This is a genomic window from Streptococcus sp. 1F3, assembly GCF_054968985.1.
Genome location: NZ_JBUEQR010000009.1, coordinates 1 through 57,671 on the forward strand (window position 1 = coordinate 1; position 57,671 = coordinate 57,671).

At 41.7% G+C, this 57,671-nt stretch carries 43 protein-coding genes and 3 pseudogenes (1 of these 46 running past the window's edge); 11 read left to right on the forward strand and 35 right to left on the reverse strand.

The window, feature by feature from the left end; all coding sequences use genetic code 11:
• Positions 1-218: 218 nt before the first annotated feature.
• From ACVPON_RS00385 to gla, 4 genes are all read right to left on the reverse strand, one after another.
• Positions 219-5,210 (reverse strand): S8 family serine peptidase, encoded by a 4,992-nt coding sequence (locus ACVPON_RS00385; RefSeq protein WP_462874910.1) that lies wholly within the window; start codon positions 5,208-5,210, stop codon positions 219-221.
• Positions 5,211-5,652: 442 nt separating this feature from the next.
• Positions 5,653-6,678 carry a serine hydrolase domain-containing protein gene (locus ACVPON_RS00390; protein WP_462874911.1) on the reverse strand — a complete coding sequence of 342 codons (1,026 nt, stop codon included), beginning with the start codon at positions 6,676-6,678 and terminating at the stop codon, positions 5,653-5,655.
• Complete coding sequence (locus tag ACVPON_RS00395; protein WP_462874913.1) at positions 6,675-7,403, reverse strand: CppA N-terminal domain-containing protein; 729 nt, start codon at positions 7,401-7,403, stop codon at positions 6,675-6,677. The genes ACVPON_RS00390 and ACVPON_RS00395 overlap by 4 nt, the downstream gene beginning before the upstream one ends.
• A 186-nt stretch (positions 7,404-7,589) precedes the next feature.
• On the reverse strand, positions 7,590-8,441 hold the full coding sequence (gene gla, locus ACVPON_RS00400; protein WP_462874915.1) for an aquaglyceroporin Gla: 852 nt from the start codon (positions 8,439-8,441) through the stop codon (positions 7,590-7,592).
• Between the two features lie 94 nt (positions 8,442-8,535).
• On the opposite strand from gla, the gene ACVPON_RS00405 reads away from it, so the two are divergent.
• On the forward strand, positions 8,536-10,806 hold the full coding sequence (locus tag ACVPON_RS00405; RefSeq protein ID WP_462874916.1) for a Xaa-Pro dipeptidyl-peptidase: 2,271 nt from the start codon (positions 8,536-8,538) through the stop codon (positions 10,804-10,806).
• A gap of 465 nt (positions 10,807-11,271) precedes the next feature.
• On the opposite strand, the gene ACVPON_RS00410 is transcribed toward ACVPON_RS00405, so the two are convergent.
• Positions 11,272-12,435, reverse strand: a complete 1,164-nt coding sequence (locus ACVPON_RS00410) for an SIS domain-containing protein (protein WP_462874918.1) — start codon at positions 12,433-12,435, stop codon at positions 11,272-11,274.
• A 216-nt stretch (positions 12,436-12,651) separates the two neighbouring features.
• Between ACVPON_RS00410 and ACVPON_RS00415 the strand changes: the two genes are divergently transcribed.
• The gene (locus ACVPON_RS00415; protein ID WP_462874919.1) at positions 12,652-12,951 is read left to right on the forward strand and encodes a YbaB/EbfC family nucleoid-associated protein; all 300 of its coding nucleotides are present in this window, start codon (positions 12,652-12,654) and stop codon (positions 12,949-12,951) included.
• 305 nt (positions 12,952-13,256) lie between these two features.
• Here ACVPON_RS00415 and ACVPON_RS00420 read toward each other — a convergent pair whose 3' ends face one another.
• The 8 genes and pseudogenes from ACVPON_RS00420 to treR all read right to left on the reverse strand — a co-directional run bounded on the left by ACVPON_RS00420 (position 13,257) and on the right by treR (position 25,938).
• Positions 13,257-14,855, reverse strand: a complete 1,599-nt coding sequence (locus ACVPON_RS00420) for a family 20 glycosylhydrolase (protein ID WP_462875065.1) — start codon at positions 14,853-14,855, stop codon at positions 13,257-13,259.
• Between the two features lie 81 nt (positions 14,856-14,936).
• Positions 14,937-20,048: pseudogene (locus ACVPON_RS00425) on the reverse strand (endo-alpha-N-acetylgalactosaminidase family protein); the annotation flags it as partial.
• Between the two features lie 240 nt (positions 20,049-20,288).
• Positions 20,289-20,393: pseudogene (locus tag ACVPON_RS00430) on the reverse strand (YSIRK-type signal peptide-containing protein); the annotation flags it as partial.
• An 855-nt stretch (positions 20,394-21,248) separates the two neighbouring features.
• On the reverse strand, positions 21,249-21,563 hold the full coding sequence (gene trxA / locus ACVPON_RS00435) for a thioredoxin (protein WP_462874921.1): 315 nt from the start codon (positions 21,561-21,563) through the stop codon (positions 21,249-21,251).
• Positions 21,564-21,681: 118 nt separating this feature from the next.
• On the reverse strand, positions 21,682-24,015 hold the full coding sequence (locus ACVPON_RS00440; protein ID WP_462874923.1) for an endonuclease MutS2: 2,334 nt from the start codon (positions 24,013-24,015) through the stop codon (positions 21,682-21,684).
• A 282-nt stretch (positions 24,016-24,297) separates the two neighbouring features.
• The gene (locus ACVPON_RS00445) at positions 24,298-24,846 is read right to left on the reverse strand and encodes a CvpA family protein (protein ID WP_462874925.1); all 549 of its coding nucleotides are present in this window, start codon (positions 24,844-24,846) and stop codon (positions 24,298-24,300) included.
• A complete protein-coding gene (gene zapA / locus ACVPON_RS00450) occupies positions 24,843-25,154 on the reverse strand; it encodes a cell division protein ZapA (protein ID WP_462874926.1) in 312 nt (103 codons plus the stop codon). Before zapA ends, ACVPON_RS00445 begins: the two co-directional genes overlap by 4 nt.
• A gap of 70 nt (positions 25,155-25,224) precedes the next feature.
• Positions 25,225-25,938, reverse strand: a complete 714-nt coding sequence (treR, locus tag ACVPON_RS00455) for a trehalose operon repressor (RefSeq protein WP_462874928.1) — start codon at positions 25,936-25,938, stop codon at positions 25,225-25,227.
• A 192-nt stretch (positions 25,939-26,130) separates the two neighbouring features.
• Between treR and treP the strand changes: the two genes are divergently transcribed.
• Together treP and treC are read left to right on the forward strand one after the other, a co-directional pair.
• Positions 26,131-28,110 carry a PTS system trehalose-specific EIIBC component gene (gene treP, locus ACVPON_RS00460; RefSeq protein WP_462874930.1) on the forward strand — a complete coding sequence of 660 codons (1,980 nt, stop codon included), beginning with the start codon at positions 26,131-26,133 and terminating at the stop codon, positions 28,108-28,110.
• A 68-nt stretch (positions 28,111-28,178) separates the two neighbouring features.
• Positions 28,179-29,810 (forward strand): alpha,alpha-phosphotrehalase, encoded by a 1,632-nt coding sequence (treC, locus tag ACVPON_RS00465; RefSeq protein WP_462874932.1) that lies wholly within the window; start codon positions 28,179-28,181, stop codon positions 29,808-29,810.
• 261 nt (positions 29,811-30,071) lie between these two features.
• On the opposite strand, the pseudogene ACVPON_RS00470 reads toward treC, so the two are convergent.
• The 16 genes and pseudogenes from ACVPON_RS00470 to rnpA all read right to left on the reverse strand — a co-directional run.
• Positions 30,072-30,209: pseudogene (locus ACVPON_RS00470) on the reverse strand (pur operon repressor); the annotation flags it as partial.
• Positions 30,210-30,791: 582 nt separating this feature from the next.
• Entirely contained in the window at positions 30,792-31,604 is an 813-nt protein-coding gene (purR, locus tag ACVPON_RS00475; RefSeq protein ID WP_462874934.1) for a pur operon repressor, read from the reverse strand.
• Positions 31,605-31,933: 329 nt separating this feature from the next.
• Entirely contained in the window at positions 31,934-32,875 is a 942-nt protein-coding gene (locus ACVPON_RS00480) for a 3'-5' exoribonuclease YhaM family protein (protein WP_462874936.1), read from the reverse strand.
• Entirely contained in the window at positions 32,865-34,100 is a 1,236-nt protein-coding gene (locus ACVPON_RS00485; protein WP_462874938.1) for a DNA recombination protein RmuC, read from the reverse strand. The genes ACVPON_RS00480 and ACVPON_RS00485 overlap by 11 nt, the downstream gene beginning before the upstream one ends.
• 1 nt (position 34,101) lies before the next feature.
• Complete coding sequence (locus ACVPON_RS00490; protein ID WP_462874940.1) at positions 34,102-34,734, reverse strand: thiamine diphosphokinase; 633 nt, start codon at positions 34,732-34,734, stop codon at positions 34,102-34,104.
• A complete protein-coding gene (gene rpe, locus ACVPON_RS00495) occupies positions 34,727-35,386 on the reverse strand; it encodes a ribulose-phosphate 3-epimerase (protein WP_462874942.1) in 660 nt (219 codons plus the stop codon). Before rpe ends, ACVPON_RS00490 begins: the two co-directional genes overlap by 8 nt.
• A gap of 15 nt (positions 35,387-35,401) precedes the next feature.
• The gene (gene rsgA / locus ACVPON_RS00500) at positions 35,402-36,277 is read right to left on the reverse strand and encodes a ribosome small subunit-dependent GTPase A (RefSeq protein WP_462875067.1); all 876 of its coding nucleotides are present in this window, start codon (positions 36,275-36,277) and stop codon (positions 35,402-35,404) included.
• A 288-nt stretch (positions 36,278-36,565) separates the two neighbouring features.
• A complete protein-coding gene (locus tag ACVPON_RS00505) occupies positions 36,566-38,158 on the reverse strand; it encodes an ATP-binding cassette domain-containing protein (RefSeq protein ID WP_462874944.1) in 1,593 nt (530 codons plus the stop codon).
• A 76-nt stretch (positions 38,159-38,234) separates the two neighbouring features.
• Positions 38,235-38,570 carry a KIS family RaS-RiPP peptide gene (locus ACVPON_RS00510; protein ID WP_462874946.1) on the reverse strand — a complete coding sequence of 112 codons (336 nt, stop codon included), beginning with the start codon at positions 38,568-38,570 and terminating at the stop codon, positions 38,235-38,237.
• Between the two features lie 129 nt (positions 38,571-38,699).
• Entirely contained in the window at positions 38,700-39,572 is an 873-nt protein-coding gene (rsmA, locus tag ACVPON_RS00515) for a 16S rRNA (adenine(1518)-N(6)/adenine(1519)-N(6))-dimethyltransferase RsmA (RefSeq protein WP_462875069.1), read from the reverse strand.
• 261 nt (positions 39,573-39,833) lie between these two features.
• Positions 39,834-40,403 (reverse strand): ribonuclease M5, encoded by a 570-nt coding sequence (gene rnmV, locus ACVPON_RS00520; RefSeq protein WP_462874948.1) that lies wholly within the window; start codon positions 40,401-40,403, stop codon positions 39,834-39,836.
• A 2-nt stretch (positions 40,404-40,405) separates the two neighbouring features.
• Positions 40,406-41,182, reverse strand: coding sequence for a TatD family hydrolase (locus ACVPON_RS00525; protein WP_462874950.1), 777 nt, complete (start codon positions 41,180-41,182; stop codon positions 40,406-40,408).
• A gap of 307 nt (positions 41,183-41,489) precedes the next feature.
• Positions 41,490-41,627, reverse strand: a complete 138-nt coding sequence (rpmH, locus tag ACVPON_RS00530) for a 50S ribosomal protein L34 (protein ID WP_018368178.1) — start codon at positions 41,625-41,627, stop codon at positions 41,490-41,492.
• Positions 41,628-41,904: 277 nt separating this feature from the next.
• Entirely contained in the window at positions 41,905-42,846 is a 942-nt protein-coding gene (gene jag, locus ACVPON_RS00535; protein ID WP_462874952.1) for an RNA-binding cell elongation regulator Jag/EloR, read from the reverse strand.
• A 19-nt stretch (positions 42,847-42,865) separates the two neighbouring features.
• Positions 42,866-43,678, reverse strand: coding sequence for a membrane protein insertase YidC (locus ACVPON_RS00540; protein WP_462874954.1), 813 nt, complete (start codon positions 43,676-43,678; stop codon positions 42,866-42,868).
• Positions 43,662-44,021: a ribonuclease P protein component gene (rnpA, locus tag ACVPON_RS00545; protein ID WP_462874956.1), complete on the reverse strand. Its 360-nt coding sequence runs from the start codon at positions 44,019-44,021 to the stop codon at positions 43,662-43,664. Before rnpA ends, ACVPON_RS00540 begins: the two co-directional genes overlap by 17 nt.
• Positions 44,022-44,639: 618 nt before the next feature.
• On the opposite strand from rnpA, the gene ACVPON_RS00550 reads away from it, so the two are divergent.
• Together ACVPON_RS00550 and ACVPON_RS00555 are read left to right on the forward strand one after the other, a co-directional pair.
• A complete protein-coding gene (locus tag ACVPON_RS00550; protein ID WP_462874958.1) occupies positions 44,640-45,815 on the forward strand; it encodes a DUF5105 domain-containing protein in 1,176 nt (391 codons plus the stop codon).
• A 578-nt stretch (positions 45,816-46,393) separates the two neighbouring features.
• Positions 46,394-46,801, forward strand: a complete 408-nt coding sequence (locus ACVPON_RS00555) for an NUDIX domain-containing protein (RefSeq protein ID WP_462874960.1) — start codon at positions 46,394-46,396, stop codon at positions 46,799-46,801.
• A gap of 672 nt (positions 46,802-47,473) precedes the next feature.
• Here the strand turns inward: ACVPON_RS00555 and gltX are convergent.
• The 6 genes from gltX to ACVPON_RS00585 form a co-directional block, all read right to left on the reverse strand.
• Entirely contained in the window at positions 47,474-48,931 is a 1,458-nt protein-coding gene (gene gltX / locus ACVPON_RS00560) for a glutamate--tRNA ligase (RefSeq protein ID WP_462874962.1), read from the reverse strand.
• 220 nt (positions 48,932-49,151) lie between these two features.
• Positions 49,152-49,907, reverse strand: a complete 756-nt coding sequence (locus ACVPON_RS00565; RefSeq protein ID WP_462874964.1) for a TIGR00266 family protein — start codon at positions 49,905-49,907, stop codon at positions 49,152-49,154.
• 73 nt (positions 49,908-49,980) lie between these two features.
• Positions 49,981-50,475 carry a beta-class carbonic anhydrase gene (locus ACVPON_RS00570; RefSeq protein WP_462874966.1) on the reverse strand — a complete coding sequence of 165 codons (495 nt, stop codon included), beginning with the start codon at positions 50,473-50,475 and terminating at the stop codon, positions 49,981-49,983.
• Positions 50,476-50,679: 204 nt separating this feature from the next.
• Positions 50,680-52,041 carry a DNA repair protein RadA gene (gene radA, locus ACVPON_RS00575; protein ID WP_462874968.1) on the reverse strand — a complete coding sequence of 454 codons (1,362 nt, stop codon included), beginning with the start codon at positions 52,039-52,041 and terminating at the stop codon, positions 50,680-50,682.
• A gap of 2 nt (positions 52,042-52,043) precedes the next feature.
• Entirely contained in the window at positions 52,044-52,487 is a 444-nt protein-coding gene (locus ACVPON_RS00580) for a dUTP diphosphatase (protein ID WP_462874970.1), read from the reverse strand.
• Positions 52,488-52,574: 87 nt separating this feature from the next.
• Complete coding sequence (locus ACVPON_RS00585; protein WP_462874972.1) at positions 52,575-53,432, reverse strand: helix-turn-helix domain-containing protein; 858 nt, start codon at positions 53,430-53,432, stop codon at positions 52,575-52,577.
• Positions 53,433-53,658: 226 nt separating this feature from the next.
• Here ACVPON_RS00585 and ACVPON_RS00590 point away from each other — a divergent pair, with 226 nt between their 5' ends.
• From ACVPON_RS00590 to ACVPON_RS00610, 5 genes are all read left to right on the forward strand, one after another.
• Positions 53,659-53,988, forward strand: coding sequence for a hypothetical protein (locus tag ACVPON_RS00590; RefSeq protein WP_462874974.1), 330 nt, complete (start codon positions 53,659-53,661; stop codon positions 53,986-53,988).
• A 16-nt stretch (positions 53,989-54,004) separates the two neighbouring features.
• Positions 54,005-54,403 (forward strand): hypothetical protein, encoded by a 399-nt coding sequence (locus tag ACVPON_RS00595; protein ID WP_462874975.1) that lies wholly within the window; start codon positions 54,005-54,007, stop codon positions 54,401-54,403.
• Positions 54,400-55,248 carry a hypothetical protein gene (locus tag ACVPON_RS00600; protein WP_462874977.1) on the forward strand — a complete coding sequence of 283 codons (849 nt, stop codon included), beginning with the start codon at positions 54,400-54,402 and terminating at the stop codon, positions 55,246-55,248. Before ACVPON_RS00595 ends, ACVPON_RS00600 begins: the two co-directional genes overlap by 4 nt.
• Entirely contained in the window at positions 55,245-55,904 is a 660-nt protein-coding gene (locus ACVPON_RS00605) for an ABC transporter ATP-binding protein (protein WP_462874979.1), read from the forward strand. Before ACVPON_RS00600 ends, ACVPON_RS00605 begins: the two co-directional genes overlap by 4 nt.
• 799 nt (positions 55,905-56,703) lie before the next feature.
• Positions 56,704-57,671, forward strand: partial view of an NAD(P)H-dependent glycerol-3-phosphate dehydrogenase gene (locus tag ACVPON_RS00610; protein ID WP_462874980.1) — the 5' portion only. Its footprint extends 49 nt past the window's final position; 968 of the gene's 1,017 nt are visible here — the first part of the coding sequence; its start codon is at positions 56,704-56,706; the stop codon falls past the right edge of the window.

Sequence of the window (57,671 nt, forward strand, 5' to 3'; positions counted from 1 at the left end):
CGCAACAACGGCCTTGCACCTCTTGAAATGAGGAACAAGGCCGTCGCTTAAATCTTTTATTATTTCATTGTCCACTTGACAGGGAGCAGTTCAGAAGAAGTCCATATAATCTTCTAGGGGGATCTCTATTTTTTACTCTTTCAAGAGCTTTGGAACAAAGAGAGGATGGCCCTCAAAGCAAATGAATAGAAATATTGGAAATCTATTTCGAGCTTCGACTAGCTTCTTCTCTTACTCGGTAAGACTGTCGTAAGAAAGAGACAACTTGTAAAGAAGAAACTCAACCAGACAACAGTTCCTCCAAAATCCTTGCTACCTGTAGCAGGAAGATTTCCTTCTTTGGTATGGCGAGTAACTGCTCCAATATCAGACACCTTTCCTGTAGAAACAGATGGAGAGATTGATTCTTTAACAAGGGCTGCTCCATCCTTTGAAGATATAGGTTTAGGAAGCCGTACAGGTTGTGGTTGTAAGTTGCCAATAACTGGAGTTTTGGCTTGTTTCTCAGGTAGTTCTTTCCCTGGTACAACTACAACTCCTTGAGGCTTCACTCCATCTAATTGCTGAATAGCTACTTGTAAGGCTGTCAGTGTGCGGTCTATCTCTTCCTGACTGACCAATTCCTTAGCTAAAATAGTCTGTGCCTCTGCTAGGGCTTGTTGATAGATAGCTAGGCTTGATGGTGTGGCGTAGAGGTACGAAGCTGCTGTTGCTTGGAAAGCTGGTTGATCTGCTACAAGATTTTTCAAGGTTGCTTGATTGCCAGCACGGCCATCTAATTCTGCGATGGCTTGTTCTAACTGAGCAAGTGCCTGATCGACCTGTTCTTGGCTAGCCTGTGGATCGCTAAGAATGGCTTGTGCCTCTGCTAGAGCTTGCTCATATCTCGCTTTTGTCATTTCACTTGCAAAAAGATAGTTGGCTGCTGTTTTTCTCCGATTTTCATCTTTTTGGACGAGTTGGTTTAGAGCTGTCCTATCTGTCTCTTTGCCATCTAGGGCTTGTTGAGCTTGTCGAAGTTGTTGCAACTGAGCATCGACCTCTTTTTGGGTCACATTCTCTTTAGCCATAAGCAGTTGCCCCATCCGATAAGCTGTATCGTAAAGATTTTTCTTCTCTTTAGTGGCATTGTAGTAAGCGGGTGAAGCTACAAGTTCTTGGTAGGTTCCCAGTTCAGCAGACAATTGAGCTAAATCAGTTGCTTTCCCGTCTAGGGCTTTCCATGCTTGAGTCAAATTTTTCTTTAATTGATCCAAGCTTTCCTGATTCGTCTTTTCACCAACAGCTGTTTTAGCCGCAGCTAAAACTGTTTCATAGTCAGCCACCTTACTTTCAGTAGCATTGTAGTAAGTAGACTGTGTTGGTAAGGATTGCAACTGCTCTATCAAAGCAAGTAATGCTCTCTTGTCACTGATCGTTAAGGATAAATGATTATTTTGATTCGCTACCACTTCTACTTCTTTTAGGTCTTCTAAAATTTCAACACCAGCTGGTAAATTGATATGGAGCTGGTATTTACCTGCTGGTAAATCCTTTCCATATCCATTGGCAACATATTTTGCCAGCGGTAGTACAAAGACACGACCATCCGCATCCATCAGGCTTACTGTTGCAGTTTCAGGTACCGCTTGATTGAATTGCACATCGACAGGAGACCAAATACGAGGACGAGCTAGGAAATCAAGTGATTGATAGCTGTTATTTTCTCCTATTTGAACAGGAAGAATGGTCTGACTGACTAACTTGAGATAATCTTGATCATAGGCAAGCAATTCAACACGATAGTCTCCAAATGGAAGTGAAATGGCTCCAGAAGGAGTTAGAGTTGTCTCCACTACATTACCACCTGCATCACGAATAACATAAGAGTATCTACTTGCAATAGGAGTCAATTGATCTGCATCTTTCAAGTCAATTCTGAGTCGACCAGATTGATTATCTGGGCTGATTATTTCAACCAGTGGTAGCTCTTGTCTATTTCCCGCATGATCTTCTACTGCATAATAGAAATCCTGAAGAGCTATTTCACTAGGCAGAGTATAGCTTCCATCTTCATTTGGTGCTACAAAGACTTTGTTATCAAAATAGATTTGTTTTCCATCTTTCTCTAAAGTTCCGGTCGTATAACCATTTCCATTCTCGTCTTTAGATATATAAAAGACTTCTTCACTACGGATACCTGAACCACCTTTTTCAATAACTGGACGTGGTCGGAAAGTGCGACTACTTTCATTGTAGATTCCAGTTGTAATCTCTGGGCTTTGGCGATCTAGGCGCACATTAAATTGGATCACTTGCTCCTTAGCTCCTGGAACCATAGGGAAGTAACGTACAACATACTGGTAGTCTCCTTCTGGCAGGTCGGCTCCATTTTGATCTACTCCCTTCCAGATTGTTTCAGAAACAATTGTTGATTTAGGATTTCTCTCATCTCCGGAGTAATAGTTTTTATCTCCTTCTGCTCCTCTACTCTGCCAGAGGGGATTTTTCAAGTCCGTATCATCTGCTGCATAGACACTAGCAACTAAATTACGATAATTCCTTAAAAATACTCCTTTTAGGGCAATCAAATCTTGATTATCATCTCCATTTGGTGAAAAAGCAAGCCGAATATTTCCAGTTTCATCTAACTGAAGGAAGGGGTTCCCTTTTAGACCTAGCTGACTACCCAAAATCATAGGATCACGATCACTACGTGCTTCTCTAGAATGGACATACTCAGAAGCATCTGTTACCAAAGCAGTAGCCTCACTATTTCCTGGTGCTGCCCCATCTCCTGTCCGTTCAAAGTAAAAACCATTTTGATTATCTTTCAAAAGATCATAGATGCTCTTTTCAAGAACTGGAAGATTTTGCCACTCCCCTTTAAAGCCAACGTAAGGAATGCTGACAACTTCTTGATCATCTGCATCCAAGAAACGAACAAAGCCTTCTAAATAATATCCATTTGGCATTTCTTTTAAAAGTTCGTCATGGAAGCGACTTGCATCTACATCAATGGTAATCTCTGTACTGCTATTTGCTTGCACAGTGACGGTCTGTCCCTTAATTTGGTCTAGGAACCTTGGAGCGAGGGTAATACGACCATCCACCACTGTATCTGTTGTCAATTCTGTGACATAGGTCAGTGTCTTTGCTTGATCACTTATATTGTGAAGAAGGAGCGATAAACGAAACTTAGAGTCAACATTTCCTAAACTGATGCTCGCATTGTCATTTTTTCCTGTAACATATACATCTTTTGTCATAGCAGCATAGGTATTGACAATCCCCGCTCCTTGTTGCCTTGGTGATGTGTAGGCCTTGGTTTCCTCATTAACATGTGGAGTTGCTGTACTCATCATCAAGTGCTTCATTAACTTCTCAAGCTCTTCAGGGGTCTTGGTTGGAAACCTATTGATGAGATACTGCTTTAATAAGACAGCTACCCCAGCTACATGAGGAGTTGCCATACTAGTTCCATTTTTGGATTCATATTTCCCATCATTGATAGAAGAATAGATCGCACCCCCAGGTGCTGCAATATCCGGTTTTAATTCCCCATCTGCACTTAGACCCCAACTAGAAAAATCTGATAATTTCTTCGCATTTGGATTTGGAATCATGCCCATTTGTTTGTTAAACTGCAGTTGATAAGTGCCTCTTGACAATTCTTCTCCTGCTCCAAGCGGAATAAAGGCACTAGGAATTTCTCTAGCAGCAGCATCAAGCGACATGTTAAGGTTTGCTCCCTCTTGATTATTGAAGATAACAACCCCTATCGCCCCTTTCGCTTTTGCATTGTTAATTTTATCTGTAAAGGTAATCTCACCACGCTTAATGAGGGCAACTTTTCCGGTTAAATCCAGAGCATTGAGATCCGTCTCACGTCCCAAGCCTGCATAGACATAATCATAAGATTTTCCTGCTTCAAATTCCTTAGTACTCTCAGATACGACTACTGGAACTTTTTTCGCAGGGGAAGCCTCAGACTGAACGATTGACATCATCTCACTTGTAATCATAGAGTTGTTGTAAGAAGCAACTGAAATAGCACCTGAAGCTGTAGAAGGATTTGCCACTAGACCGTAGTCAGGATTTTCTGCCAAGGGAGCTGCGTGACCTGAACCAAAAGCACCATCATTTCCTGCTGCAATAACCACGATTACTCCTGCTTTCTTTGCACGGTCAATGGCATCATCAAGAGCTGAACCAACATTTATCAAGGAACCATTTGCCCCTCCCAAGCTAAGATTGATACTATCTGCCCCTAATTTTACAGCATCTTCTATCGCACGTACATAGATAGACGCAGTAGTTCCTGGATTGTTATCTGAAAAGACCCGCAAAAAAATGAGTTGGGCTTCTGGTGCAACACCATAGATGTATTCTCCACTACTATCTACTTTCGTGGGATTCCCAACAGCAATTCCTGAAACATGCATTCCATGTGAACCCTCATCTTTTTCCTTGATTTCAGAATTACTATCCATGTAATTGTGGGCAAAGATAACCTTGTCACTATACCATTTCCCATAGTTGATACCAGCACTTTCCTTTACCGCTTCAAAAGATGCCTGATTAGGATACTTTGCTGTAGAGGCATCTGTCAGATGTAAAACATCATGTTCAACATCTAATCCAGAGTCAATGACTGCAACAACCATTCCCTCTCCCTTATATCCTGCTTCCCAAACAGGTGGGACATGAATAATTTGATTGCTACTGTCACTCAAGGGCTGAGCAGGTTGAGCTTGTTTTTCCACAGCAGCCGAATCTAGCACAGCTTCCTTTGATATCATTGAGGAGGCTGGCACTGGAGCGGTTTCCTCTGTTGCTACTGGAGGCGTTGGTGCTAGGGAGTCGTCCTTTGTTACCGTCGGAGAAGCTGGCGCTGGAGTCGTTTCCTCTGTTGCTACTGGAGCAGGAGTTGTCTCTACGCTCTCGGTGAGGGCTTCTTCTGGTTTTTCTTGATTAGAAGTCGCAAGACTAGGAGCCAGTGCTATTTCTTTCTCATCAGTCTGAGGTGCTATTTCTTCTACCTTCGTAGAACCATTCTCTCCTATCTCGTTCTGATTTCCAACAGCTAGACTACTTTCTGCTCCTCCTTGGGGAGAGACTTGCCTTTCTTCTGCCAAAACAGGACCAGCTACTGAAAACATAGCCATACCCAGCATCACAGAAACAAGACCTAGCTTATACTTCCGTAAAGAAAAATGCTCTTTTTTCATAGGTATCTCCTTAAAAATAAAATGATACAGCTTTCCGTCTGAATCTTATTATCTATAATAATAAAAACATTCTGAAAATTCAAGTATTTCCAGAATATTTTTCTATTTTTAAAGAGATTTTTTATTTTTAAGAGAAAAGGAGGATAAGCGTTTGCAAAATAATAAAAAAAGAGCATCTCTACCCTTTCTTCTAATACTCAATAAAAATCAAAAGTAGACTAGCTTTCGCAATTCTTAATTGTGAAAGCTTGGAAATGAGAGTAGCACCGCTCATTTCCTTATAATCGAAGCCAAAGGTAGAACGAGCCTTCACCAAGGCAAGTTGACGAAGGATCCTTTTGATTTTTTAAGAGTATAAGGAAACATCTACGCTCACAGTGAAGCTAGCCAGCTGAACTGTTATAACCCTTTCCTTTATAAATAACAATTTTTTCGTTTCAATTTAGAATAAAATGCAAGCTAAAAGCTCACTTCGCTCGCTACTTATTTTGTACCTATCAACTGATTCCTGCATTCCCTCTATACACGATTCAGCATGAACAGTCGCTTCCAGAGACGCTACAATGACCTGATACAATTCCTTACGTTTCTCAATCCACAAGGGACGATTATCCTCATCATAGGTACGATTAGTGAGAAAGATGGCTGCTAACTGCTTTTCTGGATTGACCAAAAGAAAGGGACCCGTATAACCTGTATGGTCCAACCAACCACCCGCTTCAAGGTTCCAGACTATTGAGCGTGGTTTCGAAAAACTGATATTTTGAGCTAGATCTCTGGCAAAAGCCTCTTCCAGATAATGGTTGAGGAAAACTTTCAAGTCTGCTAAGGTCGAAAACAAACCTGCCGAACCACAATGTACTCCCAATACCTTAGCCTTGGGATCATGGACCATACCTGCTTGCTTTCCTTTCACGGTTGGAACTGCCATCTCAACTGGACCAAATTGTGTCTCTAGCATGCCCCAAGGTGTGAAAAGTTGATTCTTGAGCAGAAGATCTAAGGGCTGAGCAAGCAACTCTTCCAGCATAAAGCCAAGTAAAATCAGATTGACATCTGTATAGCGAAAACTCTTATCCGTCGTCACCCGAAGCTCTTCAACAGCTTCCTTGAGGCTCTCAAAATCCAAGCTATCCCGATTTGGAATATAGGGATCGATCCCTGTTGTATGGGTGACCAATTGGCGAATGGTTACACTGCCATCATGAAATCGAGGATAGTAGGTCTTCAAAGGCTGATCCAATTCAATCTTTCCGGCTTGCAGTAAAAAAATCAGGATTGTGCCTACCCCGACAACTTTCGAAACCGATGCCAGATCATAGGTCAATCCTGGTTGCGTGGGCAGGTTTTCTTCACTGTTGCCCACATAATACTCTTCCCACTTGCCGTGGTGATAGAGGGCTACACTTGCTCCTCTATATAATTTTTCAGCTATTTGCTGGTCCATTTTTTCTACAATAGCCTTCATTTTTCAAACCATAATTCAATATTACTGCTATCTGTCGTCTGCAAAAAGCGCCCTTTCTTGTCCTTAAAGAAAGGAACCTGTAACTTCTCTTCTAGGGCTGTCCAGTCCATATCTGCTGGGACAGGGATACGTAAGCTATCTAAGTCCCAAGTCTTGTCTGCCTCAATCAGTAAATCCTCTCCCCTAGCTTCACGAAATTCCAGTATCTCTTGCCCTGGTAACAGACACTCATAAAGGGTACGACTTTCTTCAGGCTGAGGTGTATTGATGATAACTTTCTCAATTGAAAAAGCTGTCAATTTCTCAAAGCCATCTAGCTTACGAAAGACTACTGGCGGTAAAATCTCAACCAGCTGTGTCAGATCCTCTTCTGCATGGAGCAAGAAAAGATCATTTTCTGGCGAAACACTTTCAAAAGCATACCCCCTTGCACCTTTATAAAGCTTGGTAAAGACTGCACCACGTGCCAATAAGGCTTCAATTTCTGCAGGATTCTCTACCCGCACCACGATTTTATGAAGCTTTTTTGTGCCTTTTACTGCTCGTGTCCGCATACTTGGCGATTCAACCAAGACCAGCTTTGGCTCCAAGGTCTCCCTATCTCCAAATTCTGCAAAGGCTGCATCTTCCAAATGGGTCTTAAAACCAAGATTATCCTCTAAAAATCGCTGATTCACTCTACGATTGTTCATCCGAATAACTGGAATTATCTTCTTCACTTTCATTCTATCCATTTCCCTTATTCAATACTTCTCTATTGTAATGGAAAACAATAAAATTTACAACTAATTACCGACAAGAAGCCAGAACACTTCCCCCTGCATACAAGGCACTTTTTTCCATTCCTCATCCCCATATTTCAATAGACAAAAGACGAGAATGAAAAAGAGGCCTTGCGACCTCCTTCTCTCTTATCCGTAGATTAGCTTATAAAGGGCTACTGCACTGATACCTGCTGCGATTGGTGCAAGGACTGGTACCCAGGCATACCACCATTTTGAGTCTGCTTTTGCTTGACCAAGAACTGCTTGTGGCAATAATTGGTGCAAGATACGTGGACCCAAGTCACGGGCTGGGTTCAGTGCTGGACCAGTTGGGCCACCGACTGCAGCTACAAGCGCCATCACCAAGAAGCCGAGTGCCAAGTGAGAGACATTTAAGCCCGGACTTAGGAAGTTACTCATTTGAATCTTCAAGGTTGGATCAGATAAATTTGCTCCTTGTTTCGCTGCAAAATGAAGGACTTCTGCCCCAAAGTAGTGCTTGGTAATCGCCATTGCCCCAAAGAACAAAACGAATGAGCCAAAGAACTCGTTCAAAAATCCGTTCATCCATGATGCCTTGCGACTAGCTACTGTACCATCATCAAGGGCTGAAATAGTTGAAAATGAACCCAAGATATGATTTGGATTGTCTGTCTTTAAGAAGTAGGGACGATAGATACCGACCACCACTGCTTGACCTGCAATTGCACCAAGTAGCTGCGCTGTGATATAACCGGGAACCAAGGCCCAGTCAAAATAACCAGATACAGCTAAACCAAGGGTAAAAGCTGGATTAATGTGGTTTCCAGAAACATTTCCAAACATCAAGGCTGGCATCATAACTGCTAAACCATAACCGATGGCAATCAAAATCCAACCTGAGTTGTTTCCTTTTGTGCCTTTCAAATCAACATTAGCCACTGTCCCATTTCCCAAGATAATGAGCAAGGCAGTTGCAAGAAATTCTGTAAGGTACTTAATATGTACTGCTACATCCATTTTTTCATATTCCTCCAAACATTTTTAGACAAACACTATTGTATCAGCTATAATAGGGAATGTAAAGAATATTTTACTATTTAAGGAGAAATGTATGCGTTTTAATCAATTTTCTTATATCCAAACACCCCCAGAAACCATGCTAAAAGAGTTAGCAGGCTTAGGATTTTCCCTCCATCCAGAAATCAGTGACAAGGAAAACTTGATGCGCTTTGTCCGTAGGGTCTTATTTTTAACAGAAAACACAGACATCGCTCTATCAAACCTTCTTGCAGATTGGGAAACCGACCTCTTGACCTTCTTTCAATCCGACAGGGAAGTATCCGACCTCATTTTCTATCAAGTAGCCCTTCAGCTACTCGGCTTTGTACCCGGGGTAGACTATACGGATGTTATGGAATTTGTCTCAAGCAGCCAATTTCCGATCCCCTATACTCATCTACTTGAAAATCTCTACCAGCTTCTAGCAACCCGAACGAAGTCTGGGAACACCCTGATTGACCAACTGGTCAGCGATGGACTGATTGCTGAAGATCAAACCTATCATTTCTTCAATGGAAAGTCCCTTGCAACCTTCTCAACGAGCCGACTCATCCGTGAAGTGGTCTATGTCGAAACACCTGTTGACACAACCAAATCCGGGCAGACAGATCTGGTTAAAGTTTCTATTTTACGTCCTACCATTGCAGAAAAAATTCCTGCAGTTATCACCAACAGTCCTTATCATCAAGGAGTAAATGATCAGGCTAGCGACAAGGCCTTGCACCAGATGGAAGGAGAGCTGACGATCAAAAAGCCTAAAGAAATCACACCAAGTCAGACAGTGGTTCACACCTTACCCGCTGATACCCAAACACTTCCTATCAGTAAGGCGACTGAAAAGCTCGGGCATATCGGCTCCTACTCACTCAATGATTATTTCTTGGCTCGTGGCTTTGCTAGCATTCACGTCTCAGGGGTGGGAACCCTCGGTTCGACTGGTATGATGACCTCAGGAGATTACCAGCAGGTCTACAGCTTCAAAGCTGTGATTGACTGGCTCAACGGTCGAGCAAGAGCCTATACAGACCACACTCGCTCGCACATCGTTCTTGCTGATTGGGCAAATGGGAAGGCGGCAACAACTGGACTGTCCTATCTAGGTACTATGTCAAACGCTCTGGCTACAACGGGGGTGGAGGGGCTGGAAGTAGTCATTGCTGAAGCTGGCATTTCTTCATGGTATGACTACTATCGGGAAAATGGGCTTGTAACAAGCCCCGGTGGCTACCCAGGTGAGGACCTCGATAGCCTGACTGCTCTAACCTACTCGAGAAGTTTACAAGCAGGCGACTTCCTCCGAACCAAAGACCAATACCAAGCTGCATTTGACGCTGAAAGGCAAGCACTTGATCGGACAACTGGCGACTACAATTCCTACTGGCATGACCGCAACTACCTTCTTCAGGCTGATAAGGTTACCTGCGAAGTCGTCTTTACCCATGGAACACAAGACTGGAATGTCAAGCCGATTCATGTCTGGAATATGTTTCATGCCTTACCTCAAGAAGTTTCTAAGCACCTTTTCTTCCACCATGGTGCTCACGTTTATATGAACAACTGGCAATCCATCGATTTTAGAGAATCAATGAATGCTCTACTGACACAAAAATTGCTAGGACAAGACAATCAATACCAACTTCCTCAAATCATTTGGCAAGATAACAGTCTGGAACAAAGCTGGACAGAACTGGAACATTTTGGGGGACAAAAAGAGCGGACCTTCCCTCTCGGAAAAGATATCCGCACGATTCAGAACCAATATCCAACAGACATCTTTTCTAGCTATAGCAAATCCTATCCTCGCTTTTTAAAAGATCTCTTTGAAGATAAGGCACAACAGGCTACGATCGATCTCCCTCTGTCAGAAGAGTTACACCTAAATGGGCGAGTCCGTCTCAAGCTCCGTATCAAATCAAGCCTGTCCAAGGGGCTCTTATCTACACAAATCTTGGACCTAGGTCCTGCTAAGCGCCTCGCTCCAATTCCTCAGATGAAGGCTCGAGCTAGTCTTGATAACGGTCGCTTCTACGCTATGGAAAACTTAATGGAACTTCCATTTGTTGAAAGCCCTTATCGCGTCATTACAAAGGGCTATCTCAATCTGCAAAACCGCACCAATCTCTTGAAAATTGAACACCTACCTGCAAATGAATGGGTTGATTTCGAATGGGAATTGCAACCGACTATTTATAAATTCGCTAAAGATCGTACCATCCGCGTCCTCCTTTATACGACAGACTTCGAATGCACCATTCGTGATAATAGCGACTGGCAGATCGACATTGATTTAGCCAATTCGGCATTAAGCATGCCACATACATAGAGATTGATTTGCTTTTATACTCAATAAAAATCAAAAGTAGGCTAGCTTTCACAATTAAGAATGGTGAAAGGTTGGAAATGAGAGTAGCACCGCTCATTTCCTTATAATCGAAGCCGAAAGTAGAACTAGCCTTCACCAAGGCAAGTTGACCAAGTATCCTTTTGATTTTTAAAGAGTATTAGTATGGTTGTTTCGTTTCCTTTTAGTACTAGGCAAGGAGCTGCAGGCTGCTTCAACAGTCTAAGGACTGTTGAAGGTTGGAAATCATACTGACGATAGTCAGTAACAATCGTAGAGGACGGCAAAGTGAGTTCCAATCGAAAGGAGCCGGGACGTAAGCCCAGCTCCTTTCGATATTCTATTGAGCAAGATTAGAATCACTCTAAAACGTTATCAACCAAGAGAACTAGTAAATAAAGTAGGGTGAAGCATTCTAGTCCTCTTGACAGTAAGGTTTTTTAAATCCTACAATGGGTGAATAGTCACTCCTTGTACAACACGGTTAACAGTCCCAGTTGGAGACGGTGTATCTGGGAGATTCTTACACTTGACTGCAGCCATAAGGGCAAAGGTCTGTCCAAACAAAATGTATGGGAAGGTCAAGAAGACATCTGGTAGGGCTGCTCCACCTTCTGCAAGGACAAAGTTCGGTGCTTCAGTCCCTGCTAATTTATCTGCAGATAGTGCCACAATACGGGTTACAATCTGATCACCATAGACTTCATTGATTAAGTCCACATCATACTGTCTTGTATACGCATCATTTGAAGCAAAAAGTAGGACAATTGTTTTTTCATTGATAAGTGACTTTGGTCCATGACGGAAGCCAAGTGGAGACTCATACATGGTCGCAATCTTTCCAGCCGTCAGTTCCAAAATCTTTAATTGAGCTTCATGGGCAAGACCATAGAAGCCACCAGCTCCTAGATAAATCACCCGCTCAAAGTCTAGATCAACCAACTCCTGCACATAGTCTTCGCGACCTAGTACATCCTGACCAAGACGTGCAATCACATCGACCCAACCTGCTTTCACTTCCGCTGTTTCTGGCGAGAAGACGAGCAAGGCTGTCAAAGCCATACAAGTATAGCTACCTGTCATCGCAAAGCCCTTATCATTTGATAAGGCAGGTTGAAGCAAGAGCAGATTGGCTGCATCCCCTTCTGCTGCCTGTGCTAATTTTCCTTCTGGTGCACAGGTAATCGTCACCTGATAAAGAGTATGGACTAATTTTTTAGCAATTTCAACCGTTGCCAAGCTCTCTGGAGAATTTCCGCTTCGTGCAAAGGAGACGAGAATCGTCGGAATATCTGCCTGTAAATAATCATGTGGACGACTAACAATCTCAACCGTTCCAACTGTCACAAAGCGAATGTGCTTCATATCATTAACCTGATTTAAATGATTGGCAATACTTTGACCAACGAAGTCTGACGTTCCAGCACCTGTAAAGATAACTTGAACAAAGTCATGCTTTGCCTTAATATCATCTAAAAATGCCGTAATCGTCTCTAGCTTATCATGATAGAGCTGATAGGCTTCTTTCCACAAGCTTGGTTGCTGATAAATCTCAGGCGCTGTAATAATTGCACCCAGTCTTTCTAATTCTTCCTTTGGTAAGTGAAACATAGGACCTCCCCCTTGGTGGTTATAACCAGTTTTTCTTTTATTATACTCTTTAAAAGCGCTTCCGTCAAGATAAAATAGGGCTATCTAGTAAAAATATCGCTAAATATCATATCTCCCCCTTTCACTAATCGTGCCAGCCTGCATCAAAGTATGATATAATAATAGGCGTATCACCTTCGATATACGATTTGTTACTACAAAGGAGAATAACCAACCATGATGAATATGCAACAGATGATGAAACAGGCGCAAAAATTACAAAAGCAGATGGAAAAAAGCCAAGCAGAACTCGCAGCAACCGAGTTTGTAGGAGCATCTGCTCAAGATTTGGTTTCCGTACGCTTTACAGGAGATAAGAAGCTCATAGCCATTGATTTCAAGCCTGAAGTAGTAGACACAGAGGACATAGAAACTCTACAAGAGATGACCATTCAAGCAGTCAATCAAGCACTAACAAAAATTGACGAAGCTACGCAAAAAACACTCGGCGCTTTTGCAGGAAAATTACCCTTTTAGACTTGCCGGTGAGAAACAAAGCTAGTCACTCTGATAGCTCTCTTATCAGGGAGTGCGAACAATCAAAAACCACTAAAACAATCATCTATTGATTGAACCAATGATACATCTATGCTAATACTCAACAAAAATCATAAAATACCTCTTGAAGCAAGATTTGCTCTTCTTCAAGAGGTATTTTTTCCGAGCTTTTAGCCCGTATTCAATGAAGATATGAAAGGCCTTTAAAAATTCGGAAGCAGGACAAAGAAGCAAACTTTTTAGTTTGCTTCTTCAATGTTTATGAAGTATAAGGGATAAGTGGCCTACTCTTTCTCTTTTTTCTTGTAAAAGAGTGAGCCAAGGAGGGTCACACCTAGAATAGAAAGCCAAGCGCTGGTCTTGCTACCAGCAGCTGGTAGGGCAGCTTTTTCTACTTTAGTTTCTTTTAGTTCCCGGTTTTCTTGAGATTTTTTAGAGGTGTCTGAGGTCTTGCCTACTGGCTCTTTCTCTGACTTATCTTTACCAGTTTCTTCCTTATTCTTATTAGGGAGTTTCTGTTCCTTATCCTTATCTGTCTCAATTGAACCTCCTTGTCCCTTATCTGGGATAGGTTGCTCTTCATCTTTTGGTTTAGGTTGCTCTATAGGTAATAGGGCCAACTGCTCACGTGCTTCTTTTATTGCAGTTGCAAACACGGCAACCTGATTTTGCTCTGCACTAGTCAAGGACCAATCAATAGCATTAATTGACTTGATGAATCGCTCCACACTTTCTGGAGTGTATTTATCCAATTCAGCTAACGGAGGATTCAATTGCAACTCCTCATATACCAGAGCATAATCTGCTGGGAAGTAGGTCAAATTTCTCTTATAGAAAGCATCCATCAATCTGAAAAGATTTTCTTTGATGTATGGCCGTTCTGGGTTATCTGCCCAAACCGCAACCATACTTCCAATCGTTGGAACCGTACTTCCCTCATTGCCCAAGACAGAATCAAACTTGTGCTTGTTAATTCCATCTATTCCTTGATCAAGATTGTAATAACCACTACCCGCCTTATCACGACCGATGACATAGTACCAAGAATCATTGGTATTCAAGATGGCATGTCCCTTATCTGATAGGAATTTAGAAGAAGCAACATGGTAACCATTCCATCCTCCAGTCCAATAAGATACAATCAGATCCTTATCAAAGACTCCTGCATCTTCTTTGGAACGATAATAGATACCATCATTAAAGGCCATCGGCTTCATACCTGTCTTTTTGACAATAGCTGCTAAATCATTGGCATATTGAACAAATTTGCTATACTGTCCAGTTGACTGGAGTAGCTCAAAACCACTGATTCCATGGAAAGCATCATTCGCATACTCATCCAAGCCGATGTTAAAGATCTCTGTTCCCTTACCAGCAAAGTATTCAGCATATTTCTTGACCAAAGCCTTAGTAAAGGCGAGAGCTTCCTCATTATTCAAATTCACTGTTCGACTAGACTTTCCACTTCTACCATTTGGCAAGGTATGGCTAAAGTTGGCATTTTCAATGCCTAGTTGCCCCATAGCTGTCAAGATAGCATCCATATGCCCAGGACTATTCAAGGCTGGAACAAGGTCAATATCCTTTGCTTTAGCATAGGCAATCAAATCATCCATCTCTTTTTGAGTGAGAACTGTTCCTGCTGGATCATTATAGTAACGACGATTTCCTTCAAGAAGAGCTTCCCTAACCTCATCACTTGCATAGACCTTGTTAGGGGTTTCGATCGTCATATCATCTAGCAAGAAACGGAGACCATCATTTCCCACAAGGAGATGAAGAGTATTGTAGCCTAATGTCTGAGCCTTATCGATGATTTCTTCTAAATCTTTCGGTGAGAAGTATTTACGACCTGCATCAATAGAGATTGCTTTGACAGTCATCAGCCTACGAATCCTCTCCTCTGGAGTTAGATTTGCAAGTTCTTCTTTTGAATCATCAACGATGTCATCTTTCGTGCCAATCTCAACGATTTCATCAACCACTTCATGCAGGACTTCTCGCGTACCTACTTCGCGGATATCTGTGATTTCACCATCTTCTCCCTTGAGCAACTCATAAAAGACACGGACTCTTCCTACTTCTCCCTTTCGGGTCACCTTCTTCGTTCCACGAGGGAGATCGGCGTTTTCTACTTGAATAGTCTTATAATCAATCGGTATTTCGTTGACTTCAAGTTCTTTCTTCGTGTGGACTAAATCCTCTAGTTTTCCTGTTTTCTTCAACTCTGACAAACTAGCAACATAACTGTCTAGCATATTTTGAGTGAGGAGATGATCATCCTTTAGACTATCTACAAAATCAGACAACTCTTTCAAGGATTGAAGCAATTCTGGATTCCCATTGCTCCGAAGCTCTTGCAAGACACGATGATAAGCATCATAGTTAAGCGGTGTTTCTTCTTGAACTGGTACGATGAATCTCAATTCTGCTGCAGATTGGAATGTATCAGGAGTATCTCCATAAGAAGCAGTTCCTACCAATACAATCTTCTTAGCCTTAATGGTTCTACCAAAGTCAATCGTCTTTTTCTCTGCATTATCTGCCCAATCTTGAGCGGTAAAGGTATGCTCTTGCCCTTGGTCATCGGTCACTACTAAACGTACATTTTTCAAGATACCATTGCTGCCAGATTGACGAGGAACATATTCGAACTTCGTGATATCTGTTGGTTCTTTCAAGACAATCGTTGCAGGCGTATTGATACTTGTCGCACTCCACGGAGTATGCCATAAAGTTGCTGTGTCACCATCAAAGGCCTTGGCCAACCCTTCACCACTTTGTGCTTGGGCATCCAACGATTCAATCTCATTTGGTAAAATAGCCTGACGTTTCTGAACCAAGCCAGCAATAGATTGATTTACTTGTTCAATCAAGGCTTTAGCATCTTCTACAGAAATGTCTGGATCACTTACTCTGAGAAGGTACAAGGCTTCACGAACTGGATCAAGACTCTCTTTTGTATAAGTATCATTCGCAACGATTGGCAGGTAGTTCCTAAGAGCCCCCTCTACCAACATCGCTCCTGTTACTTCAATTTCTTCGATAACGAGATTATCTAAAATAAAGTCATTATAGCCTCTAAAGTTAGCGTCTCCACCTGTATCTCCATGAGTGTTGGAGGCTGTCCCTGTTGAGTAAATTCCAATCCAGCTCTCACCGCTTTCTGCCCCGTTGACAAGGAAGTTGACACGTTTGGCACGAGACGAATCCGTCCAGGTATTTCCTAGTAAATGCATCTCAGTCTGATTGATATTACTGAAGGCACCTTCACCAATCACAAAAGCGTAGGTATTATCAGAACCAGACTCATAATCAAAACTGACACGATAGGATTTACCTGCCTCAAAGCGATAATTTTGAGGAATTGTTTGATAGATCAAACGCTGTCTATTCACTAGACCATTTGTTTTCAAAGACCAATCACCCTCAATAACATCATCAATTTTCTTACCATTCCAACCTCTTTGGGTATATGGAGCATTCTTTTCAGACAAGTGGGTTCGGTTATCATTGACTCCCTCAGCAGCTCCAATTACAAATGGGAAGATTCCTTGAGCTACATTTTCAAAGTCCTGTGTAAACTTCTTAGCCGTAGGAGTTGTATCATGACCGTCCGCATACATCGCTGATTCATTTTCAAAGATCCGAATATCATCAAAATACGCTGCACCATCTCCTGCCTCTTTCGCCAAGGTCAACGTTACATTAGAAACATCACTGCCTGTTGTAAAGTAGACATACATATTTTGGAAGTAACTCAAATTATCAACCGTTGCAGTAGAAGATAAGGTATTATGAGCATAGGCCTGAACATAGTTCAAAGCAATGGACTGCTTGGTGTAATTGCTCACTTCTTTTTCACCGGTATGAACAGTGATACTTGCTTTTGATTGGCTCCTGTTGTCAATTCCAACATAGGCTGCATATCGTGTATTTGGTTTTAAATCTGTTAATTTCTGAGTGAAGCTGACCTTATCGCTGTTATTTTGAATCCGCAACATATCATTATGTCCCTGAGACTTCACAATGCTTGCTGTATTGGCATCACCAGTCTTTGTCCAATGATCCAAGGTTCCGCTATTGAATCCTTGGTCATAGATATGCATGCCCTCACTCCAAGATACTTCTGGATTGGTCTGCTGTGTCTTGTAAAGTACATAAGGTTGATTCGCTAGTAGATTTAAGGTAATCTGACCATTAACAACTGGAATGAGCTGTTCTTCAACCTTGCCTAGATCTGTTAGCTTGTAGAGGTAAACCGAAGAGTTTGCCCAGTCAGCCGGTAATTGCCAACTTGTTTGACCTGCCTCTGTATTGAAGTAGTACATCTTCTCCTTGTCTTTAGCCAATTGATTTCCATTGGCATCCCAGTTCCAAGGAACTAAGTAAGCACTACCATCCTGGATAACCCGTCCATTCAACGTCACCGTTCTCTGACGATACAAAGGACTCGTCACATCGTTGCTCTTACGAGTGAGAACTAATTGAGCATTATCCTTATCTGTCAGCCTAATCTCCATCTCTGGTACCCATTTATAGGTAGAACCATTGTCTGTCATACTGACAGCTTGACCATTCTTCCAGTTACTTACTGTAAAATGTTGGATGTATTTGGTCATGACATCATGGGCAAATAGATTGGTGATATAGCCATTATAGTCACTACGACCTTGCCAGCCTTCGAAGTCTTTCATGCTATAGCCGCCCAATAGTGGGTAGTTCGCAGCACCACCATAGGAAGGATAATCTCCATTCCAAGCATCTTTTTGATGGTTTCTGATGAAACGTGTGATCGCGCTATTGATCCCTTTATTGGTATAGCCTCCATAAGTGAGATCCGCAGCCCAATGTTGGAAAGTAGAATCGTATTCTCCTCCATGACCCCACTCGATTGCAAAACGCCAGCCTTGGTCAATGATTTCCTTCGCTAGTACGTGCGTTGCCCAAGCTCCATTGTCACCAGATTGCCCATTTCCCCAAACATCCACATAGATGAAATCTAAGCCCTCACCTAATTCAGCTTTGAGATCCTGCCAACGTTTCAAACGATTGTGTGCCAAATCATAGGCCGCATTGATATTGATTCCTTGGTCTAACCAGTTCCAACCATAGCGATAATTGCCATTTGCGTCCTTGCTCAAGATTGCCTCTGTGAAATACTTAGATTCCGGATAGGTTTCAGAAGCGTTGACGTGAATTCCAAGTTTTGCACCGTAAGCCTTGGATTTTTCAATCAAAGTCTTAAAGTCCTTCACTCCACCGATACGTTTTCCAATATCCGCATAGTTCAAATGCCCAGAATCATGCCCTTCTGATCCATATCCTTTTAAGAGAACTCCTTGACCTAGACCATCTGTATGTAGGGCAATCTTCTTAATCCCATCTAAGGTCATCAAGAATGGATTTTGTGCTTGTGATCCAAAGTTCATCGCAATACGGTAAGCAGCAATATCCTTAACGCTCTCCCATCCCTTTGGATTATTCATAATTTCACGATAAGCAATCGCACCGTCCTGCCAATCAACTACTTGGTCATTGTTTATATCTTCAGTAAAGATGACCTTAGCACTTGGCAATTCTAGGGTGTATTCTGGAAATACAATGCTTCTGTGAGCCCTTTGCCATTGCCATGGAGAACTTGCGATTCCTACATAGTTCTTATCTCCTACTGTCTGCTTATATGCTGACACGCGAGTGAAGTCGTCTGCCCCTCCTCCATAACTATTTTGAGAGTTACTCCAAACACCCGCTGCAACCTTATCAGTCGAAACAAAGCCGTACATGAAGCCTGAACCAAAATCACCCATCGGATTTCTTACATCCACATGGACATCTCCTGATTGATGGGTATTGTTTGACATCCTTGCTCCGTCAAATTTAGCTTGATTTTGATCGCTTGATACAGAAACCAAAGGAAGGGTCAAGAAATTCAAACTAGACAAAAGTTTCTTTGTACTATCAATCCTTTTACCGTAAACTACTTCGTTATGGTTGTCGATATTGGTAATGTCAAAATGAAGCTGATTATTCTCAATTTTAAGTCGAACAGTGATATCTGCATCAATCTTTTGATCAGCCTTTTGTATCTTTAAGACATACTCAGCTGTCTTGTCATCAATCTTGCGATAGGTAACCTGTGGCTCGATTTCATGATCATTGATCGTAACCTTCCGAGTAGGAACCACCTGACCATACATCTTGTTACCCTTGTAACTGTACTCTTTAATCCGTGGGAAAGTGGTGTCAATGATTGCTTCTAAAACATCCGATTTAATCGTATCATAAACAATCTGACTGTCATCCACTACTGGTCCAGTTTCTTTGTCACTATCTGGCTGCGACGGAGCAACATTCTCCTGATTGTCTGTTTTGATTCCAACAACTGTTCGATCATCGCCATAGCTGCCTGCCTTGACTAGGATACGCTTGCTATCTGCTAAATTATTCACGACAGCACTCGGTAAGGTAATGGTATCAAAAAGAGAAGTTCCATTATTGGTTGCATTTAGCTGACCATCGGCCTTTAGGGTGATGGTTAATTCATTTAGCGAGTTTTTATCCGGTGCAGCAACACGACTTCCCTGATACCAGGCATTTTGATTTGGGGTTTTATGTTCCCAGAACCAACCATCCCGATCGTAACCTACAAAGATATTATTAGCAGCGTCCTTAAATTTTAGGAAAACTCCAAAGCGAGATTTCGCTGCTTCAGATTCTGCCAAAAATTGAAGAGTGACAGAGGCATTGCCATTCTCATCAACTTGTAAGCCTTCTTTTTCATAAAGTGCTGGATTGGCAGCATTATCATTTTGGGCAGTAGAAGACAGTTTATTGTAGCGAACGCCATTTTTTTCAATCACTTCTACTTCACCAGGACTAACCCCTTCTGCTGGCTTCCACTCCTTATAATCAGGCTCATTAGTTGCCCGACGAACCCTTCCCCTAGAAGCTGGTTCCTGATCAGCCTTTGGAGCTGTCTCTAGTTTAGGCGTTTTTTCTTCAGTTCCCTTCTCCTCTTTAGGTACTTCTGTTTCCTTTGGTTTCTCTGTTGCTTCCTTAACAGGTGCACTCTCTGGAGTAGCAACCGGTTGCTCCGGTTGGCTAGCTTTTTCAGAGGCTGGCTCCTCGTTAGAAGCTTCTGCTACTCTAGCCTCCTCAACTGGAGTTTCGACAGGCGTTTTTGCCTCCTCAGCAACCCCTTCTCCAGCAGGAGACGAAGCTGGAGCTTCGACAGGTGTAACTGATTCACCAGTAGCTGAATCAGGAGAAGCCTGATTCTGAGCTGATGCCCCTTGGGGAAGCTCTTGTGCACTAGCATTGACTGCAGAAAAACTAAGTCCAATGAGAACCGAGCATACCCCTATCGCCACCTTACGTAGACTGTACCTACACTTTCTTTGATAGAAAAAATCTTTCATTACATACCCTTTCTTCACTTGCGCTTTTCTAATGATATTCCCTCATCTCCTCCTTATATTATATTTCCTTAGACAAGCGCTTTTTAATATATTGACATATTTATTGTAAGGGTTTACACTATCTTTGTCAATCAAATTTAAAAGGATTTTTAAAATTTTATCCTCCCCTCTTCCTATTTATATGAACGTTTCGGCTCAATTCTCTATCCTTATCATCATTCTTCAATGGCGTGGAAAAAGGCAGCTTGAATAGTCCACTAGATGAAGCTCCCCCTGCTACAGTCCGAAACTATGAAAACAATCTATCGCTATTGACACGACACAAGCTACTCTTGCCTAATCCAAACTCCACTAAAATAGAAGAATAAACCGCCAACCATAAAATCAGCTGACCTTCACAAGACTTATACTCATTTCGTTTCCCTATTTCCAACAACCCCTTGCCCAGTACTAATACTCAATAAAAATCAAAAGTAGACTAAGAAACGAAGCCGAAGGTAGAACGAGCATTCACCAAGGCAAGTTGACGAAGGATCCTTTTGATTTTTATAGTTGTTTCGTTTACTTTTAGTACTAGGCAAGGAGCTGCAGGCTGCTTCAACAGTCTAAGGACTGTTGAAGGTTGGAAATCATACTGACGATAGTCAGTAACAATCGTAGAGTACGGCAAAGCGAGTTCCAATCATCTAGAAGATGATTGGAAGTTGGAAATAAGGAAACGAAGTTTCCACAATCGTCGAAGTAATAAAAGTTAAACGAAATGAGTATAAAGAGTATAAAAGTAAACCAAACAACTATACAAGGGCTGGGCTAAAAAAGAAGTTGAGACCCTCTCTGTTCTCAACTTCTTATCCTTTATGCAAGCTCAGCGATGATGGTTTTGAGCTGTTCTTTACTATGGACACCAGCGACTTGTTTTACCACTTCTCCATCTTTCTTGAATAGAAGGGTTGGAATAGACATAATCCCAAATTCGCGGGCTGTATTTGGATTTTCATCAACATCCATTTTCAAAATTTTCACTTCATCTTCATGGATTTCTTCTGCTAATTGCTCTAAAATGGGTGCCTGCATACGGCATGGACCACACCATGTTGCCCAAAAATCAATCAATACAAGACCATCTTTCGTTTCTTCAATAAAATTTGCATCAGTAACTGCTTGAACCATATTCGTTCTCCTTTTCTTTTGGTACTGTTATTCTACACCAAAAGAAAACTTTTTCAAAATATTTGCTACGCCTGTAACTATCCACTAGGTAGGTGCATTCCCCATACTCAATCACGGACTATTTAAAGGTCACAATGGTTGCCCCACTTCCTCCTGCATTCTGCGGTGCATAACCAAACTCTTTGACATGTTTGTTCCGACGGAGATACTTGGTTACTCCCTCACGGATAACCCCCGTTCCAATCCCATGAATAATATCTACTTGAGATAGATTATTGAGCAAGGCTTGGTCAATAAATTCATCTAGTTCCTGCATCGCTTCTTCATAACGCTTTCCACGCAGATCAAGGCGAGCTTTCGGTCCTTTTCCAGTGGTGCGTTTGACGACATGAACCCGCTTTTGTTCTGGCTTTTCGTCTTTTTCAGCTTTGATCAAGCTAAATTCATCTGCTTTGAGTGTCATCTTAATCAACCCAACTTGCGCTTCCCAACGACCATCTTTTAACTGCTTGGTCAAGGTACCGCGCTGTCCATAGCTGGTCACCAGAATGTCATCGCCTACACGCGCCGCCTTTTCTTTCTTAGCCTTTTTCAAGACCTTATTTTTAGAAAGATCAACCACTTCTGGTGCCAGTTTTTTCAACTGGCTTTTCGCCTCGATAATCTGATGCGGTTTTAAGCTGGCTTGACTATGAAGATTTTTCAAAATAGCATCACTTTCTGCCAATGCCATCGTGACAATTTCTTGGGCCTCTAAACGCGCCTTATTCAACTCTGTTTCCTTTTCGCGTGAAAATTCCTGATAGAGTTTCTTCAAGGCACGATTCATCTTGTAGTTTTCCTGCTCCACTTCACGAATCGTATCGAGCCGTTTTCGACTTTCCACCGTTTGGGCTTCTAGTTTCTCGATGATCTGATTGACGTCACTCTCGCTTCTGGTCATGCTTTCAGCATCGGCAATAATGGCGGTTGATAAGCCGAGACGCCTAGCAATCTCAAAAGCATTGGAACGACCCGGAATTCCTTGCATGAATTTATACGTCGGTCGCAGGCTCTGATTATCGAACTCCATACTAGCATTTTCTATTCCCTTTGTCTCAATTCCATAAGCCTTTAGCTCAGGATAATGGGTAGTCGCCATGGTTTTTATCCCCCGCAAGCGCAAGTCTTCTAGGATAGCCATCGCAAGAGATGCCCCTTCTTGCGGGTCAGTTCCAGCCCCCAATTCATCAAACAAAATAAGGGAATCCTGATCAGCACTTGCCAAAATATCCACCGTATGGGTCATATGGCTGGAGAAGGTAGACAAACTTTGCTCAATCGACTGTTCATCACCAATATCCGCAAACATTTCCCGAAAGAGGGCAACACGACTGCCTTTATCAGCTAAAATCGGCAAACCTGACTGTGCCATGAGATGCGTCAAGCCCAATGTCTTCAACATAATAGTCTTACCACCAGTATTGGGACCAGTAATCACGATGGCCGTTAAGTCTTCCTTGAAGTATACATCATTGGGGATAGGATTGGTTAGAAGCGGGTGACGGACGTTTAAAAGAGCAATATCCTTACTCAAGGATAAGGTGGGAATACTCGCTTGATAGGTACGGGCAAAAACGTGCTTGGCACGAATAAAATCAAGGTGCCCAATCACCCATGCATTATTACGAATGACACGACTATGCGGGCGCAACATGCTCGACAAGTCCTGTAGGACACGGTTAATTTCATGGCGTTCTTCTGCCTTAGCATGGGTCATCTCTTCATTGAGAGAGACGACTGCCCGTGGCTCAATATAGACGGTCGACCCGGATGCCGATATGTCATGAACCACACCTGAAATACGGTTGCGGTAGGTATTTTTGACAGGGAGGACATTGCGACCATTCCGGCTGGCTAGGACCGTATCTGTCAGCATATCGCTCTTGGTCTTGAGCATCTCTTGCAAGACTTGCCTGATCTGGTCTTCCGATTCGCGGATCTTCCTGCGAATGTGTGCTAGTTTTTCACTGGCAAAATCTTCTATAAAACCTGCATGGTTAATAGCTTGTAAACTCCCCTGAATATGGGGGAAAAGCTCAATCTTTTCAAATAAGGATGGCAACTGAGTAAGGTCTACATTTTCCAACTGTTGGTAAAAATCTGCCAATTCCTTTGATACTTCTAAGACTTTTTTGACTGCCAATAGTTCAGGAATATTGAGATCAGCTTCCAAGTCCAAACGTTTCATAGCAGGTGCAATATCAACCGTAGCACCCAAACGAAAATGAGGGGATTCTACAAATAGCTGCTCCATATCTGCAACTTCATCAAATGCCTGCTGAATCCGCATGGCATCTACCATAGGCACGAGCTCTTGCAATTCAAGAGCCCCCTGTTCTGTTAGGATAAGAGGCTCCAACAAGGCCTTGACCTTGTGAAACTCCAAAGTTTCCATCACTTTTTGATTCATCTTTTTCCTCTTTTATATATACACAATTATAGATTTTATTGTAAAATCAAAGCACTAGAATACAAATAAAGGGACTGGCAACCTGTGCTCAACCCCTTTTACAACTAATACTCTTTAAAAATCAAAAGGATACTTGGTCAACTTGCCTTGGGGAACGCTCGTTCTACCTTGGGCTTTGATTATAAGGAAATGAGCGGTGCTACTCTCATTTCCAACCCTTCACAATTCTTAATTGTAAAAGCTAGTCTACTGTTGATGTTTATTGAGTATAAAACCTGTCGCCTATTGTCCAATCGTTGCAATCCATAAGTTTTTAAATAGACTACTCGTAACAGGCGTATATTGAATGAGGGCATTTGCAAGCCAACTCTTATGGAGTGTCTCTTGTACCAAGGTAAGTGGAATAGTTCCTAAAATAGTCAGAACAAGCTGCAAAGAGATCATTGTCACAATGACGGCGAGTCCTCCACTAATCACATTGGTTACAGTTGTATCCGGATCAGCAAAACGCACCAAATGGACCAAGATTCCTACCAGTCTCATCAGCATATAGACCAGTGTATAAATGAATAAAAAGGCTAGCCCAGCATAAAAAATTTTGTCCAAATGAAACAAATACTGGCTGTCAAAATAATAAGTGCTTGCTCCCTGACCGGCTGTCGCAAAGGGGACCCATAAATAAAGCAAGGGAACTAATTTTTTAAATTGAGCTGCTGCAAGGATAAGGGACAGTATACTAGCAAAGGTATAATAGCTTTGTAGCACAATCCCCCGGCTATAGCCAATATAAAAACTCCATACTAAAATCACCAACAAGATCAATGTTATCATGACGGATCCTCGAGTTCGTCTAAATCTAGTAGGGTCACATTTTTCTTAAGAACTTTTTCCTTCATGCTCGCCAATTCAGCTTCCACTTTCTCATGCTCCATCTCTCGCTTTAATTGGACAGATAAGGCATTGATTGCAAGTAGTAAAGCCAGCGTTTCAGAATCTGCTGTCGGCATTTTTTCCTTGATTGCCTGGTATTTTTCCTGTGCAATCCGCTCAATCTCTTCCATAAAGAGGTTGTCATGCTCTGTTGTGAGCGTCAACTGTTTGTCTCCAAATGTAAATTTGTATCGATTTAAATTTGCCATAAAATTACCTCGCCTACTATTATATCGTAAAATGAGCCATTTGGCTAATGGGTATACTCCTCAAACAGGGTCAGAGTACATTCTTTCTTCTTGCAAAATCAACAAAACGAAACTTATCAATCTTATGCTTGCTTTCTGTGTACTGGAATTGCTGGGTATTGCCTAAAAAGACCCGTGAGCGAATCTGAACCAGATAATCATCCTTACTCTGCATCAATTCCCGCTCTTCTCTATTGGTCGGCTCGACTGTGATTTCCTTTTGAGCATAAGCAATATCCAAATGCAGTTCCTCCTCCAAATAAGCATAGATGGAAATAGCTGCAATATCCTTTGTCAAATGAGGGACTAGATCATAGGACAAGTAATCCGTATCAAGGACGGATACCTTCCCATCAATCGATCTTGTACGGACAAGTTTCCATACCTGGCTATAGGGTTCAAAGCCTGTCAACTGGGATAAATTATTCGTAACCGTCAGTAGATCCAAACTCACTACCTCTGTATGGCTATCCATACCAAGCGATTGGGTCAATTCTTGATAGGAAATAAGACCTGATACAGGAAAATCGAGCAGCTCTTGCTTTAAAACGAGCGATCCCTTCCCTTGAACCTTTTGGATTAACCCACGTTCTGTCAGCATAGCCAAAGCTTTCCGAATCGTATCACGACTGACCTGATAGTGATGCTGCAACTCTTTTTCCGTCGGCAAGATATGCTCTGCTGGGTAGGTATTGCTCTCAATTTTTTCTTTTATATCATTGAAAATTTCTTGATATTTTTTCATACTTCTTTCCATTGGTCTGCCCTTTATCATACAACTCTTCCTATTATAACAAAATTTAAATATTTTTTTAAAAAAACCTTGCATTCTGACTTGAAATCGGATACAATACTCTTGTTCTAAAAATTTGTCCGTACAAATTTTAAAAAAGGAAAGGAGACATAGTTCAACTATTGTCTAAAAGGAAACAGATCCATGGGAAAATTTGAACAAGATGCTAAGACCCTCCTTAAAGCGGTCGGTGGCAAGGAAAATGTGACTGCAGTCACACACTGTGCAACACGGATGCGGTTTGTATTGGAAGATCCAAAAAAAGCAGATGTAGCAACCATCGAAAACATTCCTGCCGTCAAGGGAACCTTTACCAACGCAGGACAATTTCAAGTCATTATCGGAAATGATGTCCCACTTTTCTACAATGACTTCACTAACATTTCAGGTATTGAAGGGGTTTCAAAAGAAGCTGCAAAGTCAGCTGCAAAGAGCAACCAAAATGCAATTCAGCGCGTGATGACCATGTTGGCTGAAATCTTCACTCCTATCATTCCAGCCTTGGTTGTCGGAGGACTGATCCTTGGTTTCCGTAATATTCTTGAAGGAGTCCAAATGGAGTGGCTCGGTCAACAAATCATTGATGGTGTCAAACAGGTCATGCCTGACGGTTCTCCTAGATACAATACTATCGTTGATGTATCAACATTTTGGCATGGGGTCAATGACTTTCTCTGGCTCCCAGGTGAAGCGATTTTCCAGTTCCTCCCAGTCGGAATTACCTGGTCTGTCAGCCGTAAAATGGGGACAAGCCAAATCTTGGGAATCGTCCTTGGTATCTGCCTCGTTTCATCTCAGTTGACCAATGCCTATGAGTATACCAAGGCTGTGGCTGAAGGAACGTTGAAATACTGGGATTTCGGATCTTTCTCCATTGCCCGTGTCGGCTATCAAGCGCAGGTTATTCCAGCCCTCCTTGCTGGTCTATCACTCGGTTATCTTGAACGTTTCTGGCGAAAAGTGATACCAGAAGTCATTTCAATGATCTTTGTTCCCTTCTTATCGCTTATCCCAGCCCTTGTACTGGCACACACGGTTCTTGGTCCTATCGGTTGGACCATCGGTAAATGGATTTCTGCTGTCGTATTGGCAGGTCTAACTGGTCCACTGAAGGCACTTTTCGGTCTTATCTTTGGTGCCCTTTATGCCCCCTTTGTTATCACAGGGCTTCACCACATGACCAATGCCATCGATACTCAATTGGTTGCAGATACCGGCGGAACAGGTTTATGGCCGATGATTGCTCTTTCAAACATTGCTCAAGGTTCTGCTGTATTTGCCTACTTCTTCATGAAACGTCACAATGAACGTGAAGCACAGATCGCTCTTCCAGCTACCATCTCTGCCTATCTCGGTGTTACAGAACCTGCCCTCTTCGGGGTCAATGTCAAATATGTCTATCCATTTGTCGCAGGAATGATTGGATCTTCCCTAGCAGGCTTGGTCTGTGTCATGTTCAATATCCAGGCTAACGCCATCGGGGTCGGTGGGCTACCAGCTATCCTTTCTATCAATTCTAACTACTTTGGTGCCTTTTTAGTGACCATGGTCGTTGCTATTGTGGTTCCCTTTATCTTGACCTTTGTCTTTGCAAAAACAGGTTTGTTTGTGAAAAAAGAAGCAGTTGCTAAAGAGAATCCTGCAGCAGTCACGACAGCAATAGACACAAAAAACCCTGTTGAAATCATCAGCCCCTTGACCGGTCAAGCAAAAGAACTAACAACTGCCACTGACCCTGTCTTTGCTTCTGGTGTTATGGGACAAGGAATCTTGATTGAGCCAAGTGAAGGGCTATTAGTTGCCCCAATGGACGGGGTCGTATCGGTCCTCTTTCCAACCAAACATGCTATTGGTATCACCGGTACAAATGGAGTAGAGATGCTGATACACATTGGTATGGATACCGTATCTCTGGAAGGGAAGGGCTTTGAAACCCATGTTCAGCAGGGTGACCGTATCAAGGCGGGAGATACGCTCATCAGCTTTGACATCCATGTCATCAAAGAAGCTGGTTTGGTGACAGAAACACCTGTGATAATCACCAATCACACTGATTTCCCCACAGAAATTGTAGGTAATTTACCACGACCAATCGAACGTGGTCAAAAACTCCTTACCCTCTAATATCCTAAATCCACAAATGAAGCTGAGCTCTCTCCCACCCCTACCATCCAATAGAACAGGAGAACAACATGACAATTGATAAGCGTAAGGTCGTCTATCAGATCTATCCAAAATCATATAAAGATACGACTGGAAATGGAGTTGGAGACCTACAAGGAATCATCCAAAAACTTCCCTATTTAAAAGAATTAGGCATTGACATGATCTGGCTCAATCCTTTCTATCCTAGCCCTCAGCGTGACAATGGGTACGATATTTCAGACTATACAGCCGTCAATCCTGATTTTGGATCTATGGCAGACTTTGAAGAGATGATCTCTGTAGGGCAACAACTAGGGATTGACTTCATGCTGGATATGGTTCTTAATCACTGCTCGACTGATCACGAGTGGTTCCAAAAAGCCCTCGCGGGTGATTCCTATTATCAAGACTTCTTTATCCTGCGTGATGAACCGACCGACTGGCTATCTAAATTTGGTGGCAATGCTTGGGCACCTCTGGGAGATACTGGTCGATACTATCTCCATCTCTTTGATGTAACACAAGCAGACCTCAACTGGCGAAACCCTCATGTCCGTGAAGAATTGTTCAAAGTAGTCAATTTCTGGAAAGAAAAAGGAGTTAAGGGGTTCCGCTTTGATGTCATCAACCTAATCGGAAAAGATGAAGTCCTAGAAAATTGCCCTATTAACGACGGAAAACCTGCCTATACAGACCGCCCCATTACCCATGACTATCTCAAAATGATGAATCGTGCAACTTTCGGGACCGAAGACGGTTTTATGACCGTTGGAGAAATGTCTGCTACTACTATTGAAAACTGTATTCTATATACCGCTCCTGACCGCGAGGAATTGACAATGGCCTTTAACTTCCACCATCTTAAGGTGGATTATAAAGATGGACAAAAATGGAGTATCATGGACTTTGATTTTCCAGAATTAAAACGTCTCTTTCATACCTGGGGGGAAGGCATGAGCAATGGCAACGGTTGGAACGCCCTCTTTTACAACAACCATGACCAACCGCGGGCACTCAACCGCTTTGTCGATGTCCAGAATTTCAGAAGCGAGGGGGCAACTATGCTAGCTGCTTCCATCCACCTCTCGCGCGGAACACCTTATATTTACATGGGCGAAGAAATCGGTATGATGGACCCAGACTACGATTCAATGGCAGACTATGTGGACGTGGAAAGTCTCAATGCTTACCAAATGATGTTGGAACAAGGAAAGACAGCTGAAGAAGCCTTTGCCATTATAAAAGCAAAATCACGTGATAATTCCCGCACACCAATGCAGTGGGATGCAAGCAAACATGCAGGCTTTACAACTGGAACCCCTTGGCTCAAGGTAGGAAAATCCTATCCAGAAATCAATGTTGAAGTTGAAAAAGCAGGACCAATCTTTACCTTCTACCAAGAATTGATCCGCCTGCGCAAGACAATGCCAATTATTTCCGAGGGTGATTATCTTGCAGCCTGCAAGGACAGCAGAAGCGTCTACGCCTTTGAACGAATTCTAAAAGAGCAAAAACTTCTCGTCCTCAATAACTTCTTTGCTAAAGAAGTAAAACTTGAAGTACCTACAGACTATGCAGATGGCGAGATTCTCATCAGCAACTATGCTGACACTACTATTGGTAGCACCATCACGCTCAAGCCCTATCAAACCCTTGCGATTCTAAAAGGGGAGAAGTAGAAAGACAAGCGAATACTCAATAAAAATCAACAAAAGAGTAGACGAACACTTCTAGCTCCCCTCTATACCATCATTCACTCTTTTTTCTCCGTTAAGAAAAGATTAAGGTTGACACGTTATACTCTATCTATCCTAAATAATTTTTCTTTTTCATATTCGTTCATCAGCCGAGATAAACTTCTATCGGGCTGACTGACGAAAATCTCCTTAAAATCCCTGTCGACTGACAGGGATTTTGTTCTATTGCTTAAAAATATTTCCTCATTCAACATCAACCTTATTTTCCTTGACATCAATATTGGTAACCGCAAGAAGCGAGTTGTAATGGGCGACATTGCGAGCACCTTTTTGGTTTTCAGCAAAGACTGCCACTATATCACATTCTGACAAGAGCCCAATACTCAATAAAATCAAAAGTAGACTAGCTTTCACAATTAAGAATTATGAAGGGTTGGAAATGAGAGTAGCACCGCTCATTTCCTTATATAGTTGTTTCGTTTACTTTTAGTACTAGGCAACGAGCTGCAGGCTGCTTCAACAGTCTAATGACTGTTGAAGGTTGGAAATCATACTGACGATAGTCAGTAACAATCGTAGAGTACGGCAAAGCGAGTTCCAATCATCTAGAAGATGATTGGAAGTTGGAAATAAGGAAACGAAGTTTCCACAATCGTCGAAGTAATAAAAGTTAAACTAAATGAGTATAATCGAAGCCGAAGGTAGAATTAGCCTTCACCAAGGCAAGTTGACGCAGTACCCTTTTGATGTTTAAAGAGTATAAGAACTCTTCTAACTCCCCTCTATACCATCATTCACTCTTTTTTCTCCGTTAAGAAAAGATTAAGGTTGACACGTTATACTCTATCTATCCTAAATAATTTTTCTTTTTCGTATTCGTTCATCAGCCGAGATAAACTTCTATCGGGCTGACTGACGAAAATCTCCTTAAAATCCCTGTCGACTGACAGGGATTTTGTTCTATTACTTAAAAATATTTCCTAATTCAACATCAACCTTATTTTCCTTGACATCAATATTGGTAACCGCAAGAAGCGACTTGTAATTGGCAACATTACGAGCACCTTTTTGATTTTCAGCAAAGACTGCCACACCAGCTAGGCTACTGTCAAATTCTGACAAGAGGCTAATCATCCCGTTAATGGTACCCCCATTCTTCAAGAAATCATCAACGACCAAGACACGACTTCCCGCCTTGAGACTGCGCTTTGACAAGAACATTTTTTCAATGCGGTCACTAGACCCAGATACATAGTTCACTGATACCGTTGACCCCTCTGTGATTTTTAAGTCACGGCGTACGATGACAAAGGGGACATTCAATACATTTGCTACAGCATTCGCTAAAGGGACACCCTTAGTGGCAACCGTCATAACAGCATCAATCTGCTCATTCTTGAAACTGTTGGCAATAATCCGTCCGACATTTTTTAAAATATGGGGAGTAGAGAGTAGGTCAGAAGAATAAATATAGCCCCCTGGCAAAATACGATTACTTTCTGCCATTTGACTGCGTAGCTCTTCAGCGATGGCAAGAGACTCTTCATCAGAAATCGAAGGAGTAAAGATCACACCGCCACTTGCTCCTGTAATCGTTTCAATCTGCCCAACTGCACTGTCTTCAAAAGCTTTTTTGATAATCGCAATATCCTCTGAAATCGATGATTTAGCAGAATTATATTTCTTAGCAAACATATTTAAACTCGTTAATTCATAGGGGTGGTTGAGGAGATAATGAGAGATGACCACCATTCGTTCACTTCTTCTTAATTTCATAGTCTACTCCTTCTTTCCTTTTTTAATATTATACCATAAAAAAGGAAAAAACGAACTTTTTTTATTTATTCGCTCGTTTTTTTCGTATTTTATAGACAATATAGGCAACCTTCACTTGCCCTAGCGCAGATTTATCTGTATAAGAGAGAAAGTAAGAAGAAATCATTCATCTCACTATTGAGATGCCCTATACAAATGGAGACTTCCATAGAAGATTAGGTCTCTTTTTTACTCCCGATAGCTCTTAGAAAATAACACTACCTTATCTCTTAACTTTCACACTTCTCAAGCATGGAAGCTTGCTTATTTTGCTTTTCTTTGAAATATCCTTAGTCAATGTTGGGTTTATAGAAGGAGCGGTTATCCATGGCAAAGATACGACTGGTCATCTCACCTGGTCCAACTTTTTCTAAGGCAGTTAGCATCATCATCATTTCCGCATCAATATTATCAATCATATGGAGAATCTCTGCCTCCATTATCTGCGGACGAACAGGACTGCCATATTCCAGTAAGCCATGATGACTGAGAATAACATGACGAAGAACCGTCACTTCTTCCCTGCTATCATCAATTCCTAGCTCTATCAACACCTTGGTAATCTCCTCATCAATCAAGGAAATATGACCGATGAGATTGCCCCTTACAGTATAGTTGGTATTATCAGGACCAGATAGCTCAATAATCTTTGCCAAGTCATGCAACATAATTCCTGCAAACAATAGACTTTTATTGAGCTGTGGATAGATATCACCAATCTTATCAGCCAAGCGCACCATGGTCGCTGTGTGGAAAGACAAGCCCGAATAAAAGGCATGGTGATTGGTCTTGGCAGCCGGATAAGAATAAAATTCCTGCTCATACTTACTATATAAGGCACGTACGATTCGTTGCCAGACAGCATTTTCAATTTTAAAAATCATCTGGCTAAGATACTTGCGTGTATCTTCCACATCAACAGGTGGTTTTTCCTGAAAATCAGCAGGATTATTGGGCTCTCCTGACTTGGGCAGTCGGAGGTTAATCTGATTGACCTGAGGTGTATTATTATAGACCTCTCTGCGTCCTTGCATATGGACCACTACACCTGGCTTAAAATCCTTAATCTTGCCTGGTTGGGCATCCCAGATTTTCCCCTCAATTTCTCCTGTATCATCTTGGAAGGTCAGAGCAAGGTAGTCTTTTCCAGCCCTAGTCTGCCGAATATCTGCAGTCTTAATCAGATAAAAGCCTTCAAAGAGCTCATCTTTTTTCATTTGGTTAATTTTCATCTTCTTCCCCTTCCTCCTGGAAATTCAATAGGTCAAACGGTCTTTCCCCGTCTGGTAATTCAATGTGGCGCAAGGTCCTCTCAATGGCATTGGTCCTTCGTGTCAATAGATCGTCTAGATTGCCTGAAGCATGCTGGAGATGGCGCTGGGCTTTCATCAAGACTGTCCCAAACTTACCAAATTCTGACTTGACATTGCCCAAAACCTTACTAATATCGTCAGCTGAACGTTGAATATTCAAGGTCTTAAAGCCAACAGATAAGGAATTTAAGAGGGCAGATAAGGTTGAGGGACCTGCTACTACAATATGCTCTGTCCGTCGCAACTCGTCAAAGAAAATCGGATTGCGCACCACTTCAGAATACAACCCTTCTGTCGGCAAAAAGAGGATCGCAAAACTAGTGGTTAGCGGTGGATAGAGATACTTTTGCTGAATATCTTTAGCAAAGCGCTTGATAGAAGCCAAGAGATGCTTGCGATGTCGTTCAATCTGCTCCTTGTCTCCTGCCTCATAGGCTTCTTCTAGGCGGTAATAATCCGCAAGTGGAAACTTAGAGTCAATCGGAAGATAAACAGAATCATCCTTGGTCTGACCCGGTAGTTTCACCGCATACTCTACCCGTTCATTGGATCCCGTCACCGTAGCAAATTCCCGTTCGTACTGGGAGGGAGTTAGAATATCTTCAATAATCTGTCCCAGCTGCAACTCTCCCATAATACCACGCGTCTTAGTATTGGAGAGAACTTTATGAAGAGCCCCAACATCACGCGCTACCGTCTGCATCTCTCCTAAACCACGATTGACCGACTCTAACTGCTTCGACACAGTCTCAAAAGAGGCTTGCAGGCGCGTCTGCAGGGTCTGCTCTAATTTCTCTTCCACTGTCTGACGCATTTCTTCCAAACGTTTTTCATTGGAATCTTGAATAGCCTGCAAGCGCTGGTCTGCTATATCTCGATTTTGAGATAGAAGCTGGTGCATTTCCTGCCGCAGAGCGGTCAGTTGTTGGTAGAGCTCTCTACGCAATTCCGTCATGTCCTGATGCAAAGCCTGTTGATGGGCAAAGGTCTGTTGCATTTTTTGCTCAAAGAGGTAGGTCAGTTGATCTGACAAATGATCCGCCAGATCTTCTGATTGTGCAGACAGGCGTTTTACATGCTGCTCTAACCGAAACAGGATAAGAACCGAGATAGCTATTGCTAAAAGAGCTAAGATATAGACCATTCTACCTCCTATCACGACTATAGATGAGGACGACGTAGCCCTTATCTATTGTAAATTCGATTTCTTTCCCAATAAATTCATTACTACTGTAACATTTTTTAAAAAAATAATTGCTTTCATTCAAAGGATATTTTGCCTGAGCGATATGCAAACGGCTCTGATCCGCTGGCATAAAAGACACATATTCCATTCCCTCAACCGGAGCAATGCGGTACTTGCCTGCTGGATAAAAGCGCACAATATTCAAATCGTCTACCAATTCAATCTGGCGCATATAGGGCGCTAGAGCAGGCTCACTGGCTAGAAAAAGATTGCTCATCATGTGATCCAAACGCCCACCAAAAGCTCCAAAAATCGTAACCTCTGCCCTTTGATAGCGAGCAAAGACTTCCTTTAAGGCTAGCTCCAAATCCGTATCATCTTTTTCAGACGGCGCCTGTACAAAATCCCCTGCGTTCTGACAAATCCACTCCTGTTCCCTAGCCGTTACCGAGTCGAAATCACCAACAGCCAAATCAAGTGGTAAGCCATGCTCCAACAAATAGATAGATCCTCTATCTACCCCTACAAAGAGGTCATAGGAAGCTGAAATACTACCGATGTCGCCACCTGCGATTAAGGCAATCTTAGTCATAAAGGACCGCTTTCAAGGCAGCAACATTGGACTGCAAATCTCCCTTAAACAAGTAAGAACCAGCCACAAAAACATTTGCTCCCGCTTCCTTGGCAGCTAAAATCGTTTTGTTATCAATTCCACCATCCACTTCAATATCAAAAGACAGGCCTTTTTCCTTGCGAAGTTGGGCTAGAGCTACAATCTTTTCTCCTACCTCTGGAATATAAGCTTGGCCACCAAATCCTGGATTGACCGTCATCAAGAGTACCTGATCGACCAAATTGAGAACTGGCTCAATCACAAGGATTGGTGTCCCCGGGTTAATCACGACCCCTACCTTTACTCCCGTTGCACGAATTTTTTGTAGTGCTCCATGAAGATGCAGACTTGCCTCAGCATGGATGGTAACAATATCAGCCCCTGCACGTGCAAAGTTTTCAATATGCTGTTCTGGATTTGACACCATTAAATGGCAATCAAAAATCAATTTGCTATGCGGACGCATAGCAGCAACCACATCTGCACCAAAGGAAATATTAGGAACGAAATGTCCGTCCATGATGTCGATGTGAACATAGTCAGCTCCAGCTGCTTCTATGCGTTTTAGTTCTGTTTCAAAATGTGCATAATCTGCAGCGAGAATGGATGGAGCAATCTTGTATTGTGGCATAGGAATTCCAACTTTCTATTTTAGTTTTTTACTTACTTTTTTATAGGTTTCACGTACATTCTGAATTTCCGTCAAAAATTGTAGGTAATTGTCATAGCGACTTTGAGAAATTGTTTGATTTTCAACCGCCGGTTTGACCGCACAACCTGGCTCGTGCGTGTGGGTACACGTCCTAAATTTACAAAAGAGACTTTCTGTTGCCAGTTCCGGAAAACAATCTGTTAGAGCTTCTACATCTTTTACTTCGTAATCAAGAGAGGAAAATCCCGGTGTATCTGCAATTTTCCCACCATAGACATTGTAGAAGCTAACAGCACGAGTCGTATGCCGCCCCCTCCCCAGACTGTCTGAAATAGCCCCTGTTTCTAAGTGCAATTCCGGAGCAATTTTATTGAGTAGGGTCGATTTTCCAACCCCGGTCTGTCCCATAAATACCGTTACCTTATCTTTCAAGAGGGGCAACAGCTCTTCCAAGCGATAGATAAATGGATAGCCAATCTTTTCATAGATGGCACGATAACCGTCCAGCTCATCTCCATTTGCCAGCAAATCCATTTTTGAAATATAGATAATTGGAATCATCTTTTTCTGCTCTAATAGAACCAAAAATCGATCCAAAAGATTGGCATTAAAATCAGGCTCTCTGGCTGACATGATGACCACAGCCTGATCGACATTAACGATTGGAGGCCGCACTAAGCTATTCTTTCGTTCATGAATCTTGAGAATATAGCCCTCAGACTGCTCCTCTGCTGAAAAATCAACAATATCCCCCACATAAGGTGTCTGCCCTTTTTTTCGAAAATTTCCACGTGCCCGCGTCTGATACACTTGCCCTTCCGATTCTACATAATAAAATCCAGCAAGGGCTTTTATAATAATACCTCGCAACTCTGCCCCCTCTTTCACCATTTGCTTTCAGAAATCCACTCCCAAGACTAATTTATCAAGTATGTTTGCTCTTATTATATCAAAAATCCAGCAAAATAGCTGGCTTTTTAAGGTGAAGTTTTCGGACAATAGGAGTCCCAACATCTGTCAAAGAAAAAGAGGCTGAGCCTCTTTAAACATCAAAATGTGAATAAGCATCGAAACCGAAGATGAGACACCCCATCTCCCCTCTATCATCTGACTCTAGCCCTACTGCTTTTATGCGTCACTCAGTGTAGATTTACTACCTTAACCAATCTCTGAAATCGAGCCATTCGTAACCAGTAATACTTTATCAAAATAAGATAATATTTCCTGATTAGATTCATGTAAGACAACAATTAGCAATTTATTCTCCAGCTCCGATAGAGCAAATAGTAATTGTTGCGTAAGTTGAGGATCTAAATGCGCTGTCGGCTCATCCATTAACAAAATATCTTTTCCACTCATCAAGGCACGAAGGATCCCCATAATATTTTTTTCACCTCCACTAAGCTGACCTGGGTCTGTCATGGACTGTAAACTTTCTTGCAGACTTATTGGCAAGGTATGAAAGAGCCTCTCAACCTCTTCTCTTCCCCTATCATAGGTCCCATACACTGTGATGTTATTTTCAAAGTTTGTGTGATAAAATTGTTCAAATTGGCTGAGATAGAAAGCCATAGCTGGGTCAAATGAATAACATTCATCCCCCACTCTTTGACAGATATTCCCTTTATCTATCGTAATTTCCCCAACTAGAGAACGAAGAAAGGTCGATTTCCCACCTCCTGACTGACCAACAATCGCATATTTTTTCCCTTTTTCAAATTTGTATGAAAAATCTGCTATCCGAGTATCTCCAAGATGGTAGCCCATTTCCACAAGGAGTAACTCATCAAACGCTGGATAAGTCGGTAACTGATCGTGCAAAACCTCCCCATCTAGATATTCCTCAATATTTTGAACTGTTTCTTTTGTGGCATTAATCGCATTGATGTCTAACAAAATATACTTCATTGGATAGATGAAGTTTTCTACATAGCTAAAGGTTGCAATAGCAGCTCCAACTGTCAAGTCCTTCCGAAGCAACAAATACCCAACTAAAGCAAACGCTGTCAGTTGGACAACAAACATTGAAAAGCCATTTAAAACATTTGTCAATGTCTTAAATCTTCCAAAACGAAAGCGGGCTTCTTCTGTTTCCTGCAAAACTGCATGATGAACAGAACTTATGTTGCGAAAGGTCTCTTTGTTCACTCGATTTTTAGCAGCGAACAAATCAGTTATTACCTGAAAATATCTCTCCAATCCCTGTAAAAACAGCCGTTGTCGTTTAGATAAGCGTTCAGAAACTAATTTAGGTACAAGTACAGCCAATAGCGACGAGACTATAATTCCTACGGCAATCATAGGATGAACAAATAAAAACAAAGACACTGCATAAATCAGCATACTCAAACTCGAGCGAATAATATCGGTTATAGCTCCAAGGTAACTCTCTTCAATCATCTCCAAATCATTATCAAAAATAGACAGATAGGCTGAAATATTTTTTTTTGAAAATTGAGCAAGAGGTCGAGACAGCGCTACCTCCGCCAACTGTCTCCTGACTGTTATAAAAAAGGCCTTAGAAACTTTCCATTCATAGACCTGCGATATATACTGAAAGACGCTGTTACTAATGATAGCGAGGATATAAGCAAATAGTAATAGTAATAAGCCTCGCAAGCCAAGTTCAAAGATGGTATCAAATAAATACTTATTCAGCATCGGAAGAACAACATTGGTCAAACTATATAAGATATGGAAGAATAACTGAACAATAATGAGAATCTTAAGTTTATAAACTATATTTTTCATACTACTACCTCTTGAAAATGAAAGGAGAGGGAAGGACTCTCCTTCCTCAGCCGACGTCACTAGATAGGTGTTTCCTTTATACCACCTGTTTTAACAGAATGATTCCAGGTGACTGTTCCACCTCCGCAGAACACGTATTGTGAGATTTCCCATTACAAGTACCTTGACTACAAGCATAGATTGGGCTTGCAATCCCTTTATTAAGCAGTGGAGTTGCATAAGTAACATTATTTTCAATTAATGAAACATTCATGCCTTCTAAAATATGTATCAATTTTTGAACGGTTATATCCGACTCACCATTTTCAAAACGTGATAATTGAGAAGTGGAAATATGCGTTTTAGCAACCTTCGCAAGACTTAATCCTTTTCCTTCTCTGATAAATTTAAATATTTTCCCAAAATGATTCATTCCATTATACCTTTCTTTGCAAATAAGGGACAAGATAGACATAATAACTCAGCTTTCAGCTACAAAATCATGCTATATGGCGCATAAACAACTTTAAAAGAGTTCTTCATCCTATAGGATACCACAGGATTATAGCCCTGCCTCTAGCAAAGCATCACTCAAACGAGCAAAATCTTCTAAGGTTAGGGCTTCTCCTCGGACAGACGGTTGGACATTTGCTACTGCTAGCGCCACCTCTAATTTTTCCTTAGCATCATCTGTCTTGCCAAAATAACTGGTCAAGTTATTCCATAAGGTTTTCCGGCGGTGGGTAAAACTGGCTTTTGCCACCTTAAAGAAGAAAGATTCATCCACCACTGCTACCGCAGGCTCAGGTCGTCTAGTCATCTTTAAAATAGCGCTATCCACATTTGGTGCTGGTACAAAGACTGTCCGTGGCACGATAAAAGCAACTTTTGCTGTCATATAATACTGCACTGCAATCGACAAGCTACCATAAGCCTTGGTGTTCGGCTCAGCCGAGATGCGGTCTGCCACCTCACGTTGCATCATCACGACAAATTCCCTAAAAGGAATGCCACTTTCAATCAAATGCATCAAAATCGGTGTTGTAATATAGTATGGAAGATTAGCCACCACCTTGATGGGCAAATCTGGATTCTTAAACCGCTTGACATGCTCCTCCAAATTGGTCTTTAAAATATCTTGATTCACTACGGTCACATTGTCAGCATCACGGAGCGTATCTTCTAAAATCGGAACCAAACGCTCATCAATCTCAAAAGCCATGACCTCTGCTGCTCGCTCTGCCAAAAACTCCGTAAGAGCACCAATTCCAGGACCAATTTCAATCACATTGACCCCCTTATCAAGCTCTGCCGTATCCACAATCTTCTGTAAAATATTGGTATCGGTCAAAAAATTCTGACCAAATGACTTCTTAAAGGTAAAACCATGGCGCTCAAGGATCGCCTTGGTCACAGAGTAATCTGCAATATGCATACTATTTGTTTCTTTCTGTAAAGTATTTGTATTCAACAATCTATTCCTATATCTTTAAAAAAATTGTATTCAAAATATAGCAATCTAGCCTATTCCCAACATTTGACAAGACAAACCAAGAAAGGCAAGTCCTCTTTTATAAATCTAATATGGTTCACTCTCATCTATGGATCCGTATTCTCCACAACTACCTTCATTTTTTAAATCAAATGTAAAAGATGACGATATTCCTAACGACTAAGAAAATGATGATTGTTCCTATCATTCATTCTGATATCCCTCCATGGTCGTCTCCACCTCAGCCAGCGAAATTCCAAACATCTCAAGACGCTTTAAGAGCTGCTTGCCATTTGTATAACCTATACGGAGGTGTTCACCAAGGTACTCCCTGCGTTTACGACTATCTGCCCCTGCAAGAAAACCAAGACGAATCAAGTCTTTCCGCGTGACATCAAAACGAGAAGCAGGCTCATCTGCACCACCTAGCACCTGCGAAAGCGCCCTGTCCAAGTCCTCAAAAGAAGCATGCTCAATACCGAGAGATCTCCCCTTGTTTTTCGAGCTGGGCGCTGCCTCATCACGGTTCAAAAAAGCATGTTTAGCACTTGGAATGGCTGTCATGATCAACTTCCGAATCCGCTCCCCATTAAAGTCTGGATCTGTAAACACAATCACCCCACGAAGCTCATTCAAACGTCCAATCCGCTCCAGGTCTGCTTTTGAAATGGCAGACCCCTTCGTTTCATAGGTCTCTACCTCGTAAAAACGCTTGAGATTTGCCGTATCATCTCGCCCTTCCACTACAATGATTTCTGAGATTCTTCGCTTCATTATCAATCTTTCAACCCAAACAGGTGTTGTGCATTGGCGTAGGTTGCACATGCGACTTCCTCGGTAGATAAACCACGAAGCTCTGCAATTTTATCTACGACATAGCGAGTATAAGCAGGGCGATTCTCACGACCACGCTTGGGAACAGGAGCCAGATAAGGGGCATCTGTTTCCACTAGTATTTTTTCAAGTGGTAGGTGGGTTGCTGCTTCTTGAATATCTCTTGCCTTTTTAAAGGTAACAACACCAGAAAATGAAAGGCTCATTCCAAGCTCAATAAACCGCTCTGCCATTTTAAGTGTCCCAGAATAAGAATGCATAATGCCACCGCGTGGTCCTACCCCCTCACTCTTGATAATCGCATACGTGTCCTCCAAGGCATCACGGGTATGAACAACAAAGGGTAAATCAAATTCCTTGGCAAGGGCAATCTGCCTACGAAATACCTGCTCTTGGACTTCTTTTGTTGCTGTCATCCAGTGATAATCCAATCCAATCTCTCCCAGAGCAATTACCTTGTCATGCTTGAGTTGTCCACGTAGGTACTGTTCCACCTCATCATTATAGGTTCCAGCTTCTGTCGGATGCCAACCAATGGTTGCATAGAGTTGCTCATGATGCTCTGCCAAATCTAAGGCACGTGCGATCGTCCATTCATCAAAGCCTACTACATTCATTCTGGTCACTCCCATTTCTGTAGCTAAGGCCAGTTCTTCCTCTATCCGCCCCTCAAACTCTTTCACATTGAGGTGGGTATGAGTATCAAAAATCTGAATCATCTTTTTCTCCTACACTTTATACATCATAACACCTAATACGCAATAAAAATCAAAAGTAGACTCGCTTTCACAATTAGAATGGTGAAAGGTTGAAAATGAGAGTAGCACCGCTCATTTCCTTATAATCGAAGCCGAAGGGAGAACGAGCCTTCACCAAGGCAAGTTGACCAAGGATCCTTTTGATTTTTAAAGAGTATAAGCACCGTTTCAAAAAAGCCAAAAATAGAACCTAGTCCACTCCCATTATACCGCTTTTACCATAAAAAAACCAACAGACTCGAGTTTCTGCTGGCTTTTTATCGTTTTATTATGCCACTGCAAGCACTTTGCGCCCTTTACGACGACGAGCTGCTAACACGCGACGGCCGTTTTTAGTTGACATACGGTTACGGAATCCGTGTTTGCGTGCGCGACGGATTTTACTTGGTTGAAAAGTACGTTTCACGATGAATACCTCCTCATAGATTTTGTATTCGTTTAGCCGGCTAGTTTTGATCAGTTACTAAACATACTTTACTATTCTATCTGATTCTTTCTGCTTTGTCAAGCCATTCTCGCTGGTCAACTCCCTAAATTTAGCTAAATTTCAATCATTTACTACATTCAATTTACTACACTCTATGAAAAAACAACAATAAATCACGAAAATGTTCAAGAAAAGACCAGGGATATCTTCCCCAGTCTGATTGTTATCCCCTATAAAAATCACCTTTTAAAGAGGATTAGTCATTTTTTCCTTCAATATCAACTACCACATAACGGTTTGGCTCACTGCCTTCTGAATAACTGGTCAAACCATCCATTTTTGAAATAATCCGATGGATAATTTTACGCTCACTACTAGACATTGGGTCGGTATGGTAGGCTTCTTGCTCCTCAAGTACACGTTCAGCAAGTTTTTGGGCATAACCTTGTAAGACTTCCGCACGATGCTCCACATAGTCATTAACATTGATGGTCACATAAAAATTACGCTCATAACGATTGTAAAGGAAATTTTGAGCTAGCAGCTGGAGGGATTTTAAAACCTTTCCATGGTAGCCAATGACACGTCCTGGCTCATCCGTATCCACTTGAAGATTGATGGTACGACGACTGTGAGTAGCTTCAATCCGTGCTTCCACATCCATATCATCTAAGATTTCTTGGAGATAAGCAGACACCTCTGCCACTACTTGGTCAATATCATATTGGGGCTCAATCTTAATATCTAAATCACCAAATGATTCTGCTTTAGCTGTCTCCATATCTTCATCTTTAATAATTTCGATACGGCCGGTCTCAGCTAGAATGGTCTTGGCATCTTTCTTATTTTGCAAGATTTGAGCTTTTACCGTATCTTCTAAATGCTGACCCGTCTTTTCAAATTCTTTTACTGCTGCAACAACCTTTCCAAGATCAATCGTCGCTTCAGAGACACTTTTCACAGGCTCATTCAGGCTATTCACTTCATTTGGAACACCTCGCACTGCTTTTTGATTCGCCTTTACAACTGTCGTTTCATCGATAACATCGATATCTACTTGAGCAGGCTTTTTCCCAAATCCTAAGAATCCTTTTTTCTCACGTGCCAACACTGTAATATGTGCTCTTTTACGGGGAATATTTAATTCCGAAAGCCCATTCTGGATTGCTTCTTCTACTGTTGCTCCTGTAAATTTCATCTTCTATCTCCTAAATATCCTATTTCTTTCTCCGAGCCTTTTTCTTAGCTTTTCTGATTCTCGCCTGACGTTCCCGCTCCGCCTCCAGCTTGGCTTGACGCTCCGCAATGATTTTAAAGGGATTGTTCAAGATCAAAATTTGGAAGACTTGATAGGCATTTGATACGGTCCAGTAAAGGGTAACCCCACTCGCTGCCGAAAGGGCAAATAGCAAAATCATAAGGGGCATCGCAAACATCATGACTGTCATAACAGTATTGCGTTCTGGTGCAGCCTTGTTGCTCAACCACATGCTTAAGAAGGTAAAACCAGTGGCTAGAATAGGCAAGATATAATAAGGATCTGTATCTCCAAGGTTTAGCCAAAGGAAATGTCCCACCCGTAGGTCTGGTACCCTCGTCAAGGCCTGGTAGAGAGCCAGCAAGATTGGCATCTGAATCAGGACTGGAATCATGGAGGCGGACATCTTAACATCATTGTCCTTATAGAGCTTACGTGTAGCCTCTGTCAGCAACTGCCGACTCTCCAAATCCTTTCCTGGATACTGCTCTTGCAAGGAGCGCAATTGAGGTTGCAACTCCTGCATTTTCCGAGACGAAGTAATCTGTAGTTGGAAAAGTGGCAAGAGTAGAGTACGGACTAAAATGGTGAAGAGAATAATCCCTACTCCCAACTGTCCATTGATAGACAATAGTTTAATGATACTTGCAAACCAATAAATCAGTCGTTCCCAAGCATCTGTCGATTGCCCAGTCACATCTCCCCTACCACAAGCTGTCAGTAAAAGCAGAGACAAAGTGACCAGACTGGTCCATTTAACTTTCTTTTTCAAGCGAAACACCTTCCTGGTATAATTTAGCTAGTTTTAAAACATGCAGAAGATTTTGCCTCATTTCTTGATAGGATAACTCCTCCACCCCTTTACGAGCAATAACTACAAAATCATCGCTTGCTAGATAAGGAGCGCATTCCATCAGAATATGTCGAATTTTACGTTTAATTCTATTGCGAGTCACTGCATTTCCCAATTTTTTACTGACAGATAAACCTACTCGGAAATGCGACTGCTCCTTAACCAACCGATAGATTACAAACCTCCGATTGGCTATATTTTTGCCCTGTGTAAAAATATCGTTAAAATCACGCTCACGCTTCACACGATACGTTTTCTTCAAAATCCAACTCCATCTTTCAAAATTACTTCCATTATACCATATTTTTCAAAAAAGCCAATAAACTACCTCATTATGCAGGTCATCCTCAAGGAAAATTACAAACAAACGAAACTCTGGATAAAAAATAAAGCTAGGTAACAATCCCCCTAATGCTAGGAAATAAAAGCCGTTACAGTCCGTTCGTTTTAAAATAGGCTGTACGAATAACTCGATACGCATAAAGTCAGTAGTGAATGAAGGGAACTTTTAAAAGCTCTTTTCCGCCCAGGATCGGTTACCAGTAAAGTTTATAACCTTGATGAGGTAGAACCCTGTTAAGGATGTTCCCTCGTCTTCATCGACCTCTGCGTCTATCTCCTATTTTTACTTTGCTCGCTTAACATCCTCGTATCTTATTTTTACTGAGCTTGAGCTAAAATCTTAATCAAAAAGGTACTCTTTCCTAGCGGCAAACTCTCCTCTACTTCTTCGTCAAATTTCTATTGTATATATATTTTAACAACCTGTATCTTGATGTATTAAATTTTATGCTTTGGTCTTGATTTTTCCTCTTTTTTTAATTGACGAAAAGGTAGAAATATAATATAATAATATAGAAAAAAGAAAAGGAGATTACAAATGAAAAAGATCTTTTCCTACGCCTCGTTAATCCTAGCTGCGTCTGTATTGGTAGCATGTGGCTCAGGTTCCAAAGAGACTACAGTGACCGATGGAGAAACTGCTGGTAATGCTGAAATGGAGGTTAGAATAAAGGATGGAATGTATATTCTTCCACCGGATGAATCTTCAGATAGTAACTATCTAGCTTTAAATCTCGAAATAAAAAATAAAGGCAGTAAAAAATTAGAAATTTCAAAATTTAATGTCTCTCTTTATAATTCTGATGATGAAAAAGAAGAGTCACTAGATGTTTACGATTCCAACGATAAGTTTAAAAACCTTGGTTTTGAAAATTTATCTGAAGGAAAGACAACAACCGGTTATGTCGTTTTCGAAGTCGAGTCTAAAGATGAAAGCTATGAATTGCACTACTCTCCTGTAAACTACGATTTAAAGAAAGAGGTCAAGGATGTAGTCATCAAAATCGATCCTTCCAAATATCCTGATGATAAAGAAAAGATTGCCGACCTCGCTAAAGAATACATTACAGATGTATTTTTAAATGGTGAAACAACAGGTGGTACGAGCAATGTCAGTGCCAAGTCAGTCAATCCTGAGGTCGTTACTCTAGGCTCTTCTGATAAAAAAGAGAAAGAAGAAGAGGAAGAGTCAGATAAACAATCCGATTCTGGCTTCACGTTGGCTAATGATGTCGAAAAAGAGAGAAGTGAATTTACAAAAAACTTCATGGATACATTCGGTAGCGAATTTAGTTATTACCAACCATCCGAGGCAGAGCTTCGCACTTTTGTAGAAGCCTATATCAAGACAAATGCAAAACGTGCCAAAATTACTTATACCGTAACAGAGTTCTTCCCAGATAGCGCAGTAGTTTATATCCGTCCTGAAACGATTGGATTAGAGAATGTAAAAACCTATGATTTGGTTTCCAAGTTTGCTCAAGATCATGCCAACGACTACAATAACTATAATGACGCCCTCAAGGCAGCAGAAAAGTATCTATTGGAACAGATCCCTAGTCAGCTAGATTCAACCCCATTAGTAACAGATAATATGAGTGATCGAAATGGCTTCCGCTTAAAATTGACCAATAAAAAAGGCAAATGGACGATCGATACTTCTGATTATCAATACGAGAGTATTGTCAGAGCTTTCAGTGGTGGACTGTACTAAGGCTTAACAGTAGTATAAGTCTATAAAATATAGCACTCTGCAATCCCTCCAAAGCACTTGAAACCTTGGAGCAAAAGAAAAACAAGGTAAAGACTTGTCACCTGTATTGAACAGGAGACGGGTCTTTTCTTTCCATCTATAGGGTAGTTCATTCGAAAACGCTATACTAATACTCTTTAAAAATCAAAAGGATACCTCGTCAACTTGCCTTGGTGAACGCTCGTTCTACCTTCGGCTTCGACTATAAGGAAATGAGCGGTGCTACTCTCATTTCCAATCTTTCACAATTCTGAATTATGAAAGCTAGTCTACTTTTGATTTTTAGTGAGTATAGGGACAAAAAACGTTCATTGCTCCACAATACTGCTAGATATGTTCCTTTCCATACCAAATCATAAATAAGAATACTATGCCAGAGGGTTATCATTATCAAGAAATGCTAGCTCCTATTTTTAAGAGTAAGAGAAGGAGATAAAAACATAGTTGAATACTGGAATGCCTATTTAGAAAATGGGCAAAAAACAGATAAAATCCTACAACGAGGCAAAGCGATTCCTCAAGGGCTCTATCACCTAGTCGTGGAATGCATCATTATCCACAAGGATAAGAGTGTCCTTTTTATGAAACGAGATAGCAAAAAACAGACCTTTCCGAATTACTACGAAGCAAGCGCTGGCGGATCAGCCCTTCTTGATGAAAGCCCCGAAATGGCTATTCTCCGTGAAATAAAAGAAGAAACAGGTCTCCAACTGCAGGCTCACCAACTCGTTCACCACCATCACTTTGTCATGCATGAACATCAGTGTGTCTTTGACCTCTATTGGGCAGAAGTCGATTGTCAAAAACAGGCAGTTACTCTCCAAAAAGGAGAAACGACTGATTTTATTTGGGTACCCCACCTAGCACTTTCTTCTTTTTTAGAGCAACAATCAGTCATTCCACGACAAAAGGAATATCTCAAGCGACTATTTTTAGAAAAAGACTAGTTCCCAAAATGACAAACTAGATATACTCATTTCGTTTACCTTTTATTACTTCAACGATTGTGGAAACTTCGTTTCCTTATTTCCAGCTTCCAATCATCTTCTAGATGAATTGTGGAAACTTCGTTTCCTTATTTCCAGCTTCCAATCATCTTCTAGATGATTGGAACTCACTTTGCCGTACTCTACGATTGTTACTGACTATCGTCAGTATGATTTCCAACCTTCAACAGTCCTTAGACTGTTGAAGCAGCCTGCAGCTCGTTTCCTAGCATAGTCAATTCACTTTAAAACCAGCACGATAATTATGATATGCCTGTTTATGCTACATACTCAAGGGCAGTTTTGCTAATTCCATAACATAGTTTTTAAAAGTGAAATAACTATACTAAAAGTAAACGAAACAACTATAAATTAATAACTTGAATTGAACTCGGACTAAAAATGCTAGAAAAAAGATGAATCGGCTTGATGACAGAAGTCATCTGCTCCAATTCCCTATTTTTCTGTCCATTTTCTTTACGTCCTCATATCTTAAGTGAACTCGGACTAAAAATGCTAGAAAAAAGATACATATACCCTTGGTACACTTTGCTCGCTTTAGAGCTTTTGGATCAGTAAAGGAGTGAAGCAGTCGCAATTTCTAAATCACGGCTACTCCACTCCCTTTTTCATTTATTTCTCAATTTCTTTCAACATCTTGTCCAAATGTTGGATTGATTTTTCACGGCCGAGCAGATAAATAGTATCTGGCAATTCTGGTCCGTGCATTTCACCGGAAACAGCGATCCGGATTGGCATAAAGAGATTCTTCCCTTTAATTCCTGTTTCTTTTTGAACCGCCTTGATTTGCGGGAAGATATTTTCAGATTTGAACTCTTCAGCAGATAAGGCTTCTAATTTTTCTTTAAAAGTAGCAAGAACGGTTGGTACTGTTTCTCCTGCCATGATTTCTTTTTCAGCTTCCGTCAAAGCCGGGAAATCGTCAAAGAACAAATCTGTCAAGGGGACAATTTCATCCACTGATGTTAATTGTGGTTTATAAAGCTCTACCAATTTTTCAGCCTTGTCTGTCAAGCGACCTGCTTCTTTTAGGAATGGTTTTGCCATTTCAAAAATCGTTGCAAAATCTGCCTTCTTGATGTACTCATTGCTCAACCAGTCTAACTTCTTGGAATCAAATGAAGCCGGGGACTTACTCAAGCGACTCTCATCAAACAAACGGATGATTTCTTCCTTGGAGAAAATCTCCTCCTCACCTCCAGGTGTCCAACCAAGAAGCGTCACAAAATTAAAAATTGCTTCTGGTAAATATCCTTTTTTCCGATAGGCTTCAATTGACATTGTATTTGGATCGCGTTTGGAAAGTTTTTTCCCTGTCCCAGCGTTGATAATCAAGGTCATGTGACCAAATTCTGGCGCTTCCCAACCAAGCGCTTCATACACCATAAGCTGCTTTGGAGTATTGGCAATGTGATCATCTCCACGAATGACATGGGAAATCTCCATCAGATGATCATCGATAACCACAGCAAAGTTGTAGGTTGGATAACCATCTTTTTTCTGAATCACCCAATCTCCACCAATATTGCCACCTTCAAACTCAATCTCACCCTTAACCATATCCGTCCATTTGTAGATACCTGTCTCATTCACTGCCAGACGAACGGTTGGAATGATACCTGCTGCCTCACGCTCGGCAATATAGGCTGCTTTTTCTTCATCTGACATCCCAAGATATTCATTGATGTAGCGTGGTGTTTCACCTGCTGCCTCTTGACGTTCACGCTCTGCTGCCAATTCTTCCTCTGTCACATAGGACTTGTAAGCCAAACCCTTTTCTAGGAGTTCATTGATATACGTTTGATAAATTTCAAGGCGTTCTGATTGGCGGTATTGTTCGTGGGTTTCAGGGCTCTCATCCCAGTCAATTCCCAACCAACGCAGGTTTTCAAGTTGCGAACGCTCACCATCTTCAATATGGCGTTTGCGATCGGTATCCTCAATCCGAATAATAAAGGCTCCACCATGATGGCGCGCAAAAAGATAATTAAATAATGCCGTACGAGTATTTCCAATATGTAGAAATCCCGTTGGACTTGGTGCATAACGCACACGAATCTTTTTTGTCATGTATACTACTCTCCTTGTCAACATTCACTAGTTCCTATTATAGCACATATCCCTTGCTTTGAGCCAAAAAATCAGCCACTAGGGCTGATTTATTACATGCTACTAATGACAAGATTTGAAAATGCCAAATCGGCTTTGACCTCGAGCCTCTTTTCAAATACTGTAGGCTAAGAAACCTGTTGAATGATACTGAATGCCTTATCCGCTCTTCCTGTTATGATTACAAAAATGCATCCAGCAGGGTAGTCTTGCCACCACCATCTCCACCACCGGTTATGATGTGACTACCAATTACTTGAGCAAAGGTTTCAATATTTAAACTTTGAACATAGATATCTCCATATCCTGAGAAGGTATTGACCACGCCTTCTCCTGTTCCAATAGACTGCAAGAAGCCATTTTCAAGATGAATGTCATAATTCAAATCCTTACTCCAGGCTACTACATGGGCATTATCAATCGTAATACTACCACCTCTTAATTCCAATCTTTTGATAGAGCCAAAAGAATTAGCAAGCAAGGTTCCCTCTCCTTCTGTCGTCATGACAAAGAAACCACCCTGCCCTCCAAACAAGGCACGACCAACACTTTGGCGCTCCATTTTATACTGGGCAGACCCATCTAGAGCTAAGAAGGCCCCATCATTCAAGCGGTACTGTTTCACCCCTAACTCAAGGGCAATCACCTGCCCGGGCATAGAAGGAGCAAGCGCCAATTTGCCATCATCAGCACTGGATACCGCTTCTGTAATAAACATGGACTCACCTGATGTCACGGAACGCCCAATAGCTCCCATGAGCTTACCAAAACCAGAACCACCACGCGCATTTAACTTGGTATTTAAGGTTACACTCGGTGTGTGATAAACCATGCTTCCTCGCTGAATGTAGGCAGTCTCTCCTCTTTCTAAGGCAATCTCCACTAATGGAAATTGCATATTACTGTCAATGGTGTAGTTCATTCGATTATCGGCCATCGTTTAAACTCCTTTTGTATCATTATTCTAATACAGATATCATACATCTTTTTTAAAAGCCTGTCAAGCTTCTCTATACTACTTCTGTCATGCAACCCGTATCGACATCATAGACAGCACCGTAAATACTAATATCATCTGGAATCAGCGGTGATTGACGAAGCAAATCCATATCTTCACGGACACTTTCTTCCACATTGGTAAAGGGAAGAAAGTCCTGATGGGATACATCTATTCCCAACTTTTCTTGCAATTCTTCCTGAAAAGCCTCATTGGTAAAGGTCTGAGCTCCACAATCTGTATGGTGCAAGACTACGATTTCCCTAGTCCCCAGTTGCTGCTCAGAAATAACAAGCGAGCGAATCATATCATCGGTGACCCGACCGCCAGCATTCCGCAGGATATGAGCATCCCCTAGGGCTAATCCTAAAGCCTGTGCCACATGTAAACGTGAGTCCATACAAGTCACAATCGCTACTCTAGTTTTCGGCTTCAAAGGCAAGTGATATCGGCCATGCAGATTAACATAGGCCTGATTCGCCTTCATGAAATTCTGAAAATAGGACATCAAAACTCCTTTCCTACTCTTCATCTTCCTTTCTTTTCCTACTAGACTACCATGTTCCAATTTTTTTGTCAGCGCTTAGGTTTGAAAAAGGAAATGTACACTGTTACTTCCGAATCTTTGGGTAAACCATACTCAAAAAAGCTAGAAGCACCCCTGAACCTCTAACTTTTCTCTATGGATATCTACTTGTTCAATAAAGTCAACCTAACCGAAGACTTTCTGCAACACTTCCCCAATAGTTGTCACACCAACCACGGTGATGCCTTTAGGAATTTCAAGGCCGATAAGGGAGTTTTTAGGAGCATACATCTTAGTAAAACCTAGCTTAGCAGCTTCATTAATCCGCTGCTCAATGCGGGTAATACGACGGATTTCACCTGTTAGCCCGATTTCTCCGATAAAACATTCTTGAGGATTGGTCGGTTTGTCCTTGTAACTGGAAGCAATCGCAACAGCAACCGCCAAGTCAATCGCTGGCTCATCTAACTTAACACCACCTGCTGACTTAAGATAGGCATCTTGATTTTGGAGGAGCAAACCTGCTCGTTTTTCCAAAACTGCCATGATGAGACTAGCCCGATTGAAATCAAGTCCGGTCGTGGTTCGCTTGGCATTGCCAAACATAGTCGGGGTCACCAAGGCTTGCACTTCCGCTAAAATAGGGCGTGTCCCCTCCATGGTCACCACAATCGCAGATCCTGTCGCTCCGTCTAAGCGCTCCTCTAAAAAGACCTGACTAGGATTAAGGACTTCCACCAATCCAGTCGACTGCATCTCAAAGATACCAATTTCATTGGTCGAACCAAACCGATTTTTAACCGCACGTAAAATCCGAAAGGTATGCTGGCGTTCTCCTTCAAAATACAGCACGGTGTCCACCATATGCTCTAACATACGAGGGCCTGCAAGCGTTCCTTCCTTGGTCACATGTCCTACGATAAAGGTAGCGATATTGTTGGTCTTTGCGATCTGCATCAACTCCGCCGTCACCTCTCGAACTTGACTGACCGAACCCTGAACGCTTGAAATCTCAGGGCTCATAATGGTCTGGATAGAGTCAATAATCAAAAAATCCGGCTGAATCCTCTCTACCTCTGCTCGGATACTCTGCATGTTGGTCTCCGCATAGAGATAAAATTCATTGTCAATATCACCAAGGCGCTCGCTCCGAAGCTTGATTTGCTCAGCCGACTCCTCCCCGCTGACATAAAGAACTGTCCCACGACTGGCTAACTGGGTCGAGACTTGTAAGAGTAGGGTTGATTTTCCAATCCCTGGATCCCCACCAATCAGCACGAGACTACCCGGTACTACACCACCACCTAGAACCCTGTTAAACTCTCCCATATCGGTCTTGGTTCGGCTAACATTGCTTGAAGTGACTTGATTCAGCTTAACAGGTCTAGTCCGCTCTCCTGTCAGGGATATCCGTGCATTTTTCACTTCTACTACTTCTATTTCCTCCACAAAAGAGGACCACGTGCTACAATTAGGACAACGTCCTAGGTATTTAGGGGAATGGTAGTCACAATTTTGACAGACAAAGGTTGCTTTTTTCTTTGCCATGCCTAATTCCCCGTTGAACCGAAGCCACCTGTACGCTTCCCTCTTGCTTCATCACCATCTGCTAGTAAAAAGGGAGCAAAAACTGCTTGAACAATTCGCTCTCCAACTTCAAGAACGACAGGTCGATCGGTAATGTTTTGCATTTGAGCAAAGATATGTCCTTCGTTAGCAGGATTGCCATAGTAATCACCATCAATCACACCAACCGAATTAATCAAGACCAAGCCTTTCTTTCTGGGATTGGACGAACGATCATAGAGATAGAGAACCTCCCCTGCCTGCATATAAGCCTTGACCCCCGTCGGCACTAATGTAATCTCTCCTGGGCCAAGTTCCATACGCTCTGCTACTTTTAAGTCATAGCCTGCCGCATGCGCTGTCTCGCGCTTTGGGAGCAAGCTCTCATCAGTAAAGGATGATACTAATTCAAATCCACGTTGTTTCATGTCTGTCTCCTAACATTTCAAATAGTCTACGATCACCTACCATTATACTATATATTCGTAAAAAATGATGAAAAGGGAGATAAACCACTACTCCCTTGCTAAAACACCATATTCTGCCACTTCTATTTCCAGTTGGTCTGCTATTTCCTTCAAATCAGCATCGCGTAAGAGGACCAGCCCTTTTTGAATCATGGCCTCATCATTCTGACAGATCCCTAAACGGACCCAAGTAAACCCTAGTTGATCAACCCGCAGGCTATCAGTTGCCAGTTCATGTGCTTTCTGTGTTACTCGCAAGCAATTTTTAACATTACGCTCATGAAGAAAAACAGTTCCCATATTTGCCAAAAGCGAAAATTGACTACTAATGGACCCTCGAAAAGCACGATACTTCTCTAAGGAAAAGAAGACCTTCTCAGCAATCCTCTCCATTTGCTCTGGTGAAAAGCAGATGAGGACGATATTTAATTTGCGAAGATCTGATAGATACCATGTGTCACATTTTTCTAATTCCTGCCACATTTCTTGGGCAAGAGTGCGCGAGGTATCTCCAATACCGTCCTGACAGATGGACAGACATAGTTCGTATAGCTTGGCAATCCGTTCCACTCGAAGATCTTGATGTCTTTCTAAATAATGGTAACATTCCCCAAGCAAGTCTTGAAACTCACCGGCTTTCCGTACATTAGATGAAAAGTTTTCAAAATGTTCAATAATCTTAGTTCTCTCCGTCGGAGCATAGTAGTGACAAATATAATCAAATTCTGCAAAATCCATATCTAGTTGTCGGAGGATATGTTCAAATTTTTCTAAATTGGGTACTTCTTTATTGTTCTCAATTTTCGAGAGAGTTGTGCGCGATAGAAAATCACCACAAATTGCTTGCTGTGTCAGCCCCTTTCCCTGCCGAATTTCTTTTAATACTGTACCAAAATCCCAACGCATCACAGACACCTCCTTCTGATGTGAATATTATTTACATTATATGAAAATATTATAAATATATGGTACCATATTTTCTATAAAGGAACAAAAAATCTTAGGAAGAGGAAGATTGTCTAGGATTAGTGAGTTATGAAACATGTCTCTGATTCACTCTGGAAAGGAGAGACTGTATGTTGAGTAGATACCATATCAATATTAGTAACCTATACAAAGAAAGGATCATAAGATGAAAAAACTTAAACAATCAATACTATTATGTACCCTACTAGCTACAACTACTTATGGGATTACAGCTTTTGCTGCTACTTATGGGAATGAAGCTCACGGAGTCAAAAATACCGAACACTTTCAACTCTACTATGTAGGAGAAGCTTGGACCAATCAACGAGGAAATAGTACTTGGATAAAATACTATCGTAACGGCTCATTCATTGGTTCAGCAGTAGCCTACAAGGATAATTGGCGAACTGATGATGGGAAAGTATATGACAGTGTCACCATTTGGGACTCTATGAATCCTTGGGCACCTAAAACAACCTTTACTTACAAACTATAGTGAGAGTAGGAGAGTTATGAAACGAAATCTCAACCATTCCCTATTGCCATTAGCAGTATTAGATATTGGGACAATTTTATTACTCTCCCTTTACATCTATTATGGAAAAGGGGTATTTTTCCCCTTTATTTTCTTATCCCTTGTAAACGATGTCCTTATGTATGTCATCTTATTGTCTAACAAGCAAATAATGGCTATCCATCATTTATTGGGTAAACCAAAAATCGATTTTATCTACGACTATATGAAAGCACACGTTTTCATTATGGGCTGTAGTATCCTCCTATTTGCATGCTTTATCTTTATTATCCAAGCAACCATAGGGAAAGAGATTTTCATTTTAACAGAATGTTGTCTCATTCTTCTTCTCACCAATTCATTGGTCTACTGTATCTTTTTAAGGAACTGCCTATGAAAAGTATCTATCTCCTCATGTTAAAAAAACGCTGGTATCTCTTAGGATTACTGACCCTCATCACTCTTTTGATGAATCTCTTCTTGTGGAATGAAGCAAGCCAGTTGATTCGTGCCTATCCTATGTTAGAAATAGTAAAAATGGAAGGGCAAAAGGGAAGTTATGAAATACTTTACAATCCCCCAGTGACTACTGGCGGTCTGGTAACAGAGCCAAGTAAAGAAGAACGAGCAGCTCTCTACCAGATAATAGCTCCTTACTCAGATAAAGTCTCTAGTCATAAAATTGAGTATTTCCAAGGAGGTGAGTTAACTCCAATGACAGATGATGATCTCCAAATAGCCCTACTTTCAGACGAACTCCCTCCACTTTTCTTTGATGACATGCTACTACACAATCTAAGCGAAAACGACTATCAGCAACTCTTAGTAGCTATTCAAAAAAGTCACTTTCCAATCACTATCCAATCCATTCAAGATCGTTATCAGGTTCAAAAAAGCTATTACATGAACAATTTCTTCTTCGGGGCTACTGTTTCCTTCATCCTTTTCCTCTTTGGAAACGTGATTGTCGCATGGTTAATTGGAGCAACGCTAAAGATTTGCCAAGAAGAACTCACTGTTTTGCGACTAATCGGTCTGACTAGAAAACGTCTCTATCGCTATATGATGGGATTCTTTCTTATACCAATGTTCGTCAGTCTATCCCTTTTTTTCCTGCTAGTATGGGCGATGAGAGTCGGACTACTCCTCGCTGATAGCCTATATCTGTCTGCCATCAATAGTCTCCTACTAGGCTTCGCCTATTTCTTGACTTGCCATCGTTTGAAAGGAGCATTTCGATGATTACTATCAAAGGCTTAAGCAAAGCGTATAAGGACAAGGTGATTTTTACTAATCTAGATTTTGAAGCCTCCGCAGGACAAATCATTTTACTTCTGGGAAAATCTGGCTCTGGAAAGACTACCTTTTTAGATATTCTTGCAGGCTTGAAATCTGCTTCGATTCAATCCTATACCTATCGAGAAAAGACCATTGCCATTCAAGATGATGAGACGATGAGTGCCTTTCGCAATCAGCATATCGGCTATATCCCTCAAGATTTCGCCTTAATACAGGACTATACGGTGAAAGAAAATCTGCTCCTACCTGCCCTTTATCACCCTCATTTATCTGTTGAATCTATTGAACAAACCGTACTGGGATTAGCTAAACGATTTGAGGTGGCTGGTCTCTTAACCCAGAAGGTCAGAAATATTTCCGGTGGTCAAAAGCAACGTGTCGCCATTATTCGCAGTCTGGTCCTAAACCCCGATATTTTACTAGCAGATGAGCCAACTGCCAATCTAGATGCTGAAAATGTTCAACTCGTCCTTCAGCTTTTTAAAGAACAACAAACTGCAGGAAGAATCCTAATCATTGCAACCCACGACGAACGACTCTGTGACCTCGCTACTCATATCTATCAAATTGAAGATACAAAAAAGCTATGCCTGAAATGATAGCCCGTTCCTGAAAACTAAGATGAACATATCAATCTCTTGTTTAAGGGAGGACAGCAGAGAAAGCAAAGCGCAATAAAAAAATGGCGTTCGTACTCATTTATAGTATGCATCGTATTTGGATTTCGTAAAAATTATCTCTATTTGTTAGACCCGTATAAGGAGGAAATGTTATGAAACATAAAGAATATCTCAGTCTATTTTTCAATATCGTCATTCTCATCTCTATATTGAACCTACCTCAATTATTAGAAGAAGGTTGGAGATATCTATGGGGAGTTTGAGCGCAGGCTCCCTTATGAACTTTCCTAATAATCTAGCTCCCATCTGAGAAAGGAAGAAAATCACAGAAACAATATACTAGCTAGACGGAAGAAGATATGAAGATATATAGAATGCTAAAATTTCAATAAGGAATCGTACTTTCGTTCTAGATATGTGCAAAATAAATAACGAACGGAGTGAATTTTTAAAAGGTATTTCCCGTCCTAGATAATAACAATGTTATTATCTAGGACGGGATTTTTGAGACTATGGGCTCAGATGAAGCCTTGACGGAGCTTACTCTCTGATTTCTTTCTCAACCTTACCGCTTTATTGCATCGTTTTAACAGTCCATGGGATTGTGAAAAAACTGGTTCCCCTTTCCAATCTCTGTAAGCACCTAGTCAACCTCAGTTTAATCTTCAAAGGATACTTGCACAAAAAGTAAACGAAGCGACTATAAGAGTTCCCATGCAAATTTTTCACAAGTATGGTAGAATAGAGCTACTGATTACTCCCAAAGAGAGGAAGCAAGATGAACAAACAAAAAATTGCCGTACTCGGTCCCGGATCATGGGGAACAGCCTTGTCACAGGTTCTCAATGATAACGGTCACGAGGTCCGCATCTGGGGAAATAACCCTGATCAGATTGATGAAATCAACCACTTCCATACCAATAAACGCTATTTTAAGGACATTACCCTCGATTCAGCTATCAAGGCTTACAAAGAATTAAGCGAAGCGCTAGATGGGGTTGATGCCGTGCTATTGGTCGTCCCAACCAAGGTCATGCGCTTGGTCGCTAAGCAAGTCGCTGAAAAGCTGAACCACAAGGTAGTGATCATGCATGCGTCTAAAGGTTTGGAACCAGAAAGCCACAAACGCCTCTCTACGGTTTTAGAAGAAGAGATTCCAGCTACACTTCGAAGTGAGGTTGTTGTGGTATCTGGACCAAGCCATGCGGAAGAAACCATTATTCGTGACTTAACCCTCATCTCAGCAGCTTCTAAGAACTTAGAAACTGCCCAATACGTCCAAAATCTTTTTAGCAATCACTACTTCCGCCTCTATACCAACAACGATGTGATCGGCGTTGAAACAGCTGGTGCGCTAAAGAATATCATTGCAGTGGGTGCTGGTGCCCTTCATGGGCTCGGCTATGGGGATAATGCCAAGGCTGCTATTATCGCCCGTGGCTTGACTGAAATTACCCGATTAGGAGTTGCAATGGGAGCCAATCCACTGACCTACAGCGGTCTATCTGGAGTTGGCGATTTGATCGTCACAGGAACCTCTGTCCATTCACGTAACTGGCGGGCAGGAGATCAGCTCGGACGCGGTGAAAAGCTAGAGGACATCGAACGCAATATGGGCATGGTCATTGAGGGCATTTCAACAACTAAAGTCGCCTACGAACTAGCCCAAGAACTCGGGGTCTATATGCCTATTACCCAAGCTATCTATAGTGTAATCTATCAAGGGGCTAGCATTGAGGAAGCTAT

Excerpts from the sequence above, each read along its gene's own strand:
- ACVPON_RS00385 (WP_462874910.1), bottom strand. The coding sequence starts at position 5,210 with ATGAAAAAAGAGCATTTTTCTTTACGGAAGTATAAGCTAGGTCTTGTT.
- ACVPON_RS00390 (WP_462874911.1), bottom strand. The coding sequence starts at position 6,678 with ATGAAGGCTATTGTAGAAAAAATGGACCAGCAAATAGCTGAAAAATTA.
- ACVPON_RS00395 (WP_462874913.1), bottom strand. The coding sequence starts at position 7,403 with ATGAAAGTGAAGAAGATAATTCCAGTTATTCGGATGAACAATCGTAGA.
- gla (WP_462874915.1), bottom strand. The coding sequence starts at position 8,441 with ATGGATGTAGCAGTACATATTAAGTACCTTACAGAATTTCTTGCAACT.
- ACVPON_RS00405 (WP_462874916.1), top strand. The coding sequence starts at position 8,536 with ATGCGTTTTAATCAATTTTCTTATATCCAAACACCCCCAGAAACCATG.
- ACVPON_RS00410 (WP_462874918.1), bottom strand. The coding sequence starts at position 12,435 with ATGTTTCACTTACCAAAGGAAGAATTAGAAAGACTGGGTGCAATTATT.
- ACVPON_RS00415 (WP_462874919.1), top strand. The coding sequence starts at position 12,652 with ATGATGAATATGCAACAGATGATGAAACAGGCGCAAAAATTACAAAAG.
- ACVPON_RS00420 (WP_462875065.1), bottom strand. The coding sequence starts at position 14,855 with ATGACTGTCAAAGCAATCTCTATTGATGCAGGTCGTAAATACTTCTCA.
- trxA (WP_462874921.1), bottom strand. The coding sequence starts at position 21,563 with ATGGTTCAAGCAGTTACTGATGCAAATTTTATTGAAGAAACGAAAGAT.
- ACVPON_RS00440 (WP_462874923.1), bottom strand. The coding sequence starts at position 24,015 with ATGAATCAAAAAGTGATGGAAACTTTGGAGTTTCACAAGGTCAAGGCC.
- ACVPON_RS00445 (WP_462874925.1), bottom strand. The coding sequence starts at position 24,846 with ATGATAACATTGATCTTGTTGGTGATTTTAGTATGGAGTTTTTATATT.
- zapA (WP_462874926.1), bottom strand. The coding sequence starts at position 25,154 with ATGGCAAATTTAAATCGATACAAATTTACATTTGGAGACAAACAGTTG.
- treR (WP_462874928.1), bottom strand. The coding sequence starts at position 25,938 with ATGAAAAAATATCAAGAAATTTTCAATGATATAAAAGAAAAAATTGAG.
- treP (WP_462874930.1), top strand. The coding sequence starts at position 26,131 with ATGGGAAAATTTGAACAAGATGCTAAGACCCTCCTTAAAGCGGTCGGT.
- treC (WP_462874932.1), top strand. The coding sequence starts at position 28,179 with ATGACAATTGATAAGCGTAAGGTCGTCTATCAGATCTATCCAAAATCA.
- purR (WP_462874934.1), bottom strand. The coding sequence starts at position 31,604 with ATGAAATTAAGAAGAAGTGAACGAATGGTGGTCATCTCTCATTATCTC.
- ACVPON_RS00480 (WP_462874936.1), bottom strand. The coding sequence starts at position 32,875 with ATGAAAATTAACCAAATGAAAAAAGATGAGCTCTTTGAAGGCTTTTAT.
- ACVPON_RS00485 (WP_462874938.1), bottom strand. The coding sequence starts at position 34,100 with ATGGTCTATATCTTAGCTCTTTTAGCAATAGCTATCTCGGTTCTTATC.
- ACVPON_RS00490 (WP_462874940.1), bottom strand. The coding sequence starts at position 34,734 with ATGACTAAGATTGCCTTAATCGCAGGTGGCGACATCGGTAGTATTTCA.
- rpe (WP_462874942.1), bottom strand. The coding sequence starts at position 35,386 with ATGCCACAATACAAGATTGCTCCATCCATTCTCGCTGCAGATTATGCA.
- ACVPON_RS00505 (WP_462874944.1), bottom strand. The coding sequence starts at position 38,158 with ATGAAAAATATAGTTTATAAACTTAAGATTCTCATTATTGTTCAGTTA.
- ACVPON_RS00510 (WP_462874946.1), bottom strand. The coding sequence starts at position 38,570 with ATGAATCATTTTGGGAAAATATTTAAATTTATCAGAGAAGGAAAAGGA.
- rsmA (WP_462875069.1), bottom strand. The coding sequence starts at position 39,572 with ATGCATATTGCAGATTACTCTGTGACCAAGGCGATCCTTGAGCGCCAT.
- rnmV (WP_462874948.1), bottom strand. The coding sequence starts at position 40,403 with ATGAAGCGAAGAATCTCAGAAATCATTGTAGTGGAAGGGCGAGATGAT.
- ACVPON_RS00525 (WP_462874950.1), bottom strand. The coding sequence starts at position 41,182 with ATGATTCAGATTTTTGATACTCATACCCACCTCAATGTGAAAGAGTTT.
- jag (WP_462874952.1), bottom strand. The coding sequence starts at position 42,846 with ATGAAATTTACAGGAGCAACAGTAGAAGAAGCAATCCAGAATGGGCTT.
- ACVPON_RS00550 (WP_462874958.1), top strand. The coding sequence starts at position 44,640 with ATGAAAAAGATCTTTTCCTACGCCTCGTTAATCCTAGCTGCGTCTGTA.
- gltX (WP_462874962.1), bottom strand. The coding sequence starts at position 48,931 with ATGACAAAAAAGATTCGTGTGCGTTATGCACCAAGTCCAACGGGATTT.
- ACVPON_RS00565 (WP_462874964.1), bottom strand. The coding sequence starts at position 49,907 with ATGGCCGATAATCGAATGAACTACACCATTGACAGTAATATGCAATTT.
- ACVPON_RS00570 (WP_462874966.1), bottom strand. The coding sequence starts at position 50,475 with ATGTCCTATTTTCAGAATTTCATGAAGGCGAATCAGGCCTATGTTAAT.
- radA (WP_462874968.1), bottom strand. The coding sequence starts at position 52,041 with ATGGCAAAGAAAAAAGCAACCTTTGTCTGTCAAAATTGTGACTACCAT.
- ACVPON_RS00580 (WP_462874970.1), bottom strand. The coding sequence starts at position 52,487 with ATGAAACAACGTGGATTTGAATTAGTATCATCCTTTACTGATGAGAGC.
- ACVPON_RS00585 (WP_462874972.1), bottom strand. The coding sequence starts at position 53,432 with ATGCGTTGGGATTTTGGTACAGTATTAAAAGAAATTCGGCAGGGAAAG.
- ACVPON_RS00590 (WP_462874974.1), top strand. The coding sequence starts at position 53,659 with ATGAAAAAACTTAAACAATCAATACTATTATGTACCCTACTAGCTACA.
- ACVPON_RS00595 (WP_462874975.1), top strand. The coding sequence starts at position 54,005 with ATGAAACGAAATCTCAACCATTCCCTATTGCCATTAGCAGTATTAGAT.
- ACVPON_RS00600 (WP_462874977.1), top strand. The coding sequence starts at position 54,400 with ATGAAAAGTATCTATCTCCTCATGTTAAAAAAACGCTGGTATCTCTTA.
- ACVPON_RS00605 (WP_462874979.1), top strand. The coding sequence starts at position 55,245 with ATGATTACTATCAAAGGCTTAAGCAAAGCGTATAAGGACAAGGTGATT.